Raw genomic sequence first — 46,343 nt, forward strand, 5'->3', positions numbered from 1 at the left:
TAGTAACTGATTGCCTGTTCGTATTTACCCCAACCTTGATAAATTCTTCCTAGCTGATAGTAAGCAAGAGCAATTCTATCTTGGTCATTTAACTGCTGACGAATAGCTAAATCTTGGTTTTCACAATCAACAGCTTGCTGATATTTTCCCCATTCTCTATAGCAATCAGCTAGGTTATACCACTGATTAGCTACATTTTTCTCTTTATCTAATTGTTGATAAAGTTCCCGACTTTGTTCGTAGTAACTGATTGCTTGTTCGTATTTACCCCAACCTTGATAAATCCTTCCTAGCTGAAAGTAAGCAAGAGCAATTCTATCTTGGTCATCCAACTGCTGACGAATTGCTAAATCTTGGTTTTCACAATCAACAGCTTGCTGATATTTTCCCCATTCTCTATGGCATTCACTCATCCAATACCACGCACCAGCTATACTTTTCTCTTTATCTAATTGTTGATAAAGTTCCCGACTTTGTTCGTAGTAACTGATTGCTTGTTCGTATTTACCCCAACCTTGATAAATCCTTCCTAGCTGAAAATAAGCAAGAGCAATTCTATCTTGGTCATCCAACTGCTGACGAATTGCTAAATCTTGGTTTTCACAATCAACAGCTTGCTGATATTTTCCCCATTCTCTATGGCATTCACTCATCCAATACCACGAATCAGCTACATCTTTCTCTTTATCTAATTGTTGATAAAGTTCCCGACTTTGTTCGTAGTAACTTATTGCTTGTTCATATTTACCCCCTTCTTTATAGCAATCAGCCAGCCAATACCACATATTAGCTACAGATGTTTCCTTACCTAATTGTTGATAAAGTTCCCGACTTTGTTCGTAGTAATTTATTGCCTGTTCGTATTTTTCCCAATCTTGATAAGTTCTACCTATGTGATATAAAGCTAATGACTCACTTTGAGTTTTTTGAGTCTCTTTACTAATAGTTAGCATTTGCATAAAACAGTCCAAAGCTTTTTCATACTTTTCATGTAATCTGTGACAAACACCTCGATTATTCCAAAAAAGTATAAAAGCTGAAGGTTCAATATATCGAGCTAATTTATCAAAGCATTCTTGATAATAATCAATTGCTTTATCAAATTCACCTTTTTCTTGATAACAATTAGCTACAGACCAAGCTATATAAGGACTAAGAATACTATCTGTGTCCTCGGTTAATAACTCAAAAACTTCGATAGCTTTATCATAATTTTCTTTTCTTACATAGGACATAGCTGTAAGAAAAACTAAAGATTTTTGACAACTTTCATTATTATAATACTGACGGTTAATTTCTAAAGCAGGTGTTATTTCTTCACCTAGTTCTTTAACCAAATCCTTAATACTACCAAACAGTGAAGGCTCTAATTGATTAATAATTTCTGTAGCGTAATTAACTAATCCTGCTGATTGACCACAAGCAACATACAGAATAGCTGTTTTTGCCTTAATTCGCATTTCTTGAGATAGGCTTACATCATTAGCTACTTCTGTTAATTTGGCTATGACTTCACCTTTTTGATAAAATAGCTCAATTTTCCGCAAAGTTCTTAAAATTTGCTTAATTGTCTCAGTTTCAAAATCATCATCTATACCAATACAGGTAAAAATTAACTGTTGAATAATATTTTTTCTAATAGCAACATGAGTAATTTCAACTTCAGCAATAACTTGTCCTGCGAATAATAAGTCTTGCAGTTTAAATTCTGTTTCTTGTAAATTTTCTACAGACTCCTCCACTCTTTTTAAATAAATAATAATTACATGAGCAGAACTAGAAGTTTTAATTTTTATCTCACCATATTGGAGTGTGGGTTTATAGTCTTGTAAATTGATAAATAATTTGTCTACTAGTTTCTTAACTTGTCCAGTAGAATAGTCTCCGTAATATCCTAAAGCTAATAAAATTGGCTCATTCCACCGGGGTTCATGCAGGTGTTTTTGAATCAGTTGTAAAATTTCATTTTGATCATTACCTGCAATATAACGAGCGGCAAAATATTCTTCAAAAGTCAAGTGCATAAAACCATAAACACCAGGTGCGCGTTCCACAAATAAACCTGTTGTTTCTCTCACTTTCCGCAGAAATTCTCCTACAGCTTGACGCACTAAATCTGATTCTGGTTCAGCATCATTTAGTTCTGCCATTTTGGTTGCTAGTTGCTGTTGCACTTCCGTTTCTGTTACTAAACCAGAAGGCTTTTCTTCGTGCATCCAATATGCTAAAGGTGCTAAAAGTTCAACTACTTCAGTTTCTCTTAATACGACTTTTGGAGCATCTGGTAATTTTTTACTAAGTTGCCAATCTTCTATCAAAGTTTGCACTGCTAATTCATATAACCTCACCCGACGGTTAGGTAAACGTTCCCCATTGCGGTGAATCAGTGCCAAAATAGTTAACAATAGGGGATTTGCTGTTAAACGTTTTACACCTTCATTTTCTTGAATTGCATTTACAATATTTTGTGCTTGCTCATTTCCTTTTCTTTGTAATTGTTCTTCATTAGCATCTGGTTGTTGTGCTTTTTCTACTGTGCGACACCAACGATATAAAAACTGTTCTACCTTTTCGCTGCTCATATCTTCAATCATATATTCAGCAAAACGGCTGCTTAATTGCACATCACGATAACCAGCAATGCGGCTAGTAATTACATATTTATTATTAGAAAAATCATTAACAAACTGATTAATAGATTCTACAATTTGTCTGCGGCTTTCCTGATCAAATACTTCATCTAAACCATCTAGCAACATCAAGCATTTTCCCTGACGCATAGCATCTAATAAAAATGCTGATACCTCAGTTCCCATTTCTCCTTGTGTTTGAAAATGAGCTTCCCACTGACGATAAAATTGGCGTAAATATTCAGTTAAAGTTAAATTTGGTTGTTGTTTTAGTTTTTCTGCATAATCAGCAATACGAAAAAAAATAGGAAGGAGAGTTTTTCCTAAATCTTCCTTTGCTTCCCCACCAATTACCGTTTCTTGATCATCCCTTTTAGCTGTGGCAAAATGCAGAGCTAAATAACGTAAAAGAGTAGTTTTACCCGCACCAGGAGCGCCTAAAATTACGCTGTAAGAATTTGCTTTGACTGCCTGGGATAATTCAACCTTTTCTGTAATGGTTTTGGTACTAGATATAGATGTGATTTTTTCTCGTACAGGTTGATAATATTCAGTTTCATCCCTATCATCGAAATCAATTCCTGTTCCTTTACCTCTACTAAAATTAGAGGGAGATTTTAAAACAGTTACTGCTTCAATTTCTCTACTTGCAGAAGTATCAATGATTTCTTGTCGTCGTTGTGCTTGCAGGGAAACATAAATCTGGTCAAGGAAAATATCAACTTGACGATTTACCTGCATTACCCCACTCATTTTGAGATAGGAATTTTCAGCAATTAGCCATTCTAAATAAGGATAAAGTAAGGGATTACGAGTTTCAAATTGTACTACCTTTTCTCGCCAATCCCAAAAATCCGGCGCACGGTGACGAAACTCATCTAAAAATTTAATTTGATTCAACCAAAAAATTAATATTAAGTTTCTACCAAATAACTCTTCTCGTCCTAAGTTTAAACACTGCATTTCTCTAAACAATCTATCTGTAGGCAATTGATCAAGACCAAATGCCATAATTAATTTGCGCTCTGGTTGCACATTTTCATCTAAACTATATAAGAAGTTATGAAAAGAATTTTCACTATAAAAAAAGTTGTCAAAAGTAAATTTTTCTTCGCATTTTTTTAAATCTTCTTGTAGCTGTTGCACAACCAAATGTTGAGGACTACTTTCTGGTGCAACAGCAAAAATAATTGTTGTTCCACTGGAAAGTTCTAAGATGCTGACTAATTTTTCTAATTCTTCTTTATCAGCTTCGGTCAAAATATAATTGGAGTCATCAGAAAGCATAGTTAGCACCAGTTTAAATTACAGGATGTTTCATGACCATACACAATGGCAGGCAAGATGCCCACCCCACCAGAGTTTTATTATTAATTTCTATACTTCATTTGCCAGCAATTTTCTATAGTAAGGTTTCTAGAATAGTTACATTTTTACAGAAAATTGTTAGCTTCTTGCCAACGTTGTAAATCCTCTATCAAAATAGGATTAATATCAAACCAAGATTTTTGTCTAGAATTGTAATAACCCAAAACGAGTTTGTTTTGTAAAAGCTCATCACAAATAATAAATTCGCCTTTTTGTGGTAAACTATGGGTTTTAGAGGTTAACTTTCCAGTAATATGTACTGAATGAATTTCGGGATATTGATAATCATCTAAATTATATTCTCTGCGAACTTCTTGCACTGCTGATTTTGCAGTGTCCAAATCTACTAACTTCAATCTTTTTCGCAGTCCGATTTCACAAGCAGTCCGCGCTAATCTCACTAAATCTCGAATCACACCACCGCTTTTTTCACAAATCAGTTCTAAGGCATCAGGTGTAAATAAACCTTGATAATCATAGCCTAAGCTATCGAGACGTTTATTAATTATATTCACGAGAGTTTGTCTGCCTATATGATCAGGGTTATTTGTAGGACATAGATTATTATCACATTCAAAAACGGGAGGATTATTCAAATCCAAACATTTTTGAAAGCTTTCCATTGGTTGTCTAAAGTTCGGCGAATATCGCAAAGCAATGGGAATTGCATAGATAATATGACAGCTTAATTCTGTCAGCAATGAACTAGAAAACATATCCAAAGCTGTAACTAAATCATGTCTATCTAGTCCATCAACAATAATAAATAATTTTTGGTTATTTTCTTTTTCAGCAGCGATAATAATCTCATTAACGCTATCAATAATTTCCGTTAATTTTGGACGAACATTAACGGTTTTAGTTATTTCTCTAGTTAAGCCACGTTTGAGAATTAATCCTGCTTTTTCGATAAATTCTGGCATTCCCAAACCTTCAGTATGAGTACCTTTATCTTGATAAACTACTGTCTTGAGTGCGTCCTGTAATCTTGTTAATAATTTATCTTTTTGGCTCTTGCGTCTCTTTTATGGTGATTGAGGATTGATGATAACAAAACCCTTACGGGACAAGGGTTATAAACAATTATTTCCATATTTTCAATGAAATGCCTACACAATAGGGCTTTCAATGATTTTGAACCAGGGTTTCCATAAAAATAACCGAAGAACCATCTTTTTTAAATAACCAATTAGATTTAATAGCTTGCTGTGCAATTTGCAAACCAATCAAAACTACAACTTCAGCATAGCCAATGTTATATCTATCTAACGCTGTTTGGGTATCTATCCAAATAACAGTATGTGTATTTCCTAATTTTTGTTCTAATCGTCGCAGTTCAGTAGTTTTACCGCCACCTCGATGACCCGCCAGTAAAAATTTTGCTGGATCATCTTCCATTTCCAATAAACTAACAAGCTGGTCTACAGGACTATTATCTCTGGGGACGTAGAAATTTTGCAACTCTTCAGATGTAGCCAGAGGTTCTTCTGGTTTGAATCGCTGGTAAGCAGGTTTCCAAAAATTGGTATTACTCATATTAGTGATAAACTGGGCAAAAAGCTCTGTTTTAGGGTATTATCTTTATTTTAGTATTGTTTTTGCCCGTAGGAATCTTATATAAAAATAAAAATATTCCACTAGGGGGATTACAAAAGACATCTCCTAAAAAGATCGTAGAGACGTTCCATGGAACGTCTCTACAAGGGTTTCAAGAATTTTTAATTGTTATCGCCAACCTAACCAGCGTAAGCAAGGGACAATTAGGTAATGGCTTATACTCAGGGAAAAGCTGATTAAGATACTCACTAAACTAAAAAAACCTATGGGTGAAAATATATCCAGCCCTTGTGGTTGACTGGAAAAATGGAATAAATGTAGTCCTAACCCTAAACGCACGAAAATGGCTATGAGGTTGGCACTTCCTAAACCTGCAATGACAGCGTAGGCGATTTGATGACTGCGAAGACCTAAACCAAGGGTTAATAGGGGAAGTGAGATTAAAATCCATGTGACTAAGCTTTCCGCCGGATTTGGAGTGGTGATGAATTGACAAGCTATCCAGCCTAAACTGTAGCCAATTAAGCCCATTAAGGCTGTGATGAGAAACCGCCGCTTTTGCCCAAAACACCCTGATAAGGTTAATCCCCAACCTGTTCCCAAACCTGCAAAACCATAAACTATACTTTCTGCGGCTATATAAGGTTGTTTTTGGACTAATGTTGGTAATGGATAGGTTAGTAATTCTAGCCAGCGATCGCCTAAACTGGTATGGTAAGCCAGGACAAAACCAATTATAGTCCCGATTCCCGCGCAGATACTTGTCAGTATCATTACCCAAACAGTCGCCAAACAGGCGGATAAAAATTTGTATATTCCCTGAATTATTAATAAAGTAGTATTACTTATAGCTTGGGTAAATTCAGTGATTGATTGGACAACAGATTTACCCGGACTGCTGAATAAACCTGGCTGTGAAGATGACGAGGCGATACTTAGTAAGCGTTTATGAATAATAGCTGCATTGGCTGGACGTAATCGCACATCATCTTCTACCATTTCATCAATTAAATCCGCTAAATCTGGTTTAATTGTTCGATAATTACGCCAACGCAATTTTCCAGTTAAACTATCTTCCAATTCGGATGGATATTTGGCGGTAAGTAGTTGAATCATTGTCCGTCCCAACGCATAAAAATCTGCCCCTGGTCCAATATTACCGCCGCGAATTTGTTCTTGGGGACTATAGCCGGCAGAGTACAAGCGTGTAGAAGTGGGCTGCGATCGCAAAACTGACCCACTAAATTGTTTAGCACCACCAAAATCAATTAGCACCAATTGATCACTTTTGGCAGGAGATACTGGTGTGGAAGTCCGCAACATCAAATTAGAAGGTTTGATATCGCGGTGAATAATTTGGCGTTTATGTAACTCCTGTAAAATCAATACAGCTTGAATAAACCAACCGACTACCAAATCTTCGGAACAACCTTGAGGATAATTTATTAATACCTCTTCTAAAGTGTAGCCATTAATCTTTTCCATCACCAAACAAGGTAATTGATGGGGTTTAGGATTAATTAAGTTAACTTGAAAATAGCCATCAGCCTCAACTTTAGGCACGCCAGAATTGCGGAAACTACTTAAAACTTCCGCTTCTTGAATAAATAATTCCAGCGCCTTGGGTGAAGTTTCGACTAGCACCTTTAGCACTTTTTCTGTCTGTGTCTTTTCATCCCAAATTGTGTAAATTTGGGCAAATCCCCCCGCACCGAGAGGTTTAAGAGAGAAATAGCGGTCTAACAGATGCAGCGGTGCGCCACAACTGTTACAGAATTTGTTTCCCCAAGGTTGAGGATAAGGACGTTGACAATGGGGATTTATGCAGTGAACCGCACTCTGAGTTATCTGGGTCAAAACCACGAAAATACAAAGGCTGGATCGATTTTAGCGTCTATTTCACTTTAGTTCTAGATATTCATGTAAATCAAGCAAAAAACTTTTATATTCAAGCTCTTTTGTAGAAAATTATTAGCTTTTAAATGTCTTTAGATAGATACAAGCAAACCAGCTAACCAACAAGAGGATAAGATAATTTGAAAATGATCTGATGTCATAATTTTATCTTTTTATTAGCAACTATATCCATCTCCAGTGATGGGAAAATTATAATCAGTAAAGATAGAATGATTATTATGATCACCGCTGGTTTCTTGATCAAGAACCTCAATAACCTTGTGATAAATATCTTCCGCTTCTTGGGGTGAATCACCAATACTGGTTAATCCTAATTTACCAAATTGGGAAAGACAACCCATGAGATGAAAAACTGTACCTGTTTCTGTGCCGCTATCAAAATGTAACCTGTGGTGAGCGATAATATCCATTAAGTCATTAGGTAATAATCCCTGATAACTAGGTTTTTGTAAATTATCTGTGGCAATATAATATTTAGGTCTGCCTTGTTGACTATAAAATAATCCAGTGGATAAATCATAACGTCCATTAGTTAGTAATTTTAAAGTCATAAATGGGTGAGTTGTTCCCCCTTTACGAAGATTAATTTCAATGGCTTGAATATCCCATTTACCATGACCTCGATCTACAGTGACAAAATCAACGGCAAATCTTTCTAAAGCTCCTTTTTCCGCTAATTTATTTCCAACTCTTAAACCTAATTCCTGTAATTCACAGCGATAATTTGCATCCGCAGGAAAGCGACAACCTATATAAATTTGTCCGTCTGGTCCGCCTAAAATTTGGTCATGGGTAGAAATAATTTCTACTTCTCCATTGGGTGTAATTCTGCCTTGTACACTGGGTGAATGTTTGATTTCTCCTTCGATAAAAGCTTCCACTATTGCCCCTAATTCAGGAATGCGCCGAGAAAAATTTGCCCAGGTTTCTTGTAAAGATTGAAACCGTAAATGCAGTAAGCGATCGCTAATTGCTGTTACTCTTTGACTATGATCAGCTTTTCCCGGTGCAACATCCATTATTTCCCGTAAATCTAACAGTGCATTCCCTTCCCCAGAAAAACCTTCATTCAACTTAATTACCATTCTTTGTAATGTCGGTTGACGTTCCCATAAATCAGCCGCAACATTTGCTAAGTCTTCACAATTCCTGACTAACTCACTACCGTCGGGAAGTGGGACATTACTTTCTTGAAAAATCTGTCTACTGCCGCTCTTTGTTCCCCAAATTTGCAAATCTGGTGCAGCAGCATATAAAGGTACACCCAACTTTAAAGATAATTGCGCTTCCCAAAAAGTGGAATTATAACATACCATAAAAGCCTTATCTAAGCGCAAAGCCTTGTAAATTCTTTCCAATAATCGAGGACGTTCTAATATTTTTTGACTGAGGGGTTTTAAAGAAGCATCATAGGTAGAAAGTAATAATAAGCGATGACGAGCATGAGAGAAAGGAATACCCGGAAGTAATTGCAGATAATAATCAATAATACTAGGATGAAGTGGCATTGATGTCACATAAATTAACCTAGTGCGGGGATTTCTTAACCGCATTAAGGAGAAAAGTAATCTTTCTTCATAATGCTCACATCCTTCTACCTTGAGTAATTCTCCTTGATCTATACTCAAAGAAGGAACAATTAAAATATCCGCTTCACTATTGTCGAATAACTCGCTAGTTTGCCAGCGATCGCGTAATGTTAATTGTAAATTCCGAAATTTATCAACTTCTTGTAAATCATCAATATTTAATGTCACCATATCCCCATCCCAATATTATTTTTTTATTTTACTTCCCTATTTAATATATACCCCAAGGGAGAGTGTAAATTAAGATTAAGCTGCATAGAATAAAATTTCGGGACTTATTGACCGCAGATAGAGACGGATGAATTCATGGATTTCATAATTCTGTGTAACCTCACATAAAATTGGTATTAAACTTTGCGCCTTTGCTTCTTGGCGCAAAGCATAATTCATGCTGTCATTATGCAATATCACTCTGTGAATACGGCAAAATATAAAAACTTCCAGAAGAACGAAAAAAGTTAGGAAATGTGTACTGGATTAAGACGCGGTATACTGTATCTGCATTAATTCTTAACTCAATTACCCATGACTCAAACATTAGACTTCATCAGAGTTTCTCCACCAGCAGGAAAAACACCAGATGCTTTAATCGTTACTTTACATGGTTGGGGTGCAAATGCCCAAGATGTTGCATCTTTGATTCCTTATGTCAATTTACCTGATTACGAGTTTCTTCTCCCCAATGCTCCCTATCCTTATCCTTATGCTGATACGGGTAAGGCATGGTATGATCTGCGGACAGAAAATATGTATGATGGATTAACCCAAAGTAAACAACTACTCATAGATTGGTTGCTCTCTTTAGAAAGTAATACGGGTGTACCGTTATCACGCACAATTTTGAGCGGATTCTCTCAAGGTGGGGCGATGACTTTAGATGTAGGATTAAGCTTACCCCTGGCTGGGTTGGTAGTGATAAGTGGCTATCTACATCCTGACGTAGCAACGCTGAATCAAGGCAATTTTCCGCCGACATTAATCATGCACGGTACAAGGGATGAAGTAGTCCCCCTACAAGCGGCGATTAAGTCGAGAGAAATGGCACAATCTCTAGGCGTAGCTGTGGAGTATCATGAATTTGCAACGGGACATGAAATTAATTTACAAATGTTAGAAGTGCTACGAACTTTTGTTCTTAACACAATTGGTTAGGTTTAGTTACAAAAATTTTCCAAATTCTGGTAAAAATCACAAGAATTTTTACAAATTTCATGCTCGTTAATGAGTAAGATAGAACAGGTGGAAGCAACTCCACCCTAAGCTGAATGTAAGCGCTGCAAAAGGGAGGGGCAAGCATTATGAAAACTCTAAGCATTTCCAAAACAGAAATTTCTGCTATGACGGCGACAGAGGTAAAAGATTTGGCTACACGTCTGGAATTAGATAACTATAGTAATGCTTTTGAGGGTTTGAATGATTGGCATCTATTGCGGGCGATCGCTTTTCAGCGTCCAGAGTTAGTTGAAGCCTATATCCACCTCTTAGATTTAGAAGCTTACGACGAAGCCTAAAGATTGTAGGGAAAAATTCAGGAGTCGCTCAGGGTTTAGCATTGCTAAATCCTGATTTGTTACGTCTAATTTAATTTAGATGCGTTTGGCTTCGATAGCCAATTTAATAAAACTTTCACAACTAAGTGAGATTACTGTTCATACGTAGTTGAAAATTCTATTCAATCAACGCCTAAATAATTTGTTTGGTATTATGATTTAATGATATCTAATTCTGCCCAAGTAAATCTTAGGATCGGTTGTCACAATGGAAACAAATAAACTCAATAACCAACAGATGGAATTGCTAGATCAAGAAGATGATTTAGATGATGATTTTAATTTTCAACAAGAAGATGACGATGAAAATTTAGAACCCTTTGATTCGACAAAAATTAGAGTAAAAACTAGACTCATGACAATGGATCTATTACTGAAAAGAATTAAACATGATGAAATTGATTTAGCACCTGATTTTCAGCGTCATGCTGGTATTTGGACATCTAAAAATAAAAGTCGCTTAATTGAATCTCTTTTAATTAAAATTCCACTTCCTGCATTTTATATAGATGCTACTAATGATGATAGATGGTTAGTAATAGACGGTTTACAAAGAATTAGTACATTTAAAAAATTTATTCTTGATGATGAACTCAGATTAACTGAATTGCAATTTCTTAAAGATTTAGAAAACAAGAAATATAATGATTTACCTCGTTCTTATCAAAGAAGAATAGAAGAAACAGAGTTAACAGTCTGTTTAATCGAACCAGGAACTCCTTCTAAGCTTAAATATAATATTTTTCAAAGAATTAATACTGGTGGATTACCTCTTAATAACCAAGAATTACGCCAAGCAATGAATCCAGGGAAATCATTAGAAGTTTTGAAAATATTTGTTGAATTATCAGACTTTAAAAAAGTAATAAATCTAAGCGTAAAGAAAAAACAAAGGAGAGATGATCATGAATTTGTGATAGGTTTTATTGCTTTTGCATTAACACATTATGAGAACTATCCAGTAGATGAAGGGCGCAATTATTTTTTAAATGAAGCAATGGAAAAATTAAATAAACTAGATGATTATTTAATAGAAGAGCTAAAAAATAAGTTTATGATATCAATGGAAGCAGCTTATAATATTTTTGGAAATACTGCTTTTCGTAAATCCTCAAGCTCTCCTGTAAATAAAGCCCTTTTTGAATCATGGTCTGTTATTTTAAGTCAATTAAATTATCAACAAATTGAAAAATTAATAATTAATAAAGAAATGTTGAAGGAAAAATTTATTCAAAAAATGCAAGAAGATAGTGATTTTAACAAATCTATATCTCAAGCAGCTAATAAAGTTAAATATAGGTTTGAAGAAACTAATCAAATAGTTCAAGAGGTTTTATCATGTTAAGTTCTTTGACTTTAAAAAATTTTAAACCATTTGAAAATCAGTCTTTTTATTTAAAACCATTAACATTACTTGCTGGACTAAATAGCACTGGTAAATCTTCCTTACTTCAATCTCTATTACTACTACGTCAATCCTTTCAACAGAATTTATTAGATAATGTAGGTTTAGCACTAAATGGTGATTTAGTCTCTATAGGCACAGCCAAAGATGCTCTGTTTAAGAGAGCAAAAGAAGATTCAATCACTTTGGAAATTGTCATGAATAATAAGATTAAAGGTACTTGGGTTTTCGATTATGATCGTCAATCAGATGTAATGCAAATATCTTCATTGTCAAATGCTAATGTAGAAATTTATAATTCAAGTCTTTTTACAGATAAATTTCATTATTTAAAAGCAGAAAGAATAGCACCTAGAAATTATTTCCAAATGTCTGATTTTCAAGTCAAACAACATCAACAGATTGGAAGTCAAGGTGAATTTACGGCTCATTTTTTATCTATAAATGAATATGCAAAAATTCCACATCATCAACTATCACATCCATCAGCACAGTCTGATAGTTTAAAAAGTCAAGTTGAAGCCTGGTTAGGAGAAATCAGTCCTGGAACAAGAATTGATATAGGATTACATTCAGCAATGGATTTAGTAAATGTACAATGTTCCTATGAAGACAATAATTCTTATCGTCTAACTAATGTAGGTTTCGGAATTATCTACATTCTACCGATTATTGTGGCTATATTGTCTGCTGCTTCAGATACATTGATTTTGTTAGAAAATCCAGAAGCTCATCTTCATCCTAGAGGACAATCTAAAATGGGAGAATTAATTGCATTAGCAGCAAGTTGTGGTATTCAAATAATCTTAGAAACTCATAGCGATCATGTTTTAAATGGTATTCGTAAAGCAGTAAAATATAAGAAACTTGATGCGGATAAAGTACAAATTAACTACTTTGAAAGATATTTAAAAAAAGGACAACCAACAACAGATATCATTACACCTCGAATTTATCCAGATGGAGGAATTGATAAATGGCCGGATGGTTTTTTTGATCAAGCTGAGAAGGATTTAATGGAGTTATTATAAATGCACTTTTTGATTAATGAGCTTTCTTTTATTGGACAAGCTGCAAATGATTATGAAGCTGATGAATTAATAAAAAATATTTTAGAAATCATTCAAGAAATCAGTGTGATTCAAAATGGTGATCCCATCCAAACTCATAGTAGTTTTGCTTCTCAAAAATTATCTGCAAATTTAACAGTACATGAATGGATTTTAACCACAATTAAATCCAAAAAATCTGAGCAGCAAAAAATCGCAATGATTTTACTGAGACTTTTAAGTAAAGGTCCTTTTATAGATTTACAAAATTTAATAGATGATTGTCAATGTTTTTATCAAAAAAAATGTGTTTCATCAACTTCATTGGCTGGTGCTGCTCAACTTCAAGGAATATTAATTAGTTTACAAAACAATCCTGATTTTATTCAAGAAAATATTGAAGTTGAATTTCAAGAAGGTACAAGTTCGCTAGAAAATAGAAGCATAAAAAATTTAACTGAAATTAAACAAGCTAGAAAAATATATCCTCGTTATAAACTTCATTCTAAACATGATCCTAAAGGATATTGGGAAAATGCTACTCCTATGAATTTAACAGATAAAGAAGCTCAAAAAGTTTTAAATATTTCTGTGGGGAATAGTAATGAAAATAGTGAAAAACGTTATGGATTTCATAAAGAAACAGATCAATTCTATGTGTTTCATTCAGATAATACTTTTGATGAACAGGGTTATCCTACCTATCATGGATTTCCGATTACTGAAAATCAAGTTCCTCCTAAAATACTAATTAAAATAAAGAGATAATGCCATCATCTATAAATCCCCAATCAAAAAGAGTCCTAATTGCTATAGGCGGTGGTATCGCCGCCTATAAAGTTTGTGAATTGGTTTCTACACTGTTTAAGTCTGGGCTAGAAGTGCGAGTTATTCTCACTAAATCTGCTCAAAAATTTATTACTCCTTTAACTTTAGCCACTCTATCCCGTCATCAAGCTTATATAGATGATGATTTTTGGCAACCAATTTATGCTCGTCCATTACATATTGAGTTGGGTGAATGGGCTGATTTGATTGTGATTGCGCCTTTAACTGCTAATACTTTAGCTAAGTTAGCTTATGGTATGGCAGATAATTTACTAACAAATACAGTCCTCGCTTCTACCTGTCCCGTATTGTTAGCACCAGCCATGAACACAGATATGTGGGAACAGGTGGCGGTACAAAGAAATTGGCGGCAGCTATTGACAGATAGTAGATTTTATGGTATGGAAACTGGTTCTGGTTTATTGGCGTGCGATCGCATTGGTGCTGGTAGAATGGCAGAAGCGGCAGAAATATTTGTTTATATTCAATCTTTATTACACACCCAAGGAAACAGAGATTTAGCAGGGAAACAGGTTTTAATCAGTGCTGGGGGAACGCGAGAATATTTAGATCCGGTGCGATTTATTGGCAATCCCTCAACTGGTAAAATGGGTTTAGCCTTGGCACAGGCAGCACTGCACAGAGGCGCAAAGGTAATATTAGTCCATTGTCCTGCGAATTGGGATGTACCTTTGGGAGTAGAAGCAATTGCGGTTGTGAGTGCAGAGGAAATGCAGCAGGTGATGTTCAAGCATTTAGCCAATGCAGATATCATTATCATGTCAGCCGCAGTTGCAGATGTAAAGCCTAAAGATTATAGTAGCGAAAAATTGCCCAAGCGATCGCTTCCTGAAAATCTTCCTCTAGCAGCAGTACCAGATATTGTTGCTGAACTGGGAAATCGCAAACAACCCCATCAATATTTAATTGGTTTTGCAGCACAAACGGGGGATATTATTACACCTGCGCGGGAGAAATTGCAAAGAAAGAAATTAGATGCAATTGTCGCAAATCCTATTGATAAAGTTGACAGTGGTTTTGGGAGTGATCATAATCAAGCGGTGTTTTTAGATAAAGAAGGGAGAGAGTTAGAAATTCCGACTTGTTCTAAATTGGAAATGGCGCATTATTTGTTTGATTTTGTTGTTTAATGGAATGAAATTCTATCGTTATGCCAACCACTACAGAATTAATTACTACTTAAATAAATCTCTACATTTCGAGTGTTCCATGTAGCAATCCCAATTCCAAAAAAATCTTGATCTTCCGTCCATATTGGACAATTTAAAGACAGAGAAAGCGCAACTATTGTCCAGTCTTTTATATCTCTTTCTTGTATTCGCCGTTTAGCATCATACTCATATTCACTATAAATTTCATCAGCTATTGGTATGACTACCTTTGTCAGTTTCCCAATAGCATCTAAGAATGGATCTAAAGAAAGATTCCGTTTTTGTAAAATTTTGGGTAAATGCTCGTTTAACTCATCATAGCAACAAGCGGGAGTAACAAAACTACAGTTATAATGGTATTTGTCTAATAAGTTGGGAACACGTTCTGCTAATATTGCCCGAATCAGAATATTAGTATCCAGAACAATTAACTTTCTCATCGTTATATTGTACTTTCTTTAGCATTCTGGAAATCGGCAAATAATTCATCTTCATTAATACCTCTTGTTTCCAGCAATTGTTGGATTTTTTGGACTGCTGCTTGTAAAGCCATTAAATCTTGTTTTTGAGGAGTAGGTTGTGTTGGTATGTAGTAACCTATTGGGACTCCATGAGAAGTAATTGCGATTGGTTCAGACGTTTGTTGTGTGTACTTATGTAAATTAGCGCGAAATTCTTTGATTCCTACAGATTGGATGTCCATAATAGTGAATTGACAAATTGTGTACACTTGAGTACACTATAACATAAACTTTGAGTTATTGATAATAATCAAGGGGTGTTTTTAGATAAAGAAGGGAGAGAGGTAGAAATTCCAGCTTGTTCTAAATTGCAAATGGCGCATTATTTGTTTGATTTTGTTGTTTAATAGAACTAAATCACGTTTTTCTATTTTATAGGACTTTTGAAAATGACTGTGCATTTACCTGAAATTGGTATCCCTTCTATTCGTAGAGGAACATCATTACTGGAAGAATATCCTAAAAACATTGTGGGTAGTTTTTGGGTAATGTGTGGTGTGTATGGATTTAATAATAAACCAATTCCTAATTGGTGGATTGATATGGTTTCAGCACAAGATATTATTAATGGCTTTAAACAAGGTTTATTTAATGGACAATACAAAAATCCTCTATACGTAGGGTTTTGTATTATTGTTGTTGCAGATTCATCAAATCCTGTTCATTTATCTTATGTAATTGAAACCCTCAGAATGTTGGGAGCAGAAGGAATTGAGTTATTAAGAATCATGGCACAAAATAATATAGTTGTTGAGACAGAAGTTAGTTATCCTCAGCAGTTTTTAAATTATCGTTATGGTGAAGAAAATCCTAATTATCAATATCTTAGAGAAACACTAGATCATTGGTCTATTCAGGTCTGGGAAGATTACTGTAGTTATTTGATGTCTCATCATGGTAGAGAGATGTTTTACGACTATTGCAAGAAAATTAACGCAGTCAAAGATGAAGTCCAAGCTACTGTTGAAAAAGGTACTAAACCTCTAGTTTTAACAGAAGGAGAAACTGACCCAATTTATATTAAAACTGCCTTAGCATTACTAGGAGAAAAGGAAATTTTAGCACAAATTGATATTGAATGGGTAGGAATTTCTATAGGTAAAGGAAAAAGTATAAATACTGGTGATGGTGGGTTGAAAAATACCAGAGATGTTCTGCTTTCTAACCCTAAATTCTTAACTAGAAAAGTATTACTACTCTATGATTGTGATACCGATAAATCTAATGAAAATCATGAATTATTGAAAATCAGAAAAATCCCTCAACAAAAGAATCGAAAAGTCAAAAAAGGAATTGAAAATCTATTTCCTGATCATTTATTCACAGAAGAATTTTATTTACCAAAAACCAAATATGGTGATTATGGAGAAGAAAACCAAATTCAAGAATTTCAAAAAATGAAATTTTGTAAATGGATTTGTGAACAAAGAAAACAGGCTGATGATTTTGTTGATTTTAAGATCATTATTGATTTTATCAAAGATTGTTTAGGAACACTTATTTATTGAAGCTGTAATTAATCAATGTTGGGTTTCATTTTATTCAACCCAACCTACATCAATGTAAAAATTACGCCACTTTCAAAAAATTGCCTAAAACTTGCGGTTCGGGAAGCAGTTCACCATCTTCTAAACATGACTCAATCAACATTTCTAAGACTTCCTGACCATTTTTTAAAGCTTCTTCGTAAGTTTCGCCATGAGTACAAGGCTGCATTACATTAGTAAAATCAGGTAATAAAACTACATAACATTTATCTTCTTCAGACCATTGAATAATTATTGTATATTTCATTCTTTTGGTTTCTCCTGTTCATCTGCTTCAATCTTTTTTAGTTCTGCTAATGCTTCCGTTACCTGCTTTTCTAAATAGAGTTTAGCATCATTGCTGTCTTTACCTGCAATAATAATAGCTTGTGATAATTTTGGATGTATCCATTTGCTATGACTTCCCTTGGCAGGTTTATAAGCAAACCCAGCCTGTAACAATAAACTTTTCAAGTCTCTAATTTTCTTTGGCATATCTGCTGAGAATTTTGATTAAAATTCAGGTCTTTTGATTGTATTGGGATCAAGATTTACTTCATCATCCTCATCTACATCTATACCATCCTCTGGCATTAAAGGCCCGAAACTACTACGAGTTGGAAGTTCAGGTAAACCTCCTAACATAGCAATTGCTTCTATTAATAAATCAATGCTCTCAACATCACGATGTTTTTGTACAACACGCACAGAGTGAGATATTACACGCAACCCTCCGCGCAAACGATCAACATCACGAGCTAAACCTAATAGACTTTGAAAATCCTGTTCTTCAAGAATGCGGTATTGTCCAGTTTTAGTATTTAATGTGGCAACTGTCCCACTTTTTACAGATTCAAGAGCTTTTCCACCTTCTGTGCGAAACTTTTCAAAGGATGGCCAATTAGGACCATTTTGCAAATTAAGTGATTTTTCTACTGTAATTGCCATATTTATATTTTCCACCCACTGTCCTTTCGTGTCGTCCCGATTCTAGCTTATTTTCTTTGGAAATACATTGGTATTTCGTTGTGTAACTGTGGGTCATAAATAAACACTATATTTGCGTAGACAAATCACACGCCATTTTTTTAAGCCCGATTGTGCATTTTTGTGAGACTTATAACGATGTAAGTAGGTTGGCGTTGAAAATTGTCGTTATGGCAAGGCAAAAGGCAAGAGGCAAGAGGCAAGAGTGAAGAAGTTTTCAGCGATTTTACGTTTCTTTACACAGTTTGGTTTTATTGTGTCCACCTACTTAGTAGGTCAAGATTTAGAATGGTGCATTACACTACAAAGCATAATACAGTAAATTTAACAATCTAAAATAGTATAACCAATGAAAAAAATATTCCTAAAATGGCAACGTCAAACTAGAAAACTGGGATTTTTAGCAGCTATGATGGCCGTGAGTATGGTTGCTTTCCTCATGCTATCATTCCCCCTAAATGCTCAAATTCCTAAATCCACAGAATTACGGGGAGTATGGTTAACAAATATTGATAGTGACGTTTTATTTGAGAGCAACAGACTAAAACAAAGTTTACGAACATTACAGCAATTTAATTTTAATACCGTTTATCCCGCCGTCTGGAATTGGGGATATACCCTTTATCCTAGCAAAGTCGCAGCCAAAGTCATTGGTAAAGCAGTTGACCCTACCCCCGGACTCCAAAAGCGAGATATGCTCAAAGAGATAGTCACCGAGGGACATAAACAAGGTTTAACAGTGATACCCTGGTTTGAATTTGGCTTTATGGCACCTGCTGATTCACTTCTCGCTAAAAATCGTCCTACTTGGTTGACAAACCGCAGAGATGGCACAAAAATAGTCAAAGAAGGCATACATAACCGAGTTTGGTTAAATCCCTTTCGTCCCGAAGTGCAACAATTTATCCAAGATTTGATAGTAGAAATAGTCAAAAACTATGACATTGACGGGATTCAATTTGATGACCATTTCGGATTACCATCAGAACTAGGATATGATGCCTACACCACAGCATTATACAAAAAAGAACACCAAGGAAAACTTCCTCCCACAGACTTCAAAGATCCAGAATGGGTAAATTGGAGAGCGAACAAAATTACCGACTTTATGAAACGGGTATTTACAGTAATTAAAGCTAATAAAAAAGATTGTATCGTTTCCGTTGCTCCTAATCCCCAGCGTTTTTCCTACGAATACTTCCTAGCGGATTGGCAGAAATGGGAAAGAATGGGAATAGTTGAAGACCTAGTTATACAGATTTATCGCAATGATTTAAACGTTTTTATCAACGAATTAGAATATCCAGAAGTCAAACAAGCCCAAACTCATATTCCCGTCAGCATTGGCATTTTAAGTGGGTTAAAAAATCGCTCAATTTCAATGGAACAAATCAAAACCCAAATAGAAAAAGTGCGAGAGCGAAAATTTGCCGGCGTTTCCTTCTTCTTCTACGAAACCCTCTGGAACATGAGCCAAGAAAAACCCCAACAACGCCAACAAACATGGCAAAAAATCTTCCCCACACCCACCAATTACCCCAACCTATTGTAAGCATTCAGCTATCAGTGGTCAGCAGTCAGCAGTCAGCTAAAACCACATTTTAGGGGTGTACATCCTAGCCCCCTCATCGCTTGCGGGGAGGGGGTTGGGGGTGGGGTTCTTGTTCCAGGTTTGATGACAATTTGCTGTAATATTCAGAATGCTGATCACTGTTCGCTGACGGCTGAATGCTTACAACCTATTAGCAAATTGGAAACCCTAAAAAATCTGACATTGCCGAATTGAAATTAATAAATTCAACCTTTGCGCCTTTGCGCCTTTGCGTGAGATATATTATTTCAATCAGCAACGCCAAAATTCCTAACTACCGATACCCAAGCGCCCAGCCAAAGCCGGAGTTAAAGGTAAAAGAGTAGCAATCATCAAAAACAACGCCAAAAGACATAAAGCCGCCCTAGCATCATCTGGTTCACTAATTTCATTCAAACTGGGGCGCTCTAAATCGCGTTGTAAAAACAAAATCACAATTGCCCAATACATCGCCAAAGGATTACCTAATGATACGATAGCCAGTAAAACTATCGTGGCAAAAGTGGTTCTTCCTGCGGTTTTGCGTCCATAAATCGCTTGGACAATTCGCCCCCCGTCTAGTTGTCCAGCGGGCATTAAATTCAACGCAGTGATAACTAATCCCAACCAACCAATAATTACCAAAGGATGAATATTCACCACCGGAGATTGTAAAGCCGAACCAAGGACAACCCGTGCCAAACTACCGACTAAAATTGAACCTTGGAAAAACTGATTGGGTAATTGGAATAAACTCCCTGGGTGAGAAAGTAGCAACCCTATCACCAGTAATAACAAAGAAGTAATCCCCCCAAAAGCGGGTCCTGCCAAAGCAATATCAAATAAGGCTTTACGGCTAGGGACAAGGGATTCAAACCTAGTAATTGCCCCAAAAGAACCAATTTGCACCGCTGGTAAAAAGAACGGCCAACTTAATTTAACTTGGTGACGACGCGCTAACAACCAATGTCCAACTTCGTGAGAGATCAAAATTACCGATAAACCCAAAGCAATAGGTAAAGCTTCTGCAAAGCGTTCCGGGTTACTAAATAAATCGAAATTCTGTAATATACCCCCCACCTCTAAGCTAGTAGCGATAGTTGCAATGAACAAAATCACTGCAAAAGCTTTTTGTGCCAATTGGGCGCGTTGGGGGTCAGTGCGGCTAGGGAGAATAATTATGACAGGTTTGCCGTCAGTATTTTCTACCAAAAATAGGCGATATTTATCTTCTAAGCGTTCCTGTAAACTTTTTGTTAGTTGGTTATGAACCGCTTCTGGTTCTCCCCGCAAATTGCCTTTAAAAACCACTCCTTCTTGGTAGGGAATAGTTTCTGTGGCAAAAAATGTGTCAATGCCGAAAATACCTCTAATCAGACTTAAATCTGCTTCGGGTATGGGTGTTGGTTCTAATTGCAGTTCTGATACTGCAACGGAACTGTCTTTATCACCTTGGGCTGCAAGTCTGTCCGTTGCCCGTTGCTTGAGAATAGCATCTTGACCGGCTTCCCGTAATTTTCTACCCAGGAAAATATACAATCCAGCGGAAGCTACCACCAAGAACAAGATACCAACAATATTGATATAAATCCCAGCGGCAAATAATCCAAAGAACAAAAGCCAGGGAGTCATTAAGACAACAGATTGTAACCAGGCGAGGATGCCTAGTTTACCAAAAGGTCTGGCACGATAAAAGCCCCAGCCTAAAATGCCGGACGCTATCAGCACAATGGCTGCAATTATAGGAGTTTCCGATGAAGTAAACATCTCTAAACCTTTGCTATTGAGACCGAAGCTAGTACAAGTCCGGTTTTCTATACACTATTCATAATAACTTTGTTTGGATTCTGCCCGAATTATCCAGTTTTTTGAGAATAAAGCCCTAATTATTTTAGCTTTCCCGACAGAAGCCCCACGCTCGCTCTTAGGAGCGTGGGATGAATGGCGCGTGAGTTGACGACAGTTCCCTGACTAATGTGCGTAGCACGAGAGAAGGGAACAGGTCGGAAACGAACACTCTTTTATTCTTCTGGTAAATTTTGATTTTCAATATATTTTCATAGCCTCTTACTATATATATCTTAATATATCGGCTCTTCGGTACTTGTTATGCTAAATTATTTTTTTAAATCCCAAAATCCTTGTTATATAAGGATTTTACGTTAATTTATTGTTTATTTTGACAAATTTGGTATCAAAAACAATAAAATCCTTTATTTATATGGGTTGTGGGGTAAATAAACTCATATTTGGCATAACAGGTACGGAAGAACCAGGTTTAATAGATTTTATTGTCACCTCAGATGATGAAAGAATTGCCGCTCCTAAGTTTTTACGCAAAGCTGAACGCAAATTAGAATCTGCACAACGTCGTGTTTCTCGCAGAAAGAAGGGATCTAATCGTCGTAAAAAAGCGATTAAAAAACTGGGTATTCAACATAAGAAAGTATCAGATACCCGCAAAGATTTTCATTTTAAAACTGCAAACAATCTACTGAACAAGTATGATGTAGTAGCTGTTGAAAAGTTAAACATCAAGGGACTTGCTAGAACAAGATTGGCAAAAAGTATTAACGATGCTGGTTGGGGACAATTTATTTCAATACTAACAGTCAAAGCCGAAAATGCTGGGCTGAAGGTGGTTGCTGTAAATCCCAACGGGACAAGCCAAGAATGTTCTAGTTGTGGTAACAAAGTTAAAAAGCCGCTATCTCAAAGAATGCACAACTGCCCTGCATGTCATGGGAGTTTGTGTAGGGACTTGAACGCGGCTATAAATATCAAGAACCGTGGGACACACGGTCTTAAAGCTCAGTCAATGTCTTCATAGAAGAGTCGCTGAGAAGCCCACACTCACCTGAAAGGGAGTGTGTGGAGTATGTCACATGATTTTTATGTGAGGTGGCACAGAATCATCAGATCCATTCATTCATCCGCGTTTATCTGCGTTTATCTGCGTTCAAAATTCTATAAATCTGCTTTTATACAGCTTTATCTTAATTTGGTATGAACTTTTAACACCCTTTCGGTAAAATGTTCTTCTGTTTGCAATTTAGTCCAAAGGAATCTAGGGAATTATGGCGCGTTTAGCCCTGCTGAGTGTATCTAATAAAACTGGTGTAATTGATTTAGCCCGGAGTTTGGTTGAAGAATTTGGCTTTGATATTATCAGCAGTGGGGGAACAGCCAAAACCCTGAAAGATGCCGGCATACCAGTTACTAAGGTTTCTGATTATACGGGTTCACCGGAAATTTTAGGCGGTCGGGTGAAAACTCTTCATCCTCGCATTCATGGGGGGATTTTAGCACGGCGAGATGTGGAGCAAGATGTCACAGATTTGGAAAATAATCAAATTCGTCCCATTGATTTAGTCGTTGTTAATCTTTATCCTTTTGCAGAAACCATTGCTAAACCAGGTGTGACTTTAGCTGACGCGGTGGAACAAATTGATATTGGTGGCCCGGCTATGTTAAGGGCTTCTTCCAAAAATTACGCCCATTTGACGGTATTATGTGATCCTGCTCAATATGGTGAGTATTTGCAAGAATTACGCCAAAATGGAGAGGCATCTTTAGAGTTTCGCCAAAAATGTGCTTTAAAGGGATTTTTGCATACTGCTAGTTATGATAATGCCATAGCATCTTATTTAGCTGGCACACAAGCACAAGAATTTACCATTTCCGGTACACAACTCCAATCTTTGCGTTATGGAGAAAATCCTCACCAACCCGCAGCATGGTATCAAACGGGAAGTGAAGCTACAGGTTGGACAGCAGCGACAAAACTGCAAGGTAAGGAACTCAGTTATAATAATTTGGTAGATTTGGAAGCTGCACGGCGGATAATTGCTGAATTTACAACCAGTCCTGCGGCGACAATTATCAAACATACTAATCCCTGTGGAACTGCGGAAGCAGACACAATTTTTGACGCTTATCAAAAAGCCTTTAATGCTGATTCTATCTCGGCTTTTGGGGGAATTGTGGCTTTAAACCGTCCTATTGATGCAGGGACAGCGACGGAATTAACGAAGACGTTTTTAGAGTGCGTAGTTGCTCCTGGTTGTGACGAGGAAGCTCAGGAAATTTTAACTAAAAAAGGCAATGTCCGAGTTTTGATTTTACCAGATTTGCTGACTGGACCAAAAGAAACTGTGAAAGCTGTAGCTGGTGGGTTTTTAGTCCAATCTGCTGATGATATCATTGCTGATCCTAGTCAATGGCAAGTTGTCACTGAACGTCAACCTACTCCCTGGGAGTTAGCAGAATTACTGTTTGCTTGGAAAGTTTGCAAGCACGTTAAATCTAATGCTATCGTCATTGCGAGCGATCGCACAACTTTAGGTGTCGGGGCTGGACAAATGAACCGTGTCGGTTCGACAAAAATCGCTCTCGAACAAGCTGGAGAAAAAGCCCAAGGAGCATTCCTCGCTAGTGACGGCTTCTTCCCCTTCGATGATACCGTTAAAGCCGCCGCAGCAGCCGGAATTACCGCCATTGTCCAACCCGGAGGCAGTCTCAAGGATAAGGATTCTATCAAAGCCGCTAACGAACTGGGATTATTAATGGTTCTCACTGGTGTACGCCACTTTTTGCATTAGGTAATGGGTAATTGGTAAAAATCTTGTTCCCTGTTCCCTGTTCCCTGTTCCCTGTTCCAAACAATTTCTAAAATTGTTGTCTAGGGTACTTGCCATTTTCAGAAAAGGGTGATAAATTAGATTTGTGTGTGAGGAGCAAGTTTAAAAAACGTCTGGGGTGGAAACACGGCAACACTCCCAGACGTTTTTTAATGGGACTAAAAATTTTCTGACAATAAATAATCAACAACCAACTAGAAATATTTGGTAAAACACTTTTAATTTTTACTTGTACCAAATTAAGATGAGACTGCATAGAAGAGAATTTTAAGAATAATTAAACGCAGATAAACGCAGATGAACGCGGATAAATATGGATGATAATTATTCTGTGCAGTCTTACATATAATTATTATTATGCGGTTATTATTAGTTGAAGATGAACATGATTTAGGAAATGGTATTCATAATGCTCTTATTCAACGCGATTATATAGTAGATTGGGTGGAAGATGGAGAGACTGCTTGGGATTATTTGCAGACAATACCTCAAAGATATGAAATTGCGATTTTAGATTGGATGTTACCAAAGTTGTCAGGATTGGAATTGTGTAAAAGATTAAGGGCGCAAAAAAATCAGTTACCAATTATGTTATTAACAGCTAGAGATAGCATGAATGATCGTGTTACGGGTTTAGATGCAGGTGCAGATGATTACCTAGTGAAACCCTTTGGTATGGAAGAATTATTGGCGCGGGTAAGAGCATTACAAAGAAGATTACCAAATTTTCAACCACCGCAGTTACAAATAGGTTCTTTAATTTTAGATTATAGTAATTTTTCAGTTGTGAATTTAGCAGTGGAAAATTCTTCACCAATTATCCTCACGGCTAAAGAATTTCAACTTTTAGAATATTTCATGCAACATCCTCAACAAATACTAACTCATGAACAAATTCGCGCTAGATTGTGGGATTTTGAAAGTGATACTGTGAGTAATGTTGTTGCTGCACAAGTAAGATTACTAAGACGCAAATTATCAGAATGTGGTTTTTCTAAAGCAATTGAAACTATCCGAGGTTTTGGTTATCGTTTTTGTGGATAGTGCATAAGATAAGAATACTAATTAAATGAACCACGAAGCAGCGAAGGACACGAAGGAAGAAAGGAAGAAGATAGGTAAAATCCAAAGTTGGATACCTAATAATTCACTATTCAATCATTCTCGGTTTAAATTAGCGATTACCTATGCTGGTGTGATGGGATCAACTTTGTTACTATGTGGTTGCATCGCTCACAGTGTCATGGTACAAGCTTTTACTCGCACAGTTGATCGAGAATTGGAAGTTTTTGGTAAGGTATTTCAAGATCAATTAAAAACAGAGTTAAAAATTCCTGGAGAATTATCTATTACTACTCAAAAATCTTTACCAGGACTTTGTTTAAAGCAACAATCTTGTTTACCCATTAAATCAGAATCAGATTTACTGAATTTATTAGCAGAAGGATATTATCTGAGATTTTTAACACTATCAGGAGAAGCAACTGCTGCGATTGGTAATAATCCAGATGAATTTCCCGATAATATTCACCTCAATCATTCTTATGATATCAAAAATCGTCATGGTGAACTATATCATTTACATTTAATGCCCTTAAAAATCAACAATAATCAATTATGGGGATATTTACAAGTTGGACGAACTGTACAACGATTAAATGATTATATGAATAGTTTACATTGGTTATTAGGATTGGGTATTCCCTCTTCTATGATCATTATTGGTGGTGCAGGTTGGTGGTTAGCAGGTTTAGCTATGCAGCCAATTGAAAAATCATATCAACAATTACAACAATTTACGGCTGACGCGGCACATGAATTAAGAACTCCCATTACATCTTTACAAACCATTGTCGAAACAAATTCAATTAGCCCAGAAACTCAAAAAGCATTGAAGAGACAAATTAAAAGATTAGTAACATTAACACAGGATTTGTTATTATTATCTAGATTAGAAAGTGGATTACAAGAAGCTAAGTTACAGCAAATTTGTTTGAATGATTTAGTTGCAGATGTAGAAGAGGAATTAATGCCAATGGCTATGGATGCACAAGTTTTATTATCTAGTCATATTCCTGATCAATCTGATTTTTATATTCACGGTAATGAAAGTCAAATTTATCGAATGTTGTTGAATTTAGTTGGTAATGCCATTAAATACACTCCTGAATCTGGGGAAGTAAATATTCATCTGACAACTAATGATCATCAAGGTGTAATTACTATTAAAGATACAGGTATTGGTATTTCTAATTCTGATCTTCCCCACATCTTTGAGCGCTTTTATCGAGTTAATGCAGATCGTTCTCGCAATACTGGTGGTTCTGGATTAGGTTTGGCTATTACTTTGGCAATTGTCCAAACTCACAAAGGTAAATTAGAAGTACAAAGTCATGTAAATAAGGGCAGTACATTTACTGTGATTTTGCCGCTCGTTTCCAAAGTAAACAAGTAACTTCAACTAACATAGATGTAATCATGGCAATAGCGGCGGCCATTGCCCCATTCATGCCCTTGTTAATAGCAAAGGTGGCAATTATCAATAAAGTCCCTGTTCCTAACCAGGTAGATAGATTTACTTGCCCTGTGCGGTTTTCGCTGACTAAAAAACCCTGAGTTGCATTTTGTAAAGCCACAAATAATGGCACAATTGTACAAATTAAAAGTACAGGTTTGATGCTGTTAGCTAAGATAATATCATTACCAATGAAACTTTGAACGATACGATCGCCTATTGGTGTTACACTCATCAATAATAGTAAGCTAGAACAAGCAGCACCGACACTGATAGCAAAACTCAGCAATTGGCGATCGCTCACTTGATGACGATATTTAATCACCATTTGCTGTACCATCCGAGTAGAATTGGCAATTACAAGAACCAGTCCCCAAGCCGCAGACCAAGCAGCAATCGCAATTGTCGAATCTTCAGCGCGGGCAAGAATGCTAATTAATATCGCCCTTCCGCCCCAAACCACCATCATAGAATTAGCTAAAGGTAAATAGAACTTCCACACCTGTGCTAAGTTACGGGGTAAATTAGGTTGTTCTATTTGTGGCGGTAAAGTTGCACCAGAAAGCCGAGCAAAAATTGTTACAGCTATTGCTTCGACAACCACCCCACTGATGAGGGCAAGTCCAGCAAGTATACCCCCAGATATGGGCAAGAAAAATCCACCCGTGAGGACTAATGCTAATGTGAATAACCTGAGAATACTGGCTTTTGCCACAGCGCGAGACTGACCATGATAAATTAATAACCCTTGAAAATAACGCCGCCAGGCGATCGCAAATGGCCAACCACCCATTAATAATAATACTTGACTAACTGTAGCCAACATTGCAGATGGTATGCCCAACAGACTCACACCCACAAAATTAAATATCATTGGTAGTCCCAACAAACTCAATAAACAAGTCAGTCCCGCACCTACAAATAATGTAAACCGCCATAATGCCTTACGTGAATCTTGAGAACCAGCTAAAGCATTAGCAGCGTGCAGAATCATAATAATCGGACTTTCAAAAAATATCGCCAAAGATTTAGCAATACCTACAGCCGCCAAGTTAACTTGAGCATCAGGAAGATGAGCTAATGTCGTAGTCATCATCGGATCACCACAGGCCATAGTCACATCACTGAGGGACAAAGGCAAAAATTCCCGCCATAAACTCCCTAAACTAACTGGTTGAGATTGGGGTTCTTGTAACTTCATATCATTTCCAACTAATGAGTGATAATAACGCTATTTTGACAAAAAAGCGCAAAATCCAGATTTCAACCTTTTAGTCTTTGCGCCTTTGCGCCTTTGCGTGAGATAATTATCTTTATCACTCCTGACTCCTACCGACAATATCCAATGGTACAGGTAGAAGATTAGCAATTGCTTCTGTGAGATGGGAATGTTCAAGGATGTTAATTCCTTGTGCTGTAAGCCAATCAGCATTGTAAACTGTTTCCAGGTAGCGATCGCCCCGATCAGGATTAAGTAGTAACATAGTTTGAGGCTGAGTAAATCTTTGAGTATCTGCTAAAGCTGCGGCCACAATTGCACCAGTGGAAGCACCTAAAAGTTTTAAATATAAATGATGTTGTTGACAACTTGGGTGAATTCGATTTAATCGGACAATAGGAACTTTACCTAGTGCGTCCGTCACCGTTGCCAATAGGGGTGATTTTGGCAAGTTGGTTCTGAAGGTTGGGTTTGGAGAGTAAGTAAGCATTGTGATTAGCTCGATACTGTTCATCTCACAAGATGCCAACCCCAGATGAAATAAAGGTGAAATTATCAATGTGAACTACCTACACTTCCCTTGCGGGTAAGTATAGGCTTCCTACCCAGTTAACAGCTTTTTGCTCTTCGAGAACAACAAGACTTATGTTAAGGCGATAGGCTGACCCCTCGTTCCAAAGGCAAAATCAAGGTTAATCAAAAAAATGATCATGTATCTAGCTTGGTTATCGCTATTCTCTCGCCTTGCCGAGATATTCAATTCATAACACAAATTTTGTGAATTCTCTCCATGTTTTCCTTCCTTGCTGTCGCGTTGGTCGGAAAATCGTCGTTAATTCACGCGCCATTCATCCCACGCGGCCCTATCGGGTCAGACGTGGGGCTTCTGTTGGTTAAGCTAAATCCGGCAAACCAAATGCTCGCTTCACTTGCAAAATATAGAATTCCCGAAATGTTCCGCTGATGATCTCATATTTTGGCATTTTGGCAGATAACCATTTTAGTTTCCAGCTTTAATGGAATATCAACAGGGTTAAAGAAAAAGTTGAGAAGTTATGGATGCAGGGATTACCCCACCACTAGAGACTTCCAACCCAGATGATAAGCGATAGATGCGGTGCTGTCAAACTCACAAGAAATATTGCAATATTCAAATCATAGCCAAGCCATAGCTAACAGCCATTGAGTAACAGTTGCCCAGAAAATTATATATTAATCAAACCGACCGATTGCCTAATGAACAAACGGATTTATCCAGTACAAAATTGCCATGTACAAGTAGGAATTAACTTGAAAATAGTTAGATATTAGAAAAATGATGGAAAATTAACAACTTAGCTTTTAATCACGAAGCATTTGGGAGATGATGGCATCAGCTTGTAGTCTTTTGTAAGTCAAGTAGACTAAGTTAGCTTCGTCTGATTGTCCACAAACATAGCAAGCTAGGCTCAGAGCATCTAATAACATTAATGTGGTAATGCCTTGTGATGCTAAAGATGATATATACTCAGAAACTCCTTTGGCACAGATCTCTGCTGGCATCAGTACCAGTAGCAACCGTAAACAATCTGCCGATGCCATCATCCCATCTAATTCATGGGTCTGGGTGGCTAGTTGAACAATACCCAGAACGATTTGATTAGGGGAAATACCTTCTTTTATGAGTAGGGTAAAGAAGGAAGTTAAATGACATGGGGTGCTGTGATCAAGCTTAATATTCATAGTGCTTATTAAAATCAGTGTAACAATAATCGCAGATTTTTTGGCTAATCCGGAAAAATCTCAAAAAAGTTTTTGGGGTTTTTTCGGTTTTTTACGTCAGATTCTAGAACCTCTCAACAGATAGCACCCTAATTTGTCAACTTGAGTTTCGATGAATTTGCGTACATTATGTAACTCACGATTTAACTCACAGTTCCGTATCCTTTGATGCTAAAAATAAGCAAATTGTTCCTTTTGCCTGATTTTTACATCTTGTGACGCTAAACTAGCGAGTAATTTTTGCGCTACACCAAAATAAACTGCTTTGGATTACCTATTTTAACTAAAATTAGTAGCTTATGTAACCGACAGCGGAAATTTAATGATGTAAGATAAACAAAATGGGCATTTAGTCTCGTTAATAAGACACAATAGATAATAAATCTACAAATCTTTACCTAAAATGAAGGTAAATGTGACTTACATCTAATGGTTCTGGATGTGAAGCCCTGAAACCGGGAAAAAATAATTGAGAATTTAACCAAGTTTTTACTGCATAACAATAAGTCTAGCTTATGTCATAGTAATTGACATGGCTCCTATTCTGACATCTCGACTTGGGAAGACAGGTATGTTAGATGCTGGCATTTTTGGTAGCATAATAGTAGATTAAAGCAGTGACTATATTACTTAGAAAAAAATCTGTATGGCCAGCTACCTAGAAACCCCAACTCCAAATGAGTTACTGGATGAAGTTATTCAAGAAACCACAGCCCCAAATCATGTGGAAGTTATTGAAAATGTAATTGATACCCTGGCACAAGATCAAAGTGCAATGGTTAGTCATGGTTCTGAGGGGGAATATCTGTGGAAATTCCAATATGGCAGTGTAGAAGTATTTGTGCAGTTAACGGGAATTACTGATGAAGATACGATCACAGTTTGGGCTGCGGTGCTAAAGTTACCTGTACAAGATGAAGCCAGATTGACACGATATCTCTTAGAGTTAAATTGTGTAAGTACCTTTGAAGCCCGCTTTGGCATTATTGACCATCAGGTGGTGGTGATTTCTACACGCACTTTAGCGGAGTTGTCACCAGGGGAAGTTTCCCGCATCATTACTATTGTTGCGACTATCGCTGATGATAATGATGAATATCTGCAATCCGAGTTCTGTGCAGTTTAGGTTTCGATAATCTTAGTTAAGGAATGTGATATTTAATGCCTGATTCGCAGGTGTGGCGACTTATTCCCATTTTAGCTGCCGCTGGTGATGTTCAGATGGCTATAGACCGCTGGTTATTAGCACAACATGAGTCGGGACAACATCCGCCAACTTTACGTTTTTATACTTGGTCGCCACCCGCAATTTCTTTGGGTTATCATCAACGTCAATATCCTGAATTTTGGCAAGGTTTGCGGTGGAAAGGGGAGAAATTAGATTTGGTGCGTCGTCCTACAGGTGGTAGGGCTGTTTTACATCAAGGTGATTTAACTTACTCTGTCGTCACGTCTGGACTGAGGGGAAATCGTTTGGATGTGTATGGGCAGATTTGTGAGTTTTTGATTCAAGGATGGCGATCGCTCAATATAGAATTGTACTATGGTCAAGCTGGACGCGGTTATATTCACAATCCTAATTGTTTTGGAACAGCCACAGGTGCAGATTTAGTCTTAGCAGATGGTTATAAACTAATTGGTAGCGCTCAACTACGGAAAGGTGACGCAGTTCTTCAGCATGGTTCTATGCGGTTAAATCCAGATCCGGAGTTGTTTGCAAAGGTATTTAATCAAGAGTTTTTTCATCCTATCCAATTTCCCCAAACTATCAATCAAGAAACAATAATTAAGGCTTTAATAGCCGCAGCTTGTGATTGTTTTGGTATGGAAATAGAGGTAATACCTTTGTCTCAAGATGAGTGGAATTTGATTTTAGCAAGTTGTTGATTAGGGTAGGTTTTTAGGTGTTGCTGAGTAAAAGTATGATTTTATTTCACGCAGAGACGCAGAGGCGCAGAGAGTAAGGGTTTGAGAGATGGAATTTTCGACTTTCATACCCCAATTCACCAACGCCGGTTTTTATTCTACCCTATAATTTTTTCTCACGCAGAGACGCGGAGGTGCAGAGAGAAATCAGGTCTATTTTAGTTTTTGTCTTTGGTATGATGTTTACTTTTTAGATTGTCATGTTTTATTTGCAGTTCATACCATTCGTTTAAACAGTATTCAGACCAACAAAAACAATATTCATTCCAACAAAAATCACATAATCCCTGTTCTGGTATTTGATTATTGTTTTCTGGTTTTTGCAGTAGACAAGTGCGTGGACAGTGGAGGTAATTACTCATGATTTGATCTCTGATAAATTGATACAGTGAATTTCCGGTAAAGAATTTGCAAATACGAATAGTTAAACTTTTGTGAATGGGTAGGAAATGTCAACGATAGAATGATCTGGTCATCTAAAAGATGATACATATAAATCTCGCTATATGGTGGAATTTATTTAATATCTGTATAAAATTTTCCTAAAAAAGTCCAATGGATAGAATATCCAAGTCTTCCCAATTTTTTGATGTCATGGAAGCTTGTAGAAAAACTCTAGAAAAAATCCGTCTTTTATTTAGAAAGTAATCAGTGAAAACTTGGATAATATTTTGAGTTTTTAGTGAAAAATCGCTCTTATTAGAGTTAATATGGAAACTGTGTGTTATTTTTTTGTGATTCGCGCTAAAGTAGTCAAGTATCGAATACAGCAAGACTAACCGTATGGAAACGAAAGAGTTAAAGTTCATCTTAAAACTGTTGGGATGTCCGAATTATCGTACTGGCTTGAGTTCCAGCACTTTTGATAGTTTTAAAAGTGAGAAAAACAAAATTTGTCGAGATTTGGGGGAACTGGAATATGTAGACTATTCCCGCGAAATTGCCACAGTCAAGATTTTACCTCCTGGTCAAGCACTACTGAAACTCGACTCGGCACAATTACCTATTGATGATAAAGAACTCAAGGTACTGGAGAAGATAGGTAAGAGTTCTGGAAAAATAGCCCCCAGTGAAATCAAAGTTTCATCGCTAAAATCAGATGAACGAGACGCAATCTTAAAAACCTTGAGTGAACGGGGTTTGATTGCTATTGAAATCAAGATGAAAAGACTTAAAGCTGAAGTTTGGTTAACGGAAAGAGGAATTGAGGTTTTGCGGGATGAATATAATCCCGAAGGAAAAGCAAATATAGACTTTAATTTGCTGGGTAATTATGTGCGGTTTTTACGGAAGAATTTGCGGGTTAAGTCAGAACAAGTTTCTACTCCTGATCATGTAGAATCATATTCTGATATTACTAGCAATATCAGTGATGAAGAAATTTTAGAGACTATCAAGAAATTAGATCGGGAATTGGGTACAGAGAATTATTTACCAATTTTCCATGTACGGCAAAAGTTACAACCGCCTTTATTACGAGATGATTTAGATCAGGCGTTGTATAGGTTACAAAAAAGTGACAAAATTGATTTTAGTACCTTACAAGAATCTAGTGCTTATACACCAGAACAAATTGACGCGGGAATTCCTCAAAATATTGGTGGACAACTGTTCTTTATCATAGTTAATTAACAGTCTTCCAAATATTTTTCATTTTTTCATCACTTCCTCCTCTCACTCACCTATATCTATGACAGACATTAACAACATTATTAAACGCGAGGTCAACCCTTTTGACATCGAAATGAAACATCTAGAGTTTTGGGCTGACGAAGAAGACTCATTACTAATGGTTGAATCAATTCATAAAAATGCAATAAGAGAGATTGAAGAATTACTAGATTTAGTGGGTAAAGATCATCGTAGTCGTACAGTTTTACTAGAAGGTGAATCTGGTTCTGGCAAAACTTATTTACTAAGACGGATTAAACGCTCATTTAATAGCAAAGCATTTTTTGCTTATATCCTCTGTAGCTGGGCTGATAGTACCTACATTTGGCGGCATATTTTACGTCATACTGTTGATAGTTTAATTCAAGTTCCTGAAGGAGAAAAAGAATCACAGTTAATGTTGTGGCTCAAAAGTTTAACGGCGTTTACAAGAAGTGATATAAAACAACGAATATTTAATGATAATTTTTGGGAAGCATTACAAAGTAATCGCAAAAAATTTATCAAACACCTCAAGGATACTTATAAACAAGCAGGTATTTATAACCCTGATATGTTTTTTGGAGTGTTGCATGATCTCGCAAATCCAGAATTATATGATTTGGCTTGTGAATGGCTACGTGGAGATGATTTAAATGAAGATTCCATGAAAGAAATCAAAGTCAAAATCTGCATTGATACAGAAGATGCTGCGAAAAATATCTTAGCAAACTTTGGCAGAATTTCCACACAAACCCAACCGATTGTTTTATGTTTTGACAATTTAGAGACTATGCCCCAGTTACCAGAAGGTTTTCTGGATATACAACCTTTTTTCAATGTTAATACCACAATTCATGGAGATAACTTAAAAAATTTTTTGGTGATAATCAGCGTAATTAAGAGTGTATGGCAGCGGCATTTAGACCGGATTTTTACAGCCGATAAAGCAGGAATACATCGAACAATTCAGTTAAAACTTATTAGTATAGAACAGGCCGAAGGACTTTGGGCTTATCAACTTCAGCCATTACACCAACTAGCAAATCCTAGACCTGAATCACCTATTTTTCCTCTAAATCGGCAAATTTTAGAGAAAAACTATCCTGGTGGTAAAACTATACCTAGAAATGTACTAACTCTAGGTCGTGATGAATATCAAAAATATAAAGGTTCGTTATTAGATGAAGATGAAAAACCAAAGCCCGAACCAGTTACAATACAAATAAAGGTGACAACACCCAATGAAAAAACTGTTCCTAAACCTATAATCATTGTTCCACCACGACATCAAGATAATCAAGATACAACTCAAGCAGAATTTCAATTATTATGGCAGCACGAATATACAAAAAGTCAGGGGAAAATTACCAAGATTTCTTTGTTATCATCACCTGATTTAATTCAGATGTTGCAGCAGTCTATATCTACTTTAAAAATACAGGGAGTTAAGACTAAACTTTTAAGCGGAAAATATGCTAGTTATTCCTTGAGTTATCAACATCCTACAAATCGGCAAAAATTGGGTATAGTTTGGACAGAAGACTCAAATATGACTAGTTTTTATCATGTAATGAATGCTTGTCAAATAGTAATTCAAAAAAATCTCTGTCAAACTATGCACTTAATTCGTGGTGGAGATTTAGGAAAACCAAACATGGCGGGAAATCAACTCTATAGACAGATTTTTACCAACACTAATCATGTTCATATTAAACCAAGTCTACAGTCTATTCACTATTTGGCAACATATCAAAGTTTGGTAAATTCTGCCAAATCTCAAGAATTGGTAATTGGTGGGAAAACGATTAATTTACAAAGATTAGAAACTTTAATTAATGAATCTGAGATTTTGAATCAATGTACTTTATTACAGGATTTAGGTATTGTTTCTAAATCAAATCCAAAACCAGAACCAAATCGTAACGGTGGAAAAGATTTAAGACCTGTTAAAGACTTCTTATTAAATCTAGTTAAAACTCAACATTTGTTAGGGAAACAAGCTTTAATTAACAATGCTATTAGCAGTTTTCCCAAAGTTAAGGAAGATCAAATTAATGTATTGATTAAAGAACTATGTGAGGAAAATAAAATTCAAATTCTTGACCCCAAAGCCAAGCCAGAAGCTCAATTAATTTGTTTAGTTCCTCACAAGTAATCTATCCAGCACATTTTTTATATCAGCTAATGCACTACCTGACAGAAGCTTCTGAAATTTACAAGCAAATTTCCCAACTGTCCCTATCTAAAACCCTATGGATAGATACGGAAATCGCTGATTGGTATACCGATAAACCAAAATTAGCACTAATTCAGGTATTGGCTAATTATACAGATTTAACTGGTGAATCTGCTTACATTTTTGATGTTTTAGATCAACCTGATTTGACTGTATATTTCATTAACCAAATCATGGTTAATCCGCAAATTGAGAAAGTTTTTCATAATGCTGGTTTTGATTTAAAATATTTGGGGAAGGAACTAGCAGAAAATGTGACTTGTACCTTCAAAATAGCGAGAAAAATCACCAAAGAAGTCTTACAAACTACCAACTTAAAACTAAAAACTCTAGCTGCTGAACTCTGTCAATTTTCTCATGTAGACGCAGAAGAAGGAAGCAGTGATTGGGGAAAACGTCCCCTGACTCAAAAACAGTTAAACTATGCAGCAATGGATACAGTTTATTTAGCTACTGTTCATTATCGCTTGCTTGAAATATCCAATCCTGATGTTATCAATCGTGTATTTAATATGGTAAATCACAAATCTGAAAATTCATCTTTAACTCCCACTAAAGTTAGATTAGCTTTTGAGTGTCCGCGACTATTTTATCTAAATCATAATTTTAATTGTAAAGCAATATTCTCTCCTAAAGATGCCATTACTGGTATTGGTAATGTCTTTCACCAACTAGCGGATAATTTTATTAATTTACTGCTAATTGAACCCAGATTTAAAACTTTATTAAATCCATCTGCAACACAATTAAAGGTAGATGTAATTACGTTGGAAATTCAACAACTATTCTATAAAATTAAGTTCTTTCCCTATTTACAAAATGCAATTGCAAAAGACGCGAGTAAAGCCTCTCTACTGCTACAAGTTTGGCAAGGTTTACAAGGATTAATTAAAAAGTTTACTGAATTGTTGATCATCAATCGCCGTTATTGCAGTGCAGAAACAGTTATTCAGAATACTTTTATTTCTGAAGAACGCAGTTTAGAATATTACTTTGATTTACCTAATGGGACAAAACAATTAATCAGAGGTGAATTTGATTGTTTAGTTTTTAATTTTGAACTCAAACGCCTTTGTATGGTAGAATTTAAAACCTATCAATCTGTAGATTCAGCAGCACAATTAGCGCAAGTTTCTCTCTATAGTTATATGTTATCGAAGCGGAAAAAACCACCTATTGATTCTGCTGTTTATTGTGTTTTACCAGAATTTAAAGAATACAAATATTCTTGGGAACAGTTAGAAAATACGGTTCATCAATTAATTCCCTATAAATTATTACAAATGCAACAATGGTTGAGTTGGGAATCTCCCAATCCTAACCCACCACCTGCGACAACTCAACCTCATTTATGTGAAATTTGCCCCCAACAACAAAAGTGTCAGACTTTTTTCGATGTTGAATCTAATGCACCGCCAAATAAAGTTATTCCAGATAATGACAATCCTGATTTTATAGCACCTTCCAAAAAACGAGAAGATACATCTGACTCTTCACATTATTTGGAAAACCCAACACGAAACCTAACCCCCCAACCCCCTTCCCTACCAGGGAAGGGGGAGAATTCAAAGCCTCTCTCCTTGCAGGAGAGAGGTTTGGAGAGAGGTTTTTCAGATACTTTTAAAAGTCAGAAAGATACATTTATTAATGCTGATGAAATTGGCGCATCTTTAGTGGCAATTCTAGAATCTTTTAAGGTTAATGTAGATTATTATGGTGCTGATGTAAGTCCGGCATTTATTCGGGTGAAAATTAAACCACATTTAGGTGTGAAAGTTCCTTCAATTCTCAGATTATCCGCTGATTTACAAGTACAATTAGGGTTAGAATATCCGCCTTTAATTGCTCCCCAAGCTGGTTATGTAAGTATTGATTTGCCGCGTCAAGATAGACAAATTGCCAAATTTGAAGATTATATTCAAAAGCAGTTTTTACCCCCAACAGCACCCGTAAAAATTGCTATTGGAGTGGGTATTGATGGGAAGTTATTAGAGGCTGATTTATCAGATCCGAATACTTGTCATTTTTTGGTGGGAGGAACAACAGGAAGCGGAAAAAGTGAATTTTTGAGATCCTTACTTCTCAGTTTAATCTATCGTCATTCTCCCCAACATCTCAAAATTGCCTTAGTTGACCCCAAGCGGGTAACATTTCCCGAATTTGAACAAATGTCGTCGTTATATGCACCAGTTGTCAAAGATAGCGATCGCGCCGTAGAATTAATGCAGGAACTAGTTGCAGAAATGGAATCTCGTTATCAAAAATTTGAAAAAGCTAAATGTGCAGATTTAACCACCTATAATCAACGTTCTTCCCCAGCTTTACCGCGTATTGTCTGTATATTTGATGAATATGCCGATTTTATGGCAGAAAAAGAAATTCGCACCATATTAGAACAAAGTATCAAACGTTTAGGCGCAATGGCAAGAGCCGCAGGTATTCATCTAATTATTTCCACACAACGCCCAGAAGCCAGTATTGTCACCCCAATTATCCGTTCTAACCTACCTGGACGAGTCGCCCTACGTACCTCCAGCCAAGCAGATTCATGTATTATTCTGGGTGGAAAAGAAACAACAGCAGCCTATTTATTAGGCAAAGGTGATTTAGTTTACCAAGGTGGTTCGCACGGACAACGTCTTCAAAGCTTATTAGCACAAACTATTAAACTACCTTAAAAAAAAGATCCCCGACTTCTCTAAGAAGTCGGGGATCTAAATTTATTAGATAATATAAACGCTATATCATTGGGAAAGCGTCAGTAGAGGAATTAAAATGGGATATGTAATTGCAACCGCAAACATGAAAGGTGGAGTTGGTAAAACCACCATTACCGTGAATATAGCCACCTGTTTAGCCAAAAATCACGGAAAAAAGGTACTTGTTTTAGATTTAGATAGTCAAATCAGTGCCACACTGAGTTTAATGTCACCTGTTGATTTTGCCAAACGTCGCAAACAAAGAAAGACATTTAGATATTTACTAGATCAAATTATCAACCCTGAACCAGAGGCAAAATTTACAATTGGGGACATCATTCAACCTGAGATTTGTAACCTGACTGGATTAAACTTATTACCAGGAGACATAGATTTATATGATGAATTTTTGGTTTCAGAAATGCTGCATAATCAATCAGTAGCATTAGGAGAACAGGATTTTGAAACTATCTGGAATCGCTTTGAAAGGGTCTTAATTAGAGATATTTTAGAACCTATACGGAATGAATATGATTTTATTCTTTTAGATTGCGCTCCCGGTTATAATCTCCTGACTCGAAGTGCTTTAGCTACCAGTGATTTCTACATTCTTCCCGCTAGACCAGAACCCTTATCTGTAGTCGGAATTCAACTTTTAGAAAGACGCATTGCCCAATTAAAAGAAAGTCACGAACATGAAGCCAAAATAGATATAAAAATGTTGGGAATTGTCTTTAGTATGTCCAATGCCAATCTCCTGAATGGCAGATATTATAAACAGGTAATGCACCGAGTTATCGAAGATTTTGGAGTAGATAAAATCTGTAAAGCTCAAATCCCCGTTGATGTTAATGTTGCCAAAGCTGTTGATAGTTTTATGCCCGTTTCTTTACTAAGTCCGAATACAGCGGGTTCTAAGGCATTTATGCAGTTAACTCAGGAATTATTGCAGAAATTGTAAATTAACAATATAGCAGTAAGTAGGTTGGCGTTGAAAATTGTCGTTATGGCAAGGCAAAAGGCAAGAGGCAAGAGGCAAGAGTGAAGAGGGTTTAGGCGATTTTACATTTCTTTACACAGTTTGGTTTTATTGTGTTCACCTACTTATACACTCCTGAACTCCTGATAGCGTAGCGTGGCGTTAGCCATACTTCTAGCCCTCACAGATAACTTTTTCAGCAAGCCCTAAATAGTATTAATTTAGAGGGTGTTTGAAAAGTCACGATTGCTGTATCAAATGTTTTACCCCTCCCTAACCCTCCCCTTATAAAGGGGAGGGAACTGGATTTTCTTGTTTCTCCCCTTTGTAAGGGGGGTAACAATGTGATGAAAATTACGGGATACCACTTTTAAAACATCCTCTTAGAGATTGGATAAGGGGTAATAAGTAAAAATATTACCCATTACCAATTACCCATTACCCATTAAAATCTAAGCAGCGAAATTTGCAGCGACAAAATCCCAGTTCACCAAATTATCTAAGAAATTCTTGATGAATGCAGGACGGGCATTTTTGAAGTCAATGTAATATGCGTGTTCCCAAACGTCAATGGTTAACAGAGCTTTTTTACCGTGTGCGAGGGGGTTTTCGGCGTTGGGGGTTTTCATTACTTTCAGAGTACCACCATCATCAACCAACCAAGCCCAACCACTACCGAATTGAGTTGCAGCAGCGTTAGAAAATTCTTCTTTGAATTTGTCGAAACTACCAAAATCCTGATCAATTTTAGCAGCTAATGCGCCTGTAGGAGTGCCGCCACCTGCTGGTTTCAAGCAATTCCAGAAGAAGGAGTGATTCCAAACTTGAGCAGCATTGTTGAAGATTCCAGCTTTGGTAGAATCACCAAAAGCGATTTGAATTACTTCTTCCAAAGACTTGTTGGCTAATTCTGTGCTATCAACAAGCTTATTCAAATTATCTACATAAGCTTTATGATGCTTACCATAGTGATATTCAAAGGTTTCAGCCTTCATGCCATAGGATTCTAAAGCATCAGAAGCAAAAGGTAAAGCTGGTTGGGTAAATGCCATTTTGTGAAATCCTCTCTTTACTGTTTTCTAGTTGAAAGCTATTGCCATAGCTAGGCAAATTACAGGTTTCGTATTTAGTAAGCCCTACTTAATCCTGCAATACAAAACTTAACATTGTCATTCTACTACCAAAGTGGAAATTTCCACCAATTAGTTTATAAACAAAGCAAATTCCATCTATTTAGCTTAAACTCTTAACTTCTCTCTGTTGACTCTGCGCCTCTGCGTGAGCAAAAAGCCCGGTTTAAAATATATAATTATTAACTCAGACTAATATCCACCTCAAGAAAGATGAATCTATCTGAAACTAGTTTAGGATGTAGTTCAAAGCACTAAAAATTAAAATGGTGAGTTAGTCGGCGCTCACCACTGTTTTGAAGTCCTTTGAGACTTCCAAATAAAAAAATGTCCCAAAACTGATGCAGAAATTCTCTCTCTGTGTACTCTGTGCCTCTGTGGTTCGTTTCTTAGGATAATTTATTTCTTGGAAGTCTCTTTAGGAATTTGGGCGCAGGCCCTGCGCCCCTACGTTCTGGTGATCTACCAATGGGATAGCCGCTGGTTGTAATGGCTAATGATTTGTGCTGCTACTTCAGAAGCAGTTAAACCGTCGGTTTGGAGTTCAATGGCATCAGCCGCTTTTTGCAAAGGGGAGACTTTCCGGGTGCTATCTTTGAAGTCGCGTTCAGCAATCTCCTGTTCTAGTTGTTCTAAACTCAAGATTGAACCTGTTTTTTGAAAGTCTTGCTGACGACGACGCGCTCGTTCACCGACGGAAGCGGTTAAGAAGATTTTAATTTCCGCATCTGGAAAGACGTGAGTGCCTATGTCTCGACCTTCTGCTACTAACCCCCCGCGTTGTCCCCAACTTTGCTGCTGTTTGACCAAGGCTTGACGCACTGCACTTTGGGCAGCGATCGCCGATACAAGAGATGTTACCTCAACAGTGCGAATTTTTTGAGTGACATCAATATCATTAATCTGGACTCTCACGGGAGTTTGCAAACTTTGACTGGGAGTGAGGTCAATTTTGCAGTGAGCGGCTAATTCCGCCACAGCACAATCATCATCAATAGCAATTCCCTGTTCCATGACTAACCAAGCGATCGCCCGGTACATAGCACCAGTATCTAAGTACACCAAACCTAATTCCTGTGCCACTTGACGAGCCACAGTAGATTTACCAGCACCAGCCGGACCATCAATAGCAATGATCGGTTGGCGGAGTCCATCATTGCCATCGCGCAGAATCGTATTATCAATTAACCTTGTAGAACCAAGACGAGCAGCGATCGCCAACATTCCTTCATCCTCAACTTTTTCTAAAAACATCAACGTATTCGGTTCAACCAATTCAATATATTCCAAGCTGATATTGCTAACTTTTGCGATTTCTTGCCGCGCCAATGCTATGAGTTCACCACTGTCACGAACGCCAGCCCGAAACGCCGCTTCAGCTTGCCGTAAACCTTTAAATAACACAGTTGCTTGCTCTTTTTCTGTAGCCGTCAAATATTGATTACGAGAACTTAAAGCCAAGCCGGACACATCCCGCACCGTAGGACAAGCAACAATTTCTACTGGCAAATTCAAATCAGCTACTAACCGTTTAATAATTGCCAATTGTTGACCATCCTTTTGTCCAAAGTAAGCTCGGTCAGGTTCTACCAAGTTTAAAAGCTTAGTGACAATAGTTGCCACACCAGTAAAATGACCTGGACGAAAATTACCACACAAGCTAGATATCATATCAGATGGAGGGATCACTTGTGTCACTTGAGTTTCTGCTATATTCTTCCCCGGTACACCAATTTCTTCCGGAGTTGGGGCAAAAATCACATCAACTCCCGCCTGTTCACAAAATTCTCGGTCTTGTGCCAAAGTGCGAGGATAGCATTGATAGTCCTCGTTGGGTCCAAATTGTAGGGGATTGACAAAAATACTCACAATTACCGTTGCATTTTCCTGTCTAGCCCGTTTAATCAAACTTAAATGCCCCTGATGTAAACCTCCCATAGTTGGCACTAAACCAACCGCTGTGGGATACCAACTGGTTTGTTCATCAAGTCCCAGATCATCTGGTAGCCTCAGATGGCTTTGCCAGCGACGACGATTTAAATAGCAGCGTAAAGCTACAACTGTTGTCAGCACACGCACAAAATACCCCTAGTTTCTATCCTTTCCCCCGTTAGTGTATATCCGATAGCGCAGCGTGGCGCAAAGGATAATTGGGAGATAAAATAGAAGAACCAGGGGTATTTAATCGTGAAAAGCGAAAACAGAGTCGGAACTAGGAAACGGGTTATTTTCCTAAAACCTCAAGACTAACTGGAGCAACACCACTGCTGATCATACCCAAAAGCCGAGCAGCGCCGGCGGAAAGGTCAATAATTCGACCCCGGATGAAAGGTCCTCGATCATTGATTCTGACAACAACAGAACGACCATTACGGGTGTTAGTGACACGGATTTTTGTTCCCATCGGTAAGCTACGATGAGCCGCAGTTAATCCTTCGGGATTATATCTTTCACCACTGGCGGTTTTATTGCCAGAACCATCATATCCATACCAAGAAGCCATCCCTTGGAAACTGAGATTGACATTACCGAAGGCAATTTTTTGCGGTAGACTGGCACTAGAAACTGATTTACTAGCGGGTAAGTTAGCAATTGTCTGAATGGGAGATGCGTTGCCGATGAGTCTCCGCAGTCTGTTAGTTGCTTGTAAGGCATCTTGGGCAAGATTTTCTGTGGTATCTGCTAATCTAGTACCTTCATTGACTTCTACCAGTTCTTGACCGTCAATGGTAATGGTGTAGCGATCCACTGACGGTTGTTTACGGAAGAAGCCTTTTTTATTGGCTTTATTGTTAATTACGGAATTATCCGCTGTTTTCCAACTGACAGTAATCTTGCTTGCATCTACATTGTTCTGGATCAGTTCGTTAATTCTAGCGGCAATCACACTAGCTTTCTGAATTGGATCATTGTCAATAGAGCTAACTTGTTTGTTAAAATTGATTGTATTACCAGCATTGCTAAAACTGGCAACTTTGGCTGTATTGGTAGCAACAAGAGAGTCAGGATTGATATTCTCATTATTGCCAATTACTCCAACTTTAGTTTTGTTGTTAGTAACTGGGGTAGAACCCAAAAAAGTCAGAACAGGAATGTCCCGAACATAAAGAGTAGCTGCTTGTAAACCTTTAATACTGTGAGGATAAATCCTAGTAATCACAGCATCCAAGGTGGGGTTTTCTGTTGGGGATTGGTATTCTCCTACTTTGACTGCATCACTGATAGATGATGCTTGCCTAGTTGGGGAACTTTCCTCACTGGTTTGAGTTCGACCAACTGAGGGTAAACCCAAAACGGCCAGAATTACGGCAACTGTAGTCCACAAATGTCTTTGATTCATGCGTCCGATTTTAAAGCGACTGTAGAACTTAAGTTTTTTGATTAGCGGGGGTTTCACCTTGTGAACAGTGACTCTCGCCGGAAACTTTAACCCGTTCCGCTTTCACTTTGTGTTTTGTAACTCGAATACATTAACATGAATTTTCGGACTTGGGGATCAGGGTTTTAGCGGAAGTCTGAAAGAAATGTCCAAATTTATAGTTGAGTTTGAGCTTGTAAACCGTGATTAATTCAGGACTTTGGCTATGTAACGTTTTTTTTAAGATTTTTATATTTTCTTCGGGAAACTTCATATTAAGCGATCGCCCAATTTGACAATTACTACCTAATATTTATTCTCAGTAGTTGTAAATTATGAAGTATCGAAAAATCATCCAGTTACTTGGTGTTTCGATGAAATTTTACTGCCAATAGTTGACTCTTCAAAAGATATCACCAGCCTAAACATAATCTAGACAAAGATTAAATTGTCAAAATACTTGGACTCTTTTCGCCCAGTACATGATTTTTTATCTACATTTTTAGTAAGTAAATATATTTAAAATGTCTACATAATTAGTTGCAATTAAAACAATTACTGTCAAGCAATAACAGTGATTTATTTCCAGTAAGTATTTATTCTTATCCCCAAATAAAAAATTAATGAGACCATAGAAAAATGGCATTAAACGCGCACAAATGCACTTATTGAGTATATAAAAATACATACTTACTTGTTGCTACGGAATAAAATCAGTAATCAATTTTATATCAAGCTATTAAACATACATATAATTCGGAAAATACAGAAATGTTATCATCAGCACTTTTAGGCATTTTCCAAAACTTGTATTCCCAGTATAAATCCCTGAAAGATAGTGTAGTCGCTAACTATAACTCCAACTCGCCAAAGTAAATTCAGCGTCTGGGGTTGCCTGAGTTTAATATAAATAGTCATCCTGCAATACCTTGTCCATTTTTTGTAGGTCGGGTTAAGCGACAGCGCAACCCGACGCATTTGTTGGGTTATGGCTATGGCTCCTACGTCGCCACGCAAGCTATCGCCACACTATGGCTAACGCCTCCCGTCAGGGATACGTGAACGTACCTCAATCCAACCTACAAATCAAGACTTTTTTCGATTTGGACAAGGTATTGATCCTGAAAACTAATTACAGCAGGAGTCAGGAGTCAGGAGTAAAACTGTTCGCTACAGTTAACCGTTTCCATGTCAGTTCTTTACCAACCTCATCCCATTTCCAACGTAATAAGTGGGCGGGTTGTTGGGCGGCAAATTTTGGTAAGTTGATAGCTTGCCTGGGTGCGTCTGTAGCGAGGCTAACGGCGGTTTCTAGGTCACAAATTCCCCATTTCACTAGATTTTGAACTCCAGTTAATAATGGTAGGGTTGTTCCTGATAAAGTGCCATCTTGTAATCTGGCTGTACCGTTGATAACTTCTATTTGTCGGGTATCCCAAGGATAGATGCCGTCAGGTAATCCTAATGGTGCAAGGGCATCACTGACAATAAATAACCTTTCACTGGCACGCAGAAGAATTTTTAAGATCATTGGGGTAACGTGCTGACCATCGGCAATGAAACCACAAAACACATCAGGATTGTTCATGGCTGCGCCTAATAAGCCCGGTTCACGGTGGTGTAGGGGTGGCATGGCGTTGAAGGCGTGGGTGATCATTGTAGCGCCTTGAGTAAAAGCTTGTTGGGCTTCTGTAGCTGTGGCTTGTGAATGTCCTAAGCTGACAGTGATTCCCAAAGAACCCAAATATGGGATGACTTTACCTGTGGTGTCTAATTCTGGTGCGAGAGTGATGACTTTGACAATATGGGCATAATCTCCTAAGACCCGTTTAACTTGATCTATGGTGAGGGGAAGAAGATATTCGGCTGGATGTGCGCCGCGTTTGTAGTAGTTTAAAAATGGACCTTCTAAATGGACTCCGAGAATTTGGGCGGAGGTTGGAGAATTGGGGGTATAATTGGCGAGAATGGCGAGCGATCGCTGAATATTTTCGATGGAGGTTGTCACTAGGGTGGGTAAATAACCGTCAACTCCTGCTTCCCACAGAAATGAAGAGATTTTTGGCAGCATAAAGGAATTGTCTGCTGTTAATTCCGGGAAGGCTAATCCTAGTCCACCATTGATTTGTAAATCCACACCACCTAAAGAAATCCAGTCTCCAGCTACATCTAAAATTTGTAAGTTTTGTGGTACAACTTTTTCCCATGCTGTGTTCATGGGCATAATTTCCTCAATTATGCCTGCTTGGTTAACTAAGATTCTTTGTAAATCTTGATAACCGGGGATTCTTACGTTGATAATATCTACATTTGCCAGCATGGTATTTTTGTCAGTTGTTAGTTGTTCGTTGTCAGTTGTCAGTTGTCAGTTGTCAGTTGTCAGTTGTCAGTTGTCAGTTGTCAGTTGTTAGTTGTCAGTTGTTAGTTGTCAGTTGTCAGTTGTCAGTTGTTAGTTGTCAGTTGTTAGTTGTTAGTTGTTAGTTGTTAGTTGTCAGTTGTTAGTTGCACAAGAATATTTCTCCCCTTTTACTTCCCCAACTCCCCCAACTCCCCCAACT

36 protein-coding genes and 1 pseudogene are annotated in these 46,343 nt (G+C 37.2%); 18 read left to right on the forward strand and 19 right to left on the reverse strand.

Annotated features, from left to right (window positions below):
- The 5 genes from AN486_RS13085 to AN486_RS13105 all read right to left on the reverse strand — a co-directional run.
- A partial coding sequence (locus AN486_RS13085; RefSeq protein ID WP_290600980.1) for a tetratricopeptide repeat protein occupies window positions 1-3,917 on the reverse strand: 3,917 nt, incomplete at its 3' end.
- Window positions 3,918-4,063: 146 nt separating this feature from the next.
- Window positions 4,064-4,921 (reverse strand): hypothetical protein, encoded by an 858-nt coding sequence (locus AN486_RS13090; protein ID WP_290600983.1) that lies wholly within the window; start codon window positions 4,919-4,921, stop codon window positions 4,064-4,066.
- 202 nt (window positions 4,922-5,123) lie between these two features.
- On the reverse strand, window positions 5,124-5,534 hold the full coding sequence (locus tag AN486_RS13095; RefSeq protein ID WP_290600984.1) for a hypothetical protein: 411 nt from the start codon (window positions 5,532-5,534) through the stop codon (window positions 5,124-5,126).
- 189 nt (window positions 5,535-5,723) lie between these two features.
- Window positions 5,724-7,412, reverse strand: coding sequence for a serine/threonine-protein kinase (locus AN486_RS13100; protein WP_290600985.1), 1,689 nt, complete (start codon window positions 7,410-7,412; stop codon window positions 5,724-5,726).
- Between the two features lie 215 nt (window positions 7,413-7,627).
- Complete coding sequence (locus AN486_RS13105) at window positions 7,628-9,232, reverse strand: peptide ligase PGM1-related protein (protein WP_053539250.1); 1,605 nt, start codon at window positions 9,230-9,232, stop codon at window positions 7,628-7,630.
- Between the two features lie 354 nt (window positions 9,233-9,586).
- Here AN486_RS13105 and AN486_RS13110 point away from each other — a divergent pair, with 354 nt between their 5' ends.
- The 6 genes from AN486_RS13110 to coaBC all read left to right on the forward strand — a co-directional run bounded on the left by AN486_RS13110 (window position 9,587) and on the right by coaBC (window position 15,044).
- The gene (locus AN486_RS13110; protein WP_053539249.1) at window positions 9,587-10,213 is read left to right on the forward strand and encodes an alpha/beta hydrolase; all 627 of its coding nucleotides are present in this window, start codon (window positions 9,587-9,589) and stop codon (window positions 10,211-10,213) included.
- A 146-nt stretch (window positions 10,214-10,359) separates the two neighbouring features.
- On the forward strand, window positions 10,360-10,572 hold the full coding sequence (locus AN486_RS13115; RefSeq protein ID WP_015078552.1) for a DUF2555 domain-containing protein: 213 nt from the start codon (window positions 10,360-10,362) through the stop codon (window positions 10,570-10,572).
- Between the two features lie 247 nt (window positions 10,573-10,819).
- On the forward strand, window positions 10,820-11,956 hold the full coding sequence (locus AN486_RS13120) for a DUF262 domain-containing protein (protein WP_290600988.1): 1,137 nt from the start codon (window positions 10,820-10,822) through the stop codon (window positions 11,954-11,956).
- Window positions 11,950-13,047 (forward strand): DUF3696 domain-containing protein, encoded by a 1,098-nt coding sequence (locus AN486_RS13125; RefSeq protein WP_290600990.1) that lies wholly within the window; start codon window positions 11,950-11,952, stop codon window positions 13,045-13,047. The genes AN486_RS13120 and AN486_RS13125 overlap by 7 nt, the downstream gene beginning before the upstream one ends.
- Window positions 13,048-13,833, forward strand: coding sequence for a hypothetical protein (locus tag AN486_RS13130; protein ID WP_027404892.1), 786 nt, complete (start codon window positions 13,048-13,050; stop codon window positions 13,831-13,833).
- Window positions 13,833-15,044, forward strand: a complete 1,212-nt coding sequence (gene coaBC / locus AN486_RS13135) for a bifunctional phosphopantothenoylcysteine decarboxylase/phosphopantothenate--cysteine ligase CoaBC (RefSeq protein WP_190382113.1) — start codon at window positions 13,833-13,835, stop codon at window positions 15,042-15,044. The genes AN486_RS13130 and coaBC overlap by 1 nt, the downstream gene beginning before the upstream one ends.
- 38 nt (window positions 15,045-15,082) lie before the next feature.
- Here the strand turns inward: coaBC and AN486_RS13140 are convergent, their stop codons facing one another.
- The gene (locus AN486_RS13140; RefSeq protein WP_190382112.1) at window positions 15,083-15,505 is read right to left on the reverse strand and encodes a PIN domain-containing protein; all 423 of its coding nucleotides are present in this window, start codon (window positions 15,503-15,505) and stop codon (window positions 15,083-15,085) included.
- A gap of 2 nt (window positions 15,506-15,507) precedes the next feature.
- Window positions 15,508-15,768 carry a type II toxin-antitoxin system Phd/YefM family antitoxin gene (locus AN486_RS13145; RefSeq protein WP_190382111.1) on the reverse strand — a complete coding sequence of 87 codons (261 nt, stop codon included), beginning with the start codon at window positions 15,766-15,768 and terminating at the stop codon, window positions 15,508-15,510.
- A 207-nt stretch (window positions 15,769-15,975) separates the two neighbouring features.
- Here AN486_RS13145 and AN486_RS13150 point away from each other — a divergent pair, with 207 nt between their 5' ends.
- The gene (locus AN486_RS13150; RefSeq protein WP_190382110.1) at window positions 15,976-17,094 is read left to right on the forward strand and encodes a hypothetical protein; all 1,119 of its coding nucleotides are present in this window, start codon (window positions 15,976-15,978) and stop codon (window positions 17,092-17,094) included.
- Between the two features lie 61 nt (window positions 17,095-17,155).
- On the opposite strand, the gene AN486_RS13155 is transcribed toward AN486_RS13150, so the two are convergent.
- Genes AN486_RS13155 through AN486_RS13165 form a run of 3 tightly spaced genes read right to left on the reverse strand, consistent with a single transcriptional unit; the run spans window position 17,156 to window position 18,060 of the window.
- Window positions 17,156-17,380, reverse strand: coding sequence for a type II toxin-antitoxin system HicB family antitoxin (locus AN486_RS13155; RefSeq protein ID WP_039201799.1), 225 nt, complete (start codon window positions 17,378-17,380; stop codon window positions 17,156-17,158).
- Window positions 17,377-17,607 (reverse strand): type II toxin-antitoxin system HicA family toxin, encoded by a 231-nt coding sequence (locus AN486_RS13160; RefSeq protein WP_039201800.1) that lies wholly within the window; start codon window positions 17,605-17,607, stop codon window positions 17,377-17,379. The genes AN486_RS13155 and AN486_RS13160 overlap by 4 nt, the downstream gene beginning before the upstream one ends.
- Window positions 17,608-17,625: 18 nt before the next feature.
- Window positions 17,626-18,060: a hypothetical protein gene (locus AN486_RS13165; RefSeq protein WP_039201802.1), complete on the reverse strand. Its 435-nt coding sequence runs from the start codon at window positions 18,058-18,060 to the stop codon at window positions 17,626-17,628.
- Between the two features lie 388 nt (window positions 18,061-18,448).
- Between AN486_RS13165 and AN486_RS13170 the strand changes: the two genes are divergently transcribed.
- On the forward strand, window positions 18,449-19,651 hold the full coding sequence (locus AN486_RS13170; protein WP_053539243.1) for a glycoside hydrolase family 10 protein: 1,203 nt from the start codon (window positions 18,449-18,451) through the stop codon (window positions 19,649-19,651).
- A 309-nt stretch (window positions 19,652-19,960) separates the two neighbouring features.
- Here AN486_RS13170 and AN486_RS13175 read toward each other — a convergent pair whose 3' ends face one another.
- Window positions 19,961-21,436, reverse strand: coding sequence for a site-2 protease family protein (locus tag AN486_RS13175; RefSeq protein ID WP_290600996.1), 1,476 nt, complete (start codon window positions 21,434-21,436; stop codon window positions 19,961-19,963).
- Window positions 21,437-21,944: 508 nt separating this feature from the next.
- Between AN486_RS13175 and AN486_RS13180 the strand changes: the two are divergent.
- The 4 genes and pseudogenes from AN486_RS13180 to rppB form a co-directional block, all read left to right on the forward strand.
- Window positions 21,945-22,499, forward strand: a pseudogene (locus AN486_RS13180) (RNA-guided endonuclease InsQ/TnpB family protein); the annotation flags it as partial.
- A 247-nt stretch (window positions 22,500-22,746) separates the two neighbouring features.
- Window positions 22,747-24,270, forward strand: a complete 1,524-nt coding sequence (purH, locus tag AN486_RS13185; RefSeq protein ID WP_053539240.1) for a bifunctional phosphoribosylaminoimidazolecarboxamide formyltransferase/IMP cyclohydrolase — start codon at window positions 22,747-22,749, stop codon at window positions 24,268-24,270.
- 396 nt (window positions 24,271-24,666) lie between these two features.
- The gene (gene rppA, locus AN486_RS13190) at window positions 24,667-25,353 is read left to right on the forward strand and encodes a two-component system response regulator RppA (RefSeq protein ID WP_290601000.1); all 687 of its coding nucleotides are present in this window, start codon (window positions 24,667-24,669) and stop codon (window positions 25,351-25,353) included.
- Between the two features lie 25 nt (window positions 25,354-25,378).
- The gene (rppB, locus tag AN486_RS13195; RefSeq protein ID WP_290601002.1) at window positions 25,379-26,764 is read left to right on the forward strand and encodes a two-component system sensor histidine kinase RppB; all 1,386 of its coding nucleotides are present in this window, start codon (window positions 25,379-25,381) and stop codon (window positions 26,762-26,764) included.
- Here the strand turns inward: rppB and AN486_RS13200 are convergent.
- The 3 genes from AN486_RS13200 to AN486_RS13210 form a co-directional block, all read right to left on the reverse strand.
- A complete protein-coding gene (locus AN486_RS13200; protein WP_290601004.1) occupies window positions 26,724-28,025 on the reverse strand; it encodes a hypothetical protein in 1,302 nt (433 codons plus the stop codon). The two genes, rppB and AN486_RS13200, sit on opposite strands and share 41 nt — an antisense overlap.
- A 115-nt stretch (window positions 28,026-28,140) precedes the next feature.
- Window positions 28,141-28,533, reverse strand: a complete 393-nt coding sequence (locus AN486_RS13205; protein WP_290601006.1) for a hypothetical protein — start codon at window positions 28,531-28,533, stop codon at window positions 28,141-28,143.
- Between the two features lie 851 nt (window positions 28,534-29,384).
- Complete coding sequence (locus AN486_RS13210) at window positions 29,385-29,765, reverse strand: hypothetical protein (protein ID WP_053539235.1); 381 nt, start codon at window positions 29,763-29,765, stop codon at window positions 29,385-29,387.
- 685 nt (window positions 29,766-30,450) lie between these two features.
- Between AN486_RS13210 and AN486_RS13215 the strand changes: the two genes are divergently transcribed.
- The gene (locus tag AN486_RS13215) at window positions 30,451-30,930 is read left to right on the forward strand and encodes a YbjN domain-containing protein (RefSeq protein WP_190382105.1); all 480 of its coding nucleotides are present in this window, start codon (window positions 30,451-30,453) and stop codon (window positions 30,928-30,930) included.
- A 35-nt stretch (window positions 30,931-30,965) separates the two neighbouring features.
- A complete protein-coding gene (locus tag AN486_RS13220; protein ID WP_290601010.1) occupies window positions 30,966-31,691 on the forward strand; it encodes a biotin/lipoate A/B protein ligase family protein in 726 nt (241 codons plus the stop codon).
- 197 nt (window positions 31,692-31,888) lie between these two features.
- Here the strand turns inward: AN486_RS13220 and AN486_RS13225 are convergent, their stop codons facing one another.
- Window positions 31,889-32,092: a hypothetical protein gene (locus tag AN486_RS13225; protein ID WP_290601011.1), complete on the reverse strand. Its 204-nt coding sequence runs from the start codon at window positions 32,090-32,092 to the stop codon at window positions 31,889-31,891.
- A 421-nt stretch (window positions 32,093-32,513) separates the two neighbouring features.
- Here AN486_RS13225 and AN486_RS13230 point away from each other — a divergent pair, with 421 nt between their 5' ends.
- The 4 genes from AN486_RS13230 (at window position 32,514) to AN486_RS13245 (ending at window position 39,279) form a co-directional block, all read left to right on the forward strand.
- Window positions 32,514-33,362, forward strand: a complete 849-nt coding sequence (locus AN486_RS13230) for a transcription factor RcaD (RefSeq protein WP_290601012.1) — start codon at window positions 32,514-32,516, stop codon at window positions 33,360-33,362.
- Window positions 33,363-33,420: 58 nt separating this feature from the next.
- Window positions 33,421-35,538: an ATP-binding protein gene (locus tag AN486_RS13235; protein ID WP_290601013.1), complete on the forward strand. Its 2,118-nt coding sequence runs from the start codon at window positions 33,421-33,423 to the stop codon at window positions 35,536-35,538.
- A gap of 29 nt (window positions 35,539-35,567) precedes the next feature.
- Window positions 35,568-38,297 (forward strand): DNA translocase FtsK, encoded by a 2,730-nt coding sequence (locus AN486_RS13240; protein WP_290601014.1) that lies wholly within the window; start codon window positions 35,568-35,570, stop codon window positions 38,295-38,297.
- Between the two features lie 97 nt (window positions 38,298-38,394).
- Entirely contained in the window at window positions 38,395-39,279 is an 885-nt protein-coding gene (locus AN486_RS13245; protein WP_053539229.1) for a ParA family protein, read from the forward strand.
- A gap of 470 nt (window positions 39,280-39,749) precedes the next feature.
- On the opposite strand, the gene AN486_RS13250 is transcribed toward AN486_RS13245, so the two are convergent.
- The 4 genes from AN486_RS13250 to nagA all read right to left on the reverse strand — a co-directional run bounded on the left by AN486_RS13250 (window position 39,750) and on the right by nagA (window position 46,105).
- Window positions 39,750-40,349, reverse strand: coding sequence for a superoxide dismutase (locus AN486_RS13250; protein WP_053539228.1), 600 nt, complete (start codon window positions 40,347-40,349; stop codon window positions 39,750-39,752).
- 540 nt (window positions 40,350-40,889) lie between these two features.
- A complete protein-coding gene (locus AN486_RS13255) occupies window positions 40,890-42,506 on the reverse strand; it encodes a bifunctional pantoate--beta-alanine ligase/(d)CMP kinase (protein ID WP_053539227.1) in 1,617 nt (538 codons plus the stop codon).
- A gap of 145 nt (window positions 42,507-42,651) precedes the next feature.
- Entirely contained in the window at window positions 42,652-43,767 is a 1,116-nt protein-coding gene (locus AN486_RS13260) for a septal ring lytic transglycosylase RlpA family protein (protein ID WP_053539226.1), read from the reverse strand.
- A gap of 1,162 nt (window positions 43,768-44,929) precedes the next feature.
- Complete coding sequence (gene nagA / locus AN486_RS13265) at window positions 44,930-46,105, reverse strand: N-acetylglucosamine-6-phosphate deacetylase (protein WP_039203570.1); 1,176 nt, start codon at window positions 46,103-46,105, stop codon at window positions 44,930-44,932.
- Window positions 46,106-46,343 lie beyond the last annotated feature (238 nt).

This window comes from Anabaena sp. AL93 (assembly GCF_001672085.1).
Lineage (GTDB): Bacteria > Cyanobacteriota > Cyanobacteriia > Cyanobacteriales > Nostocaceae > Dolichospermum > Dolichospermum heterosporum.

Coding starts and splice junctions, on each gene's coding strand:
- AN486_RS13095 (WP_290600984.1), bottom strand. CDS start 5,534: ATGAGTAATACCAATTTTTGGAAACCTGCTTACCAGCGATTCAAACCA.
- AN486_RS13145 (WP_190382111.1), bottom strand. CDS start 15,768: ATGGACATCCAATCTGTAGGAATCAAAGAATTTCGCGCTAATTTACAT.
- AN486_RS13115 (WP_015078552.1), top strand. CDS start 10,360: ATGAAAACTCTAAGCATTTCCAAAACAGAAATTTCTGCTATGACGGCG.
- rppB (WP_290601002.1), top strand. CDS start 25,379: ATGAACCACGAAGCAGCGAAGGACACGAAGGAAGAAAGGAAGAAGATA.
- AN486_RS13225 (WP_290601011.1), bottom strand. CDS start 32,092: ATGAGTAATTACCTCCACTGTCCACGCACTTGTCTACTGCAAAAACCA.
- AN486_RS13250 (WP_053539228.1), bottom strand. CDS start 40,349: ATGGCATTTACCCAACCAGCTTTACCTTTTGCTTCTGATGCTTTAGAA.
- rppA (WP_290601000.1), top strand. CDS start 24,667: ATGCGGTTATTATTAGTTGAAGATGAACATGATTTAGGAAATGGTATT.
- AN486_RS13245 (WP_053539229.1), top strand. CDS start 38,395: ATGGGATATGTAATTGCAACCGCAAACATGAAAGGTGGAGTTGGTAAA.
- AN486_RS13160 (WP_039201800.1), bottom strand. CDS start 17,607: ATGCCAAAGAAAATTAGAGACTTGAAAAGTTTATTGTTACAGGCTGGG.
- coaBC (WP_190382113.1), top strand. CDS start 13,833: ATGCCATCATCTATAAATCCCCAATCAAAAAGAGTCCTAATTGCTATA.
- AN486_RS13205 (WP_290601006.1), bottom strand. CDS start 28,533: ATGCTTACTTACTCTCCAAACCCAACCTTCAGAACCAACTTGCCAAAA.
- AN486_RS13130 (WP_027404892.1), top strand. CDS start 13,048: ATGCACTTTTTGATTAATGAGCTTTCTTTTATTGGACAAGCTGCAAAT.
- AN486_RS13105 (WP_053539250.1), bottom strand. CDS start 9,232: ATGGTGACATTAAATATTGATGATTTACAAGAAGTTGATAAATTTCGG.
- AN486_RS13125 (WP_290600990.1), top strand. CDS start 11,950: ATGTTAAGTTCTTTGACTTTAAAAAATTTTAAACCATTTGAAAATCAG.
- AN486_RS13235 (WP_290601013.1), top strand. CDS start 33,421: ATGACAGACATTAACAACATTATTAAACGCGAGGTCAACCCTTTTGAC.
- AN486_RS13200 (WP_290601004.1), bottom strand. CDS start 28,025: ATGAAGTTACAAGAACCCCAATCTCAACCAGTTAGTTTAGGGAGTTTA.
- AN486_RS13090 (WP_290600983.1), bottom strand. CDS start 4,921: ATGCCAGAATTTATCGAAAAAGCAGGATTAATTCTCAAACGTGGCTTA.
- AN486_RS13150 (WP_190382110.1), top strand. CDS start 15,976: ATGACTGTGCATTTACCTGAAATTGGTATCCCTTCTATTCGTAGAGGA.
- AN486_RS13210 (WP_053539235.1), bottom strand. CDS start 29,765: ATGAATATTAAGCTTGATCACAGCACCCCATGTCATTTAACTTCCTTC.
- AN486_RS13155 (WP_039201799.1), bottom strand. CDS start 17,380: ATGAAATATACAATAATTATTCAATGGTCTGAAGAAGATAAATGTTAT.
- nagA (WP_039203570.1), bottom strand. CDS start 46,105: ATGCTGGCAAATGTAGATATTATCAACGTAAGAATCCCCGGTTATCAA.
- AN486_RS13140 (WP_190382112.1), bottom strand. CDS start 15,505: ATGAGAAAGTTAATTGTTCTGGATACTAATATTCTGATTCGGGCAATA.
- AN486_RS13110 (WP_053539249.1), top strand. CDS start 9,587: ATGACTCAAACATTAGACTTCATCAGAGTTTCTCCACCAGCAGGAAAA.
- AN486_RS13230 (WP_290601012.1), top strand. CDS start 32,514: ATGGAAACGAAAGAGTTAAAGTTCATCTTAAAACTGTTGGGATGTCCG.
- AN486_RS13165 (WP_039201802.1), bottom strand. CDS start 18,060: ATGGCAATTACAGTAGAAAAATCACTTAATTTGCAAAATGGTCCTAAT.
- purH (WP_053539240.1), top strand. CDS start 22,747: ATGGCGCGTTTAGCCCTGCTGAGTGTATCTAATAAAACTGGTGTAATT.
- AN486_RS13240 (WP_290601014.1), top strand. CDS start 35,568: ATGCACTACCTGACAGAAGCTTCTGAAATTTACAAGCAAATTTCCCAA.
- AN486_RS13215 (WP_190382105.1), top strand. CDS start 30,451: ATGGCCAGCTACCTAGAAACCCCAACTCCAAATGAGTTACTGGATGAA.
- AN486_RS13220 (WP_290601010.1), top strand. CDS start 30,966: ATGCCTGATTCGCAGGTGTGGCGACTTATTCCCATTTTAGCTGCCGCT.
- AN486_RS13120 (WP_290600988.1), top strand. CDS start 10,820: ATGGAAACAAATAAACTCAATAACCAACAGATGGAATTGCTAGATCAA.
- AN486_RS13260 (WP_053539226.1), bottom strand. CDS start 43,767: ATGAATCAAAGACATTTGTGGACTACAGTTGCCGTAATTCTGGCCGTT.
- AN486_RS13170 (WP_053539243.1), top strand. CDS start 18,449: ATGAAAAAAATATTCCTAAAATGGCAACGTCAAACTAGAAAACTGGGA.
- AN486_RS13175 (WP_290600996.1), bottom strand. CDS start 21,436: ATGTTTACTTCATCGGAAACTCCTATAATTGCAGCCATTGTGCTGATA.